Here is a 55,423-nt window from a genome sequence, read left to right as displayed (position 1 = left end):
GGCTTCGCCGGCGGCTACGCGGGCTGGGGCTGCTACGTGGCGACCAAGTTCGCGTTGGCCGGGCTGACCGAGACCCTGGCGGCGGAGACCGCCGAATTCGGCGTCAAGGCCACCGTGGTGTACCCCGGCCCGGTGCGCACGGACTTCCTGAACGACAACAGCCTGGTCATCGCGCGCCGCAAGATCGCCGACTACACCGCGGCCCAGGCCTCGCTGGACCTGCACCGCGAAGGCATGAACGGCCGGCAGGACGGCGATCCCGAGAAGCTGGCCCTGCTGATCCAGGAGGTCGCGGCCCTGGACGCGCCGCCGCTGCATCTGTTCGTGGGCAAGATCGCCAATGACCTGGCCGAGCAGAAGCTGGAGACGGTGCGGGGGGATTTCGATGCGTGGCGCCAGCGGGCGGGGGTGGGAACGGACTTTGCTTGAACGGCGACGCGCCGGCAATGTCAGCGCGCGGGCTGGCGTTGCAGGCGCAGCATTGCCTGCATGCCGGCCAGGAATTCGGCGTCGCTGCTGTGCCAGCGCGCGTTCGCCAGATGCTCGCTGTCGGGACCGGCCGGAAACCGCAGCTGCTCGCTCTCTTCCGTTGCCGCGGCGTGGATGGCCGCGGCAACCTGTTCGGGCGTCGTTACGGCAACGCCGGGCGCGCCCAGTTGCGCGAACAGTTGGGCCGCATACGCCTCATAAGGGGCGGTGACCAGCCCGCTCATGCGCGGCATGCCGTTCGCGGTGAACGCGGTGCTGGGGCCATAGCCGGGTTCGACCAGGCGCACGCGCACTCCTACGGAATGCAATTCGTAGTACAGGGCCTCCGTGAAGCCTTCGATGGCCCACTTGCTGGCCGCGTACGGGGCCACCAGTGGCATGCCCGCGAAACAGACGCTGGACGTGACGTTGATGATCGTGCCCTGGCCTCGTTCGCGCATCAGCGGGATGACGGCCTGGCTCGTACGCATGACGCCGAAGGTATTGGTTTCGAAGACCTCGCGTATGGTTGCCAGGGGCGTGGATTCCAGCGGCGAGAGCAAACCGATGCCGGCGTTGTTGACCAGGACGTCGATCTGGCCGAATGCCTCCAGCCCCTGGGCGATGGCCTGGTCGATGCTGTCCGCGTCGGTGACGTCCATTCGCACGACGCGCACGGCCCCTGGCCCCGAGGAACGGAACATCTCCGGATCCGGGCGGCGCATGGTCGCGATGACGTTCCATCCGTGCGCGGCGAAATAGTCGGCGGTGGCCTTGCCGTAGCCCGACGAGCAGCCGGTGATCAGTGCGGTCCTCATAGTCGCTCCTTGTTCGATAGGGCCATCGTAGATCGGTTGATCAAGACGATGAATAGCGAATAATCTGTAAACCATGCGAGATCGTCTTGATTCAGACCCGCTGGGCGCCATCGTGGCCTTGCTGCGTCCACAAACCGTTCTGTCCAAGTTCGTCAGTGGCGCGGGGCGGTGGGCAGTGCAATATCCCGACTTCGGGCATCCCAGTTTCGGCTTGATGCTGACCGGCGCGTGCTGGCTCCAGGTCGACGGCGCCGAGCCATTCCTGTTCGAGGCGGGAGACTACCTGCTGTTGCCTTCCACGCCGGGCTTCAGGATGGGCAGTGACCCGGAGGCGTTGAAGACGCCGACGATACGCGTGGCCACGACCGAGCCCGTGGCGGAGGTGCGTCACGGCGAGCCGCGCGACGAGGCTGCCGTCAGGATGTTGGGCGGTTTCTTCATGTTCGATGCCGCGAATGCGCCGTTGCTGTTGGAACGGTTGCCGAGGGTGGTGCATATCAAATCGGGCGATCGCGGCGCGGAGCGGTTGCGCTGGATAGCCGGCGTGATTGGCGAGGAAAGCGTGAACCCGCGGCCTGGCGGCGATGCGATCCTCACCCGCCTGGCCGAAATCATGCTGATCGAGGCGTTGCGCTGGCATCCGTCGCGCGCGGGCGGCGCGGCGCCTCCTGGCGGCCTCTTGGCCGGGCTGGCGCATCCGCGCATGGCGGCCGCGTTGCGCCTGATCCATGGCGACGTCGCGCACCGTTGGACCATCGAGGAACTGGCGGGCCGGATCGGCATGTCGCGCGCGGCGTTCGCGGCCCGTTTCATGCAAGTCCTGGGCGTTCCGCCAATGGAGTATGTGCTGCGCTGGCGCATGGCGCTGGCCAAGGACATGTTGCGCCATGACGGCTTGTCCCTGGGAGAGGTCGCGCATGCAATCGGCTACCAGTCCGCGAGCGCCTTCAGCGCGGCGTTCAGCCGCTCGGTGGGGCTATCGCCGAGCGTGTTCGCAAGGAAGGATGCGCCCGGGGACGCGCCACCGTCGCGACCCGTGTCACCGCGACCGCCCGCGCGCCGCCGGCGCCCTGATTTCCCCCGCGATCTCTGACAGCGGAACCTCCCCGAACGCCGTCATCAGCGCCGCTTCGGCCGCCGCCAGCGCGGCGTTGATGCGCCGGTTCACGGCGGCTTCCACCGGGCAGGCGTCATTGTCCTGCGCCGGGCCGACCGCGAACAGGGTGGTGTGCGCGATGGCCTCGCACACGTCCCGCACCGTCAGGGAGTCCAGATCGCGGGCCAGCGTCCACCCGCCGCCCGGGCCGCCGGTGGAGGTGACGAAACCCGCGTCGCGCAGCGCGCCCATCGTGCGGCGCACGACCACGGGATTGGTGTGCAGCATCAGCGCGATGGTCTGCGACGTGGTCGTGCCGCCGCGCAGGTGCATGTGGACCAGGACGTGCAGCAGGCGGGCGAGGCGGGTGTCTCGTTGCATGGATTCGGGGTCGTGGAAATGTGCAACTTTTAATGTTACTCTTTTGGCGAACATTTGTGCCATCTCACGCCTTTATCCAGAGCCGACATGCCCGCAGCCCGCCAACGCTTCATCGAGACCAACGGTATCCGCCTCCATGTGAGGGAGCAGGGCGAGGGGCCGCTGGTCATCCTCTGCCATGGCTTTCCGGAGACGTCGCATGCGTGGCGCCATCAACTCGACGCGCTGGGACAGGCGGGGTTTCACGCGGTCGCGCCGGATCTGCGCGGCTATGGCGACAGCGACTGTCCGCCGGACATCGCGCACTATTCGGCGCTCGATGTGATCGGCGATCTGGTCGGGCTGGCGGACGCGCTGGGCCAGCGCCAGGCGGTGCTGGTCGGCAACGACTGGGGCGCGTCGATTGCCTGGCAGGCGGCGCAGTTGCGCCCGGATCGGTTCCGGGCCGTGGCGGCGCTCGGGGTGCCGATGATGGGACGCGCGCCGATGGCGCCGAGCCTTCTGTTCCCGCAGAATGAGCAGGCGTGGTTCTACACGCATTACTTTTCCGAACCGGGCCTGGCCGAAACGGCATTCGAGCGGGATGCCGAGGCCACGTTGCGCAAGATCTATGTCTGCGCGTCGGGCGCGTTGGGGCCGCGCGATGCGACGACGCCCAATCCCTTCGGCATGGTGCCGCGCGGCGGCGGGCTGCTGGATGTGTTGCCCGACCCGGCCGCGCTGCCCGCGTGGCTTTCCACGGCAGACCTGGCGCAGTTCGCGCGGGCGTTTGCCAAATCGGGATTTCGCGGCGGCTTGAATTACTACCGGAACCTGGACCGCAACTGGCGGGACCAGGCCGCTTTCGCTGGGCTGCTTATCGAGGTGCCGGCGCTGTACCTGGCGGGCGAGTACGACACGGGACTGGCCATTCCCGGCATGCGCCAGATCATCGAGGCGATGCCGCGGCTCGTGCCCGATCTGCGCGGCTCCCAGGTGATTGCCGGCGCCGGGCATTGGTTGCCGCAAGAGGCGCCGGATGCCGTCAACGCGGCGTTGATCGGGTTTTTGCGCGGGCTGTGAGGCGTCGTGGGTAGACGCCTTGCCGCTGGACCCTCCTGCCGCTTAGAGACCGGCGCAGATCTCTGAACAGAAATCCAGGAACGCCTCCACCGCCGCCGGCGCCAGGCGCCGCGACGGCCGGGTGACATACAGCGGATACGTCTCGCCGTTCCATTCCGGAAACAGTTCGACCAGCTTCCTGTCGGCCAGCAGCTCGCGCACGTTCAGCGCCAGCACCTGCGCCACGCCGGCGCCGTTCAGGCACGCCTGCACCATCAGGTCCACGTCTGTCGTCGTCAGCGGCCCCCGGGTGTCCACCCGCAACACTTCCCGCCCGCGATGAAACTCCCAGCCGAAAGGTCGGCCGCGGCGCGGGTCGATGTATTGGATGCAATCGTGCTCGGCCAGTTTCTCGGGTCGCTTGGGCCGGCCGTGGCGCGCCAGGTACGCGGGCGACGCCACCGTCAGGACGCGCGTCTGCAGCAGCAGGCGTGATGTCATGGTGGACGGCGGTTGCGGGCCGAAGCGCACCGCCACGTCAATGCCTTCAGTCACCAGGTCGCCGATATCAGGCGCCTGCACCACCATCAATTCCAGGCCGGGATGGCGCTGGCGCAGCAGCGGCAGATTCGGCGCCAGCACGTGGCGGGCGAAGATGGGATTGAGACTGACCCGCAGGGTGCCGCGCACGGTGACCGAGGCGCCAGAGACGTAGCTGGCGGCCTCCTCGATGCCCGCCAGGTGGGGCGCGGCGCGCTCGTACAGGTTGGCGCCGTCACTGGTCAGATGCAGGGTGCGGGTGGTGCGGTCGAGCAGGCGAACGCCCAGCCGTTCTTCCAGCCGCGAGATCGAGCGGCTGACGCCCGAGGCCGACAGGCCCAGGACGTCGCCCGCGCGGCTGAAGCTGCCGGCCTCGACTACGGCGGCCAGCACGCTCATTCCGGACAGCAGTCGTCCGTCGAAGCTCATGGATATCCCCGATCTTTGATTTTTTGCACAAATGATTTGATCGAATCTACCTTTATCAAAGATCCAGCGCAACCTATCGTGGCATCCGTGACGGCGCGAAGCGCGGATTTTCGCAAGAATGTCCCGGCAATCGCGGCCGCGCCGACTGGTTCATCCCATTTCCACGGAGCTCTCCATGACTGCAACTCGCACGCTTTTCCAAGGCGGCACCGTCCTGACGCTGGACGCCAAGGTTCCCAATCTCGCCACCGGCGACGTCCTGGTCGAAGGCGACCGCATCGTCGCGGTCGGGCCGGCGCTGCCGGCCGATGACGCACAGGTCATCGACGCCACCGGCCATATCGTCATGCCGGGCCTCATCGATGCCCATCACCACATGTGGCTGGGCGCGATGCGCCGCATGCTGCCCAACGTGGACGATCTGTTCGCCTATATCGACGTGGTGGCGGAACAACTGGGCGCGCACTACCGCCCGCTGGACATGTATCTGAGCACCCGGCTGACGGCTGCCGCGTTGTTGGACGCGGGCATCACCACGGTGATCGATGCCTGCCACAGTTCGCGCAGCCCCGAGCATACCGACGCGGCGCTCGACGCCTTGGCGGAAACCGGCATCCGCGCGCTGCACATGGTGGGGCCGGCGATGGACAAGCGCGCGTCCAACGCCCATCTGCCGGGAGATCTGGGGCGCCTGGCGCACGCCTGGAACGACCCCGGCAGCCGGGTGCGGGTGGGCCTGTTCGGGCAGCTCAACCTGGGATGGTGGCAGGCCGCGCGCGAGCTGGACATGCGCATCCTGACCGAGTTCATCGGCGACCTGGCCAAGCTGTCGCCCGAGTTCGCGCAGCCGGACGTCCTGGGGCCGCACAACATCTTCAACCACTGCACCCGCCTGCCGCGGGAAACGTGGAAGCTGCTGGCGGATGCCGGCGTGAACATCACGATCAATCCGCGCTCGGATGCGCTGTTCGGTTTCGACGACGACACGTTCGCGTACCAGCAGGCGGTGGATCACGGCCTGGCGCCGGCGCTGGGGATCGATCTGGACACGGCGTTCGGCAGCGACATGTTCGGCGAGATGCACGCGCTGTTCGGCCAGCAGCGTTCGGCGATGCGCTACCGGCGTTTCCGTGGCGAAGCCGATGTGCCGGCGCCGATCTCGGTGGAAGCGGTGCTGCGCGCGGCGACAGTGAACGGCGCGCGCGCGGCGGGGCTGGAGGACCAGGTCGGCACGCTGACGCCGGGCAGGCAGGCCGACATCATCATGGTCCGCACCCAGGGCGTGGCGGTGTTCCCGGTGAGCAACGCGATCGGCACGATCGTGCAGGCGGTGGAGCGCGCCGATGTCGATACGGTGATGGTGGCCGGCGAACTGCGCAAGCGCGCGGGACGGCTGCTGGGTGTCGACCTGGCGAAGTTGAATGCCGAGGTCACGGCGTCGCGCGACTACCTGATCCAGGCCAGCGGCTACCGCAACGCGCTGTTCGGCGCCGCGGCATAACGGCGCGGGCGGCCCGGCGCGCCGGGCCGCCGGTTTCTTTCATCCATTTCGCAAAGGAGGCTGCCATGTCAGCTTTTGCCTCGACGCGCGCCTCGCGGGGCGATCCCGCGTCCTTGTCCCGCCCGGCGCCGGGCATCATTGCCGCGCTGTTCTGCGGCTATCTGGCTGTCGGCCTGCCGCTGCCGGTCATCCCGCTGTTCGTGCACGCGCATCTGGGATTCAGCAATCTGGTCGTGGGGCTGGTGATCGGCATTCAGTTCCTGGTCACGGTATTGACCCGCGGCTACGCGGGCAGGGTGACCGACCAGCAGGGCGGCAGGCGTTCGGCGCTGCAGGGCGCGCTGGTGATGGCCGTGGCCGGACTGCTGTATCTCGTTGCCGCCCTGCCTGGCCTGTCGCCCGCCGCCAGCCTGGGCGTCATCGTGGCCGGCCGGTTGGCGGCGGGTCTGGGCGAAAGCCAGTTCGTGACGGGCTGCGTGTCGTGGTCGATCGCGTCGGTGGGGCCGCAGCGCGCGGGGCTGTCGATGTCTTGGACCGGTATCGCCATGTTCGCGGCGCTGTCTATCGGGGCGCCGATGGGCATGGCGATGTATCAGCGTTATGGGTTGGCGGCGTCGATGGCGGCCTGCATCGCCGCGCCGCTGCTGGCCACGGTGATTGCGTTGGGGACCGCGTCATACCCGTCGCCCCGCGGCGCGCGGCTGCCGTTTCATCGCGTCGTCGGCCGCATCTGGCGCGAGGGGCTGGGGTTGATGCTGCAAGGCGTCGGGCTGTCGGGCCTGACGGCGTTCGCGTCGCTGTATTTCGCCGCGCGCCAATGGGACAGCGCAGGGTGGGTGATGACGGCGTTCGGCGCCGGTTTCATCGCCGTGCGGATGTTGCTGGGGCATTTGCCGGACCGTCTGGGCGGCTACCGGGTGGCGGCGTGGTCGCTGGCGGTCGAGGCGATCGGGCAGGCGCTGCTCTGGTTCGCGCCCAATGCGGGCGTGGCCCTGGCCGGGGCGATGGTCACGGGGCTGGGCTGCGCGCTGGTGTTCCCGGCGCTTGGCGTCGAGGCACTCAAACGCGTGCCGCCGGCCAACCGGGGCAGCGCGATGGGCGCGTTCGTGGCCTTTCTCGATATCGCCTATGGCCTGGCGGGGCCGGCGGCGGGCGTCATCGCCGGCCATTTCGGCTATGCAGCCGTGTACGAGTTCGGCGCCGGATGTGCATTGCTGGGCGCGGCGCTGGCGCTGGCCCTGCGTCCTTCGCAGGCTTGAATTTCATGGTCGGCGCCGCCTGGCGGGCGCCGGCATTTTCCAGGAGCAAACCATGTCTCGCATTTTCATTTCCGGCTCGTCAGCCGGCCTGGGCCTGATGGCCGCGGAATTACTGGTGCAGCAAGGGCATCGGGTGGTGCTGCATGCCCGCAGCGCGTCGCGCGCCGACGATGTTCGTCGGGCGCTGCCGGCGGCGGAACAGGTGGTGGTCGGCGATTTGGAGACCATCGCTGGCGCCCGCGAAGTGGCCGCGCGGGTGAACGCGCTGGGCCGCTTCGACGCGGTGATCCACAACGCCGCGGTCGGCTATCGCGAGCGCCATCGCCTGACGTCCGATGGCGTGCCACACGCGTTCGCGGTCAACACGCTTTCCGCCTATCTGCTGACGGCGCTGATCGAGCGTCCGCGGCGGCTGGTGTACCTCAGCTCCGGCATGCATCACCACGCCGACGCCAATCTGTCGGATCTGCTGTGGCGCGCGCGGCGCTGGAATGGCTCCGAGGCGTACGCCGAAAGCAAACTGCACGATGCCATGCTGGCTTTCGCGGTGGCGCGGCGCTGGCCGCAGGTCTACGCCAACGCCCTGGAGCCGGGGTGGGTGCCGACACGGATGGGAGGTCCGGGCGCGCCGGATGATCTGGACCAGGCGCACCGCACCCAGGCTTGGCTGGCCGCGGGGGAGGACCGCCGGGCCGATGTGACCGGGGCGTACTTCTACCATCTGAAACGCAAGGCGGCGAATCCTCAGGCGCTGGATCTCGCGTTGCAGGACGAGCTTCTGGCGCAATGCGCTGCCTTGTCGGGGGTGGAGTTGCCACCGCCAGACCCCGTCCGGGTTTGAAGCATCATTAGCTGGCGCGGCGCGCGCAATCCGTACGCCGGGGCTCAGCCCGCCGCGCGCCGTTGCGCCATGTAGCGTGCGGGCGACGTCCCCAGCGCCTTGCGGAACATCGTGACAAAGCCGCCGGCGCTTTCATAGCCCAGTTCATCGGCCACCTGTTGCACCGACGCGCCGGTGCCGAGCCATTTCACCGCCAGCATCAGATGCAATTGCTGGCGCCAGCGGCCGAAGCTCATGCCGGTCTGCTGCGTGAGCAGCCGCGCCAGGGTGCGCTCGCTCAGGCCCACGCGCCGCGCCCAGCTCTGCATGGTGCCGCGGTCGGCGGGATGCTCCATGATGAGCTGCGCGATCTTGCGCAGGCGGGGATCGGACGGCATCGGCAGGTGCAGGGTGCCCAGCGGGGCGTATGCCAATTCATGCAGCAGCAGGCAGACCAGGTGCATGGCGGGGCCATCTTCCGGGTACAGCAGCGGCAGTTGCGCGGAGCGGATCACCAGTTCGCGCAGCAGCGCCGTGGTCGACACCGCGCAGCAGGTGGCGGGCAGGTCGGCGGCGACCGCGGGTTCGACGAAGGCGACGTAGACCTCGATGGTGCCGGCGGCGGTGATCTTGTGCAGCACATCGCCCGGCACCCACAGCGCGCTTTGCGGGGGGACCAGCCACAGGGCGCCTTCGAGCTCGCACGTGAGCACGCCGCGCAGCAACAGCATCAGTTGCGCCTTGCGATGGCGATGGAAGTCCTTTTCGAGCCGATCCAATCCGTGCAGGTCCAGACTGGCCACGTCGATGCCGGCGGCGCCCATGGTCACGACGGGGCGCGGCACCAGGTCGGGATCGGTCCATTCCGGGGCGTCGTCGAGGTTGGTCAGAACGGGCATGGCGGCGATTGCGCGGGATTGGCAGGAATTCGGAATTTGTTGGCGCAGTTTACCAATGCTGCCAGATCCAGGGCTTCCTACGATGGCGGCACGGCGGTGCGATCCGCCACCGTTCATTGCCAAAGGAAGCAATCATGGATTCACTGAGTAGCGGGCGCGTCGCCCACACCCTGCAACGCCTGTTGGCCGAGGCGGAGATCGCAGACCAGGGCCTGATGGACCAGTTCGAAGGCGGCATGGCCGCGCTGTCCGAGCAGGCCTATGCCGACATCACCGCTGACATGGTGGCCGAGGAGCGGCGCGACCTGCGCGGCGTGTATCGCGGCTACGCCGGCAACTTCCTCAATGTCGCCCCGGCGTACGGCCGGTTCCTGTACCAATGCGCGCGGGCGCGGCGGGCCACGCGCATCGTCGAGTTCGGCACGTCGATGGGAATTTCCACCATCTACCTGGCCGCGGCCTTGCGCGACATGGGGGGCGGCCAGTTGATCGGCACCGAGCTGGAGCCGGCGAAGGCGGCGCGCGCCCGCGCCAACCTGGAGGCCGCCGGCCTGGCGGACCTGGTCGAGATCCGTGTCGGCGACGCCCGCGAGACGCTGGCGCAGGTCGACGGTGAAGTCGACCTGGTGCTGCTCGACGGCGCCTTCAGCCTCTACCTGCCGGTGCTCAAGCTGCTCGAGCCGCACTTGCGCGGCGGAGCCCCGATCCTGGCGGAGAACGCCTGGACGCAGGGCAACGACTACCTGGATTACGTGCGCGACCCCGCCAACGGCTATCTGTCGCAACCGCTGCCGGTCGCCGAGGGCCGCGGCAACGAATTCACCATCGTGACGCGATGAACGGGGAGCGCGCAGAAATGACGAATTCCTCGCAGGGCCGCATGAGCCGCGCTTTCACCCGGCTTTTCATGAAGCCGACGCGCATCATGGCGGCTGAAAGCCTGGCGGGCGGCTTGCGCCTGCTGACGCTGCAGAGTCCCGCGTTCCGCGAAGCGCGCTGGGTGCCGGGGCAGAAAGTGCAGATCGCGATGGGGTCGGCCTTCGTCGCGCGGACCTACACGCCGATGGACTGGGACGCCGCAACCGGACGCACCCGCATCGTGGCGTACTCGCATGGCGGCGGCCCCGGCAGCGCCTGGGCCGAACGCGTCGAGCCCGGAGAGGCGTGCGATGTGTTCGGTCCGCGCGCGTCGCTCAATCTCGACCGCTCCGTTGGGGCCTGCGTGCTGTTGGGCGACGAGACCTCGATTGGCGTCGCCTGCGCCCTGCAACGCGCGATGGGGGGCGAGGCGCGCTGCCTGCTCGAGGTCAACGAGGCGGCCGCTGTTCGCGATGCGCTGGCGCGGCTCGGGCTGGACGCGGTCGAACTGTTCGGCCGGCAGGCCGGCGACGCGCATCTCGATGCGATCGAGCATCGCCTGCCGCCACTGGCGGCCGCGGGCGCGGCCTCCATCCTGACCGGCAGGGCGTCGACCATCCAGCGCCTGCGCCAGGCGTTGAAAGCGCTGGGCGTTGCCTCGGGACGCATCATGGCCAAGGCATACTGGGCGCCCGGCAAGACGGGACTGGACTGACGCGGGGGCGTAATCGAACTTGCCTATACTTTGGTTTTTGACGGGTCGATATGGCGTTCCTGCGTTTCCTGCTTCTGGCCTTGGCGCTATCGTTGGCCGCGCCCGCCGCGGCGCTTGCCGGCACCGCGGACAGGTCCGTGCGCGTCGCGGTGTATCGCGGGCCGGCCGCGTGCGACTCCTGCGCGGCCGCGGCCCGGCGCGCCATCGAAAAGACGGACGCGCGTTATCAGGTCGACTTCGTCGGCCCCGACGAGCCGATCGACATCTCCGACGCCACCCTGGCGCGCTACGACGTGTACGTGCAGCCGGGCGGCGGCCAGGATATTCCCGCCGCGCTGAGCAGCCTGGGCGAGGAGCGGGTGGACGCAATCCGCCGTTTCGTCGCGCGCGGCGGACGTTATCTTGGGCTGTGCATGGGCGCTTACCTCGCCGACGCGTCCAACCTGGGCCTGATCGCGCAGGACCTGGATTCGGAAGTCGGCCGCCCCGGCTTCCCGATCAAGACCATCGAGGACGCGGCGGTCGCTGTCCGTTGGGCGGGCAGGGACGACAGCGTCTTCTTCCAGGACGGCCCCTACCTGCGGCCGCAACCCGGCGATGCGCGCTTTCACGCGATCGCCACCTACGAGAATGGCGATCTGGCCGCGGCCCGCTATTCGTTCGAGCGCGGCCTGGTGGTCCTGAGCGGCCCGCATCCCGAAGCCGGGAAATCGTGGTTCGTGGACGCGGACATCGCGCTGGACGAGATGCCCGAGCGCGACCTGTTCAAGGACCTGCTGGACCAGCTCGATCTTTGAGGCCGGCCGTCGTCAGGCGCAGTCATCCGAGCGACGCAGCACGAAGCCATCGGGCCGCACCAGCACCGTGCCGCTGTCCGCCAGGCCCGTCAGGCCGCCCCAGTCGCCGTCGCTGAAGACGAAGTCGCGGCCCGCGGCAAGCACGCGGGGCGTGGCCGGATCGAGGCTGGCGCGGGTCGATGCCGCGATCGGTGCCGCCGGACCGGCAAGCAGGACGAAGCTGTCACCGAACAGGTCGAGCGTCGAGAGCCGCTCGGCGCCGCGCTGGATCCAGGCGTGCGGAAAGCGCGTGCCGGTCTGGGCCTGCAGGACGTCAACGGCGGCCGGCGCCTCGGCGTGTGCGGGCGCTCCGGCTGCCGGATAGCGGTGCCGCAGGATCAGGGCGCCGGGGTCGATCAGTTCCCTGAAACTGTCGCGATTGCGCTCGGTCTCGATGCCGAAGCGGGCGTCGAAGTCGGTGCGCAGCAGCGCCTGGCGGCCATTGCGCAGCGCCAGCGGGCGCCGCTCGGCGTCGTAGCTGTCCAACAGATCCGGAACTGCCTCGCCACGCATGACCGCGGCGAGTTTCCAGGCCAGGTTGTGGGCGTCGGCGATGCCGGTGGTGGCGTTGAAGCCGCCCCAGGGCGGCATCAGGTGGGCGGCGTCGCCGCACAGGAAAACGCGGCCGGACCGGTAGGCATCGGCGACGGATACGCCGGTGTTCCAGGCGCCATGCTGCAGGATCCGGACCTCGAGATCCTGCAGCCCGATCGCCGCCCGCACCAGCCCCGGCAGGGCGTCGTCGGCGGGCGGCCCCAGGGCCGGATCGTATTCCAGGTGGAACGACCACTTGTCGGTGTTGTTCATCGCCAGGAACAGGCCGCGCACCGTGTCGTTGGCGATTTCGCACTGACTGAAGGTGCGGCCTTCGACGACGCGGGCCAGGTCGGCCTGGAAAAAGATGTTGACCAGGTGTTGAGGGGCGGCCGTGTCCGTCCTGCCGATGCCCAGTTGCCGGCGGATGGCGCCGCGACCGCCGTCGGCGCCGATCAGCCAATCCGCCTCGATGACCGATTCGTGATCGTCCGGGCCGCGCACCCGGGCGCTGACGCAGGCGCCCGAGTCCTCGAACGCCAGCATTTCATGGCCGAAACGCACATCGCCGCCCCGCGTTTGCAGGGCGTGGCGCAGCACCGGTTCGATCCAGGTCTGCGGGCAGGCCACGAAGCCGGTGGGCGAGGCGCCGGCCGCGGCCATTTTTGCGCGCATGGCCGGGATGTCGATGATCGGTTGCGCGTCGACCAGGGTGGCGCCGCGGCGGGCGCCGCCAAACGCGCCTTGCTTCCAGGCGCCGTCGGCCGCCGCGCGCACCGCTTGCTCCACGCCGACCTGGCGGAACAGCTCCATGGTGCGGGTGTGGATGCCGCGGGCGCGGGGCAGGGGCGAGACGCCCTGTTGCCTTTCGACGAGGATGAACGGAACGCCGAGCCGTTGCAGGAAGAGGCCGGCGCTCAGACCGACCAGGCCCCCGCCCACGATCAGGACGGCGGTACGCGAGGGAAATGCAGGCATGTGACACCTTTCTTGGGTAAAATCTATCACTGATAATTTAATCTATCACTGTTAGAGAAATCAACCATGGCAAAAATCCGCAGGGAACAGGTGGTGGACGTGGCGCTCGAGCTGCTGGATGAGGTGGGGCTGGATGGCCTCTCGACCCGGCGGCTGGCGCAGCAGCTTGGCGTCGAGTCGGCGACGCTCTACTGGCACTTCCGCGACAAGTCGGTGCTGCTCGGCGAGATGGCGTCGGCCGTGCTGGCGCGGCACCACACACTCGCGGTGCCGGCGAGCGCGGCGCAATGGCCCGCCTGGTTCGCGGACAACATGCGCAGCTTCCGCCGCGCCTTGCTGGCCCATCGGGACGGGGCGCGCCTGCACGCAGGCACGGCCCCGGGGCCGGGCGATCTGGCGGGCATCGCGCGCAAGGTCGCCTACCTGGTCGCCGCCGGCTTCACCCGGGAGCAGGCGGGCATGGCGTTGTTCGCGGCCGGGCAGTACACGCTGGGCTGCGTGCTCGAGGAACAGGCGCGCGCGGCCATGACGCAAGGGGGTGCGGACGAGGCGGTCGGCGGGAACGAGTTGGCCGGGGCCATGGATGCCGAGGCGGCGTTCGAGTTCGGACTTGGCGTGATCGTCGACGGCCTGCGCGGCCGGGTGGGCGCGGCGGCCTGATGACGCGGCGGCGGCGCGAGTGCCACCGCCAGGCCGCCGACATTGCCGGGGCCGGGCCGGCCGACGAAGAGTCCGATTTTGATTCTCCGTCCCAGGCGGTTTCGCGTGGGTCCGGCGCGCCGCGCGAGGCCGCTGCGCACGAGACCGACGGTGCATGGCGGCGGTCCGCGCGGGGGCCATTCGGCGGCGGGTCGCTTCCTTGACATGCCCAGGTCGTTTTACATAATCGTGATTGATTGATTCTCCTTTGTGATTTTGGGTTGTCTTCGAATGCCAGGATTCAATGCTCGGACCGAGCGAGCGCCGTCGATCGCCGCGGCGCGGTTTTCCATTCCCCCGGAACGGAGCGAGGCGTGGCCATGCGCCCGGCGCGCCGGCTGTTCACTCCCACGTTTCATTTTCCGGAGCACGCAATGAAGAAAACCCTGTCACTCGCGATCGCGGCGTTGGCGCTGACCGCCACCGCGCAGGCCCACCAGGTCTGGATCGAACAGCCCGCGGGCAAGCCCGCCATCATCCGTTTCGGAGAATTCGCCGAAAACCTGCGCGAAGCCTCGCCGGGATACCTGGACGGCTTTGACAAGATGACGGCGACCTTGCTCACCGCCAAGGGCGAGGTGCCGTTGACGGCGACCAAGGCCGCCGATGGCTTCACGCTGTCGCAGAAGGTGGGTGGCAAGGACGGCGTGGTGGTCGACGGCCCCATGAACACGCTGCGTACGTTCAAGCATGGCGGCGAACCGCTGCAGACCTGGTTCCAGATGAATGCCCGCTACGTGCCCGACGCGGCCGCCGTGACGGCGCCCAAGCTGGTCATGGACATCGTCCCCACGGGGCAGGCCGGCCAGTTCCAGGTGGTGTTCAAGGGCCAGCCGCTGCCCAAGACCAAGCTCGTCGCCATGGTGGACTCGGGCTGGGAACAGACCGCCTACACCGATGAGCAGGGCAAGGCCCATTTCAGCCTGCCGTGGAAAACGCAGTACGTGCTGCGCACCATGCACATCGACCGCACGCCGGGTGATCGTCCGGGCGCAAGCGGACCCGAGCACTACGACGCCATCGGCTATGTGGCCACGCTGACCTTCGTCAAGCCGGATGGCGCCGCGCCGCTGCCCGCCGTGCCGGTGCGTCCGCCCAACAAGGTGCAGGCCGCGCCTGCCGCCGCTGCCAAGTAAGCCCGCGCAGTCCGCGATTCGCCACGGGCCGCGCGCCGTGGCGGATCGTCGCATGGCTCGCGGCCATGCATTTACCGGCGTTTCGCCGGTGTTTTTCTACAAGGTCAGGAATGAATATCGGGGAATTGGCGCAACGCACCGGATTGGCTCCATCGCGGATCCATTCCTACGAGAGCGCCGGTCTGCTCAAGACGGTGACCCGCCCGCACGCCGACAACCGAACCTATCTGCCGGAGGCCATGCTGGCGCTGACGTTCATCACGGCGGCGCAGCAGGCCGGCTTCGGCCTGGACGAAATCCGGCCGCTGTTGCCGCTCGGGCGCGATGGCTGGGATCCGTCCGCGCTGTTGGCGGCGTTGCGGCGCAAAGTGGACAAGATCCAGTCGCTGGAGGCGCGGCTGGCTCATAGCAAGGCGCAACTGGTGGCGTTGATGCGCGATGCCGCGACTCGCCCTGATGGCGCCGACCGCGAGCTCTGCGCGCAGCGCGTGCTGGCGCGGGTGATGGGCAGGACGGCCTAGCGCGTCAATTGCGGGCCGGCCGCCGGTCACGGGGCGGTTCGCGTTGATGCCTGCGCCGGCAGGCCGTCGCTGGCGCGGGCGAAGCGCTCCACCAGGAAATCCAGCAATTGCCGCACGCGCGGCGCCAGGTAGCGGGTGCCGTGGAACACGGCGTGCACGCCGGCTTCAGCCACGCGGTATTCAGGCAACAGGGCTACCAGGCGTCCGGCGCGAATGTCGTCGGCGGCGTCCCAGATGGTCTTGCGCGCGATGCCGCGACCGGCCAACGCCCAGCGGCGCGCCAGCGCGCCGTCGTTGGTTTCCCAGGCCTGGTCCAGCGGTACGGTGTAGGTCTCGGACCGGCCGTCCCGCGCGAAGTGAAAGGTGTTCAACGGACCGGCCGCGGTGACCAGGACGACGAATGTGTGATGCGCCAGATCGGCGGGCACGCGCGGCATGCCGTGCCGCGCCAGATACTCGGGCGAGGCGCACAGCACGCGCCAGTTGGGGGCGAGCGGGCGGGCGACCAGCGCGCCGTCCTGCGGCCGACCGAAACGGATGGCGAGGTCGATGTCGTCCTGCAACAGGTTCGAGAGCGAGTCCGACAGCGTCAGCGCGATTTTCAACTGCGGGTGCGCGACGCTGAATTCGTCCAGCCACTGGCTCAGCAGGTGGCGGCCGAAATCGGCCGAGGCCGAGATCCGCAGTTTGCCGCGCACTGCGTTCTGGCCCGCGTGCAGCGCGGCCTCGGCGTCCTCGACGGCACGCAGGGCGATCTCGCAGTGTGACAGGTAGAGGCGGCCTTCGTCGGTCAACTGCAGTTGGCGCGTGCTGCGATGGAACAGCCGGGTGCGCAGCGCGGCCTCCAGCTTGATCAGCCGCGCGCTGGCGGCGGCGGGCGACAGCCCCAGCTTGCGCCCGGCCGCCGACAGGCTGCCCAATGCCGCCGCTTCCACGAATAAACGCATATCGCCCAATCGGTCCGTCGCCATTTCAAATCCAGATTTGAAAGTCATTCAATGAATGGGCCAATTATCAAATAAATCCGCAAGAAGCACACTGGCGCCTCTTCAATCGGGGTGTGGCCCCTGAGGGGCAAAGGAGTGTGAACCATGAACGGAATTTCCGGGGCGGCGGCAAGCGCGGAGCGGCAGGCCGCTGCGCCGCGGCTGCCGATGGCGGCGTTGCTGGCGCTGACGATGTGCAGTTTCATCGCGACCGCCAATGAAACCGTGGCCGCCGGCCTGCTGCCGCAGATTGCGCGCGGCTTCGGCGTCTCGCAGGGCTGGGCGGGGCAGTGGGTGACGGCCTGCGCGTTGGGCTCGGGGCTGGCGGCGATGCCGTTGACGATCGCGCTGCATGCCTGGCGGAGGCGCCTCGCGCTGCTGTTGTCGGTGGCCGGATTCATCGTCGGCAATGCGGTGACCGCGCTGTCGCCGTATTTCGAACTGGCGCTGGCGGCGCGCCTGCTGGCCGGTATTGCCACCGGACTGGCCTGGAGCCTGTTGGCCGGTTATGCGCGGCGGATGGTGCCGGGCCCGTTGCAGGGACGCGCGATGGCGGTGGCGATGGTCGGCATTCCCATGGCCCTGGCGTTCGGCGTGCCGCTGAGCGCGTGGCTGGGCGAGCTGGCGGGATGGCGCGCGGTGTTCGGCACGTTGTCCGGGTTGAGCGTGGCGCTGGCGGCATGGGTGTTGCGTTCGGTGCCCGATTACCCTGGGCAGGCTGCCCGCCGCCGCCTGCCGCTACGACAGGTCTGGATGACGCCGGGGGTGCGGCCGGTCCTGGCCGTCATCCTGTTCTGGATCCTCGCGCACTACACGCTGTACACCTATATCGCGCCTTTCATGGCGGCGCGCGGCCTGGCCGGGCGCGTGGATGCGGCGCTGCTGGTCTTTGGCGTTGCGGCGCTGTGCGGCATCTGGATGACGGGCCTGCTGGTGGATCGTGGCCTGCGGGCGCTGGTGCTGGCCAGCCTGGGCGTGTTTGCGCTGGTGGCCCTGGCGCTGGGCCTGGGGTGGGCGACGGGGCCGGCGGTATTCGTGGCGATCGCGCTGTGGGGAGTGAGTTTTGGCGGCGCGCCGACGTTGCTGCAGACGGCGCTGGCGGATACCGCGGGCGAGGGCGCCGAGGTGGCGCAATCGATGCTGGTGACGGTGTTCAACCTGGCCTTTGCGGCGGGCGGGGCGCTGGGTGGGGTGTTGCTCGAAACGGCAGGCGCGCAGGCGCTGCCGCGTGGCATCCTGGCGCTGCTGGGGGTGGCGATCGCGGTGGCGTGGAGCGCCAGGGGCCACGGCTTCAAGCCCGGCCGGCGGCGGGAGGCGCGTTGAGCGCCGGCGCTGCCGGCGTGCTAGCGCGCCGGCAGCGGTCGTTCCAACGCCGCGAACGTCTCGCGCACGCAATCGGCCATGCGCCGCGCCAGCGAGTTGACCGGGTGGTGCTCGGAGGTGACGGCGTAGCTGTGGAACTCCACTTTTTCCGAGAACGGGATTTCGCTTAGCTCGGCGATGCCGAGCGCGCGCGGGACCACCGGGTTGACGATGGACACGCCCAGCCCCTTGCCGACCATGCTGCAGATGGTGGTGGCGTACGGCGTTTCGATCGACAGCACGCGGGTGTCGTCGGGAAAGTGCCGGTCGATGGCGGCGCGGTTGAAGCTGCCGGCCGGCAGCGAGATGAAGTCCTGGTCGCGGAAGTCGGCGGGCGTCAGCACGGCCCGCGCCGCCAGCGGATGCGCGCGCGGCACGATGGCGGCGCCGTGTGTGGTGTTGATGCGCTCGTAACGCAGTCCCGGCAGGTCGGTGTGCAGCGAGCAGAAGCCGATATCGCAGACGCCGGTGGCCAGCCATTTGGCGACCGCGTCGGAGCCGCCCGTGTTGACCACCACCGGGATGTCCGAATGCTTTTCGCGGAACAGGCGGATTGCGTCGGGCAGGACGCATTGGGTGATCGAGCCGACCGCGCCGACCCGCAGCAGGCCGGTGCCGCGCCGGCGGATCGAGCTGGCGCTGTCGTTGAGCGATTCCAGGCCGATGAAGGCGCGTTCGACGTCGGCGTAGAAGGCCTCGGCCTCGGGCGTCGGAATGATACGGGTGCCGACGCGCTGGAACAGCACGAATCCCAGCGTCTTTTCCAGCAACGCGATCCAGCGGCTGACGTTGGGCTGCGAGGTGTGCAGCAGGCCGGCCGCGGTGGTCATGGAGCGCGTCATCATGACGGCGCGGAAGGCCTCGACTTGTTTGAAATTCATGCGTTTGACGGTCGGGAGACGAGCCGGCAAATCATATCATTTTTGTATGAGAAGCCGTAAAGATCTGATTTGACGTATGAATTGGCGCGGCGGGAGACTACGGCTTTCCTTGTTTCCCTCCGGACCGATATGGAATCCAAAGTCAGCGCCCGTCTCAAGCAACCCCTGGCCAAGGAGGTGCTCGAGCATCTCTTCCTGCCGCGCCTGAACCGCGAGTTCTTCGCCAACTTCGACATGCTCACGCAGATCAACCTGGCGCACCTGCTGATGCTGCGCGAGCGCGGCATCGTCGCTCACGACGCCGCGCGGCGGCTGGCGCGGGCGCTGTTGCAAATGCAGGCCGACGGCCCGCACGCGGTCGAGCTGGACGCGGCGCGCGAAGAGGCCTATTTCAACTACGAGGCGCACCTGATCAAGGCCGTGGGGCAGGAACTGGGCGGCCGGCTGCACACCGCCCGCAGCCGCAACGACATCGGCGCGACCATCGACCGCATGCGGGCGCGGGATTTCACGGCGCGCATCGGCAGCGCGCTGATCGGCGTGTCGCGCGCCGCGCTGGCGCAGGCCGAGCGCCATGCCGATTGCGTGATGCCGGGCTACACCCACATGCAGGCGGCGCAGCCGATCACCTACGGCTATTACCTGTCGGCGCTGGTGGATGCGTGGTCGCGCGATATCGGCCGGCTGGCGCACGTGCTGGAAACGGCGGACGCCTCGCCGCTGGGCGCCTGCGCGCTGGCGGGCACCTCGTTCCCGATCGACCGCGACAGCACCAGCGCCATGCTGGGCTTCAGCGGCCCGCTGGCCAATGCGCTGGACAGCGTGGCCTCGCGCGATTTCGCGCTGGAACTGAGCGCAACGCTGTCGATCATGATGATCACCTGCAGCCGCATGGTGCAGGACTTCTACATCTGGTCGACGCCGGAGTTCGACTATCTGTCGTTTCCGGACAGCATTGCCAGCACCTCCAGCATCATGCCGCAGAAGAAGAACCCGGCGGTGCTGGAATACCTGCGCGGCAAGACGGGCCACCTGATCGGCCTGACCGGCGCGGCGCTGTCGACGGTCAAGTCGACCCACTTCACCCATTCGGGCGACAGCAGCCGCGAAAGCACCCGCACCTGTTGGGAGGCCTGCGAGGAGGCGCTGAAAGCGCTGGAATTGGTCCACCTGCTGGTCGAGCAGGTGGCGCCGAACCGCGAGCGCATGGCGGCGCGCGCGGCGGATGATTTCTCGACCGTGACCGACCTGGCGGACCTGTTGGTGCGCCAGGCCGACGCGTCGTTTCGCGATGCGCACCACATCATCGGCGCGGTGGTGCGGCAGGCGCTGGAGCAGGGCCTGCCGGCGCGCGCGATTGCGCCGGCGATGATCGTGGCGGCGGCCGAGGAACAGCTTGGCCGGCCGGTGGCGCTGGCGGCCGACGATATCGCCGCCTGCCTCGACCCGGTGCGCAATGTGGCCGCGCGGCTGTCGCCGGGCGGCCCGGCGCCGCAGTCGGTGCGGGCGCGCCTGCGCGAGCAGCACGCAGTCCTGGACGCGCGCCAGGCGGCGATCGACGCCGCGCGCGAACGCGCTGCCGACGCCCGCGAGACGCTGCAACGGCGCGCCCACGCGCTGGTCCATCAGGAAAACGGCATGGCCGCCGCCTGAGGCGCCGCCGTATGAATCAAACCAAGGGGAATTCCATCATGTTCAAAGCACTGCCCAAACTTGCCGTGGCGCTGGCCGCGGCCCTGAGCCTCAACCCGGCGGCCCACGCGGCGCCGGCCTATCCCGCCAAGCCGATCACGCTGGTGGTGCCGTTCGCGCCGGGCGGCACCGTCAATCTGATGGGGCGCCTGCTGGCCAATCGCATGTCCGAGGCGCTGGGGCAGACGGTGATCGTCGAGAACAAGCCGGGCGGCGGCGGCAGCATCGGCGCCAACTTCGTGGCCAAGGCGGCGCCGGACGGCTACACGCTGCTGCTGGCGACGATGGGGCAGCAGTCGATCCTGCCGCTGATTTCGAAGAACCTGCCCTACAACGCCGACAAGGACTTCGCGCCGGTTGCGCTGTTCTCGACGGTGCCGAACGTGCTGGCGGTGTCCAGGGACGCGCCGGCCGCGACGGTGGCCGAACTGGTGGCGTACGGTAAGGCCAATCCGGGCAAGCTGAACATGGCCTCGGCGGGCATCGGCTCGGTGAACCACCTGACCGGCGAACTGTTCATGTTCCGCTCGGGCGCCCGTTTCGAGCACGTGCCGTACCGGGGCGCGGGGCCGGCCACGTCGGACCTGCTGTCGGGCCAGGTGCAGGTGCTGTTCGCCAACCTGCCCAATGTGCTGCCGTACGTCAAATCGGGGCAGGTACGGGTGCTGGCGGTGGCCAGCGACAAGCGCAGCGCGTCGATTCCCGACATCCCGACGCTGGCCGAGGCCGGCGTCAAGGATGCGGTGGTGGAATCCTGGTACGGCGTGATGGCGCCGGGCGGCACGGACCCGCAGGTCATCCGCAAGCTGCAGGACACGGTGATCGCCATTGCCAATGACAAGGCGCTGCTGGGGCAGTTGGCGGAGCAGGGCGCGGTGCCGTTTCCCGGTGGCAGCGAAGACCTGGCCAAGCTGTCGGCCGAGGAGACGCGGCGCTGGAAGCAGATCATCGACAGCGCCAGGATCCAACTGGATTGAGGCGGGGCGTCCGGGCGCGGCGCCGGCGGCCGGTTGCGCGCGACCGGCCGTTTTGCTTTCTACAGCGCCATCACCATCTCATGCCACGCCATGCCGCCATGATCGGACGGCGACGGCCGCACGTACTGGTAGCCGAGCTTGCGGTACAGCGCGACGTGGCGCTCCTTGCACATCAGGTGGATGGTCCGCTTGCCGAGGCCGCGGGCCTGCTCGACGAAGGCTTCCATCAGACGCGTGGAATATCCCTTGCCCTGATGGGCGGGGTCCACCACGACCGACATGATCACCACGTTGGGGGCGTCGGGATCGTGGCCCACCAGTTCCTTGAAGGCCTCGTCGGCCATTATCACCTGGTGGGCACAGCCGCTGTTGATGAAGCCGACGATGATGCCGTCCTCCTCGAGCAGCAGGAAGCCCTGCGGATACTGGGCGATGCGGGTGGCGATCTTGGCGTGGGTGGCGGCCTCGTCGCCTTCGTAGGCGGTGTTTTCGATCTCGAAGCAGCGGTCGGTGTCGGCGGGAGTGGGGGCGCGGAAAGTCAGGGAAGGCATGGGCGTGGCGGGAAGGCGGGCCGGTCAGGCTGATGCAAAAGGGATATGGTAGCGGCTCCATGAAATGCATGCGCCGGAACAAAAAAACGCGCATTCCCCGCGAGGGGAATGCGCGAAATCGCTGTGCGGCGCGCGTCGGAAGTCCCGGCGCGGCGCCCCGCTGGCATGCGGTACTTCGGCCCGAGTCCGCGTACGTCTTGCGGAATCTCCTGGCAAGCTTAGATACTGTTAGTCTCGTGGCTATACCGTGCGTCTCATTTTTTGGTGGGAGACGCTGGATTTACTTTTTGTCATATTTGGCGTCCCGCTCCGTCCGCGCCATCCGCGCGGCAACCCGCAAGCATGAACCCGAGTGCTTACCCTGTCGGCCAACCACCGCGCATGCCACCCGCGATCGCCCACCATCATTTCGATGTGGCGGCGCAGGCGCCTGAGCGCCGGCTTTTGGCCTGGCGCGACCAGGTCGGGCACGTGGTCGACGTGCTGCCCAGCCGCGACGCGCTGCGGCAGCCTTTCAATGCATCCATCGACCGCTATCGCGCCGGCTCGCTGATGTTCACCGAGTGCCGTTCCGACGCCATGCAACTGGAACGTTCGCTGGTGCGCATCTCGCGCGACAACATCCGCGATTTCGCCTTGCACGTATTCCTGGAGGGCGGCGTTGACGAGGTGACGGTGCGCAATGGCTCGCGGCCCGCCGCCGATGGCGGCGCGGCGCGGGTGATGGCGCTGGACCTGGGCCAGCCGATGCGCATGCGGCGCCGGGCCTGCCGGCTGTTGACGCTGTTCGTGCCGGCGGATCTGGTGCAGGAGGTGTTCCCGGATCCGCAGGCGATCCACGGCCGCATGCTGCGTGACGCCATGCCGTTGGCGCGGCTGGCGATCGGGCAGGTCGCGGCGCTGGCGCAGTCGGTGCGGGGTCTGGACCGGGCGCGGGCCGAGGCCGACATCACGGCCTGTGCGCGTCTGCTGCTGGCCGCCTTCGGCAGGGAGGCGCGACTGGCGGGCAATGCCCGCGCCGCCGCACGGGCGGCGATGTTTGCCCAGGTGCGACGCCACATCCAGGCCAATCTGCACCAGGCCGGCCTGACGCCGGACTCGGTGATCCAGGCGCTGTGCCTGCCGCGGCCGACGGTGTACCGCCTGTTCCAGCACGAGGGCGGGCTGGGCGCCTATATCCGCCATCTGCGGTTGCGGCTGGCGGCCGAGGAACTGGTGCGCTACCCACATCTGGGCGTCATGGAAATTGCCTACGGGCTTGGGTTCGGCAGCGCTTCGGACTTTGCCCGCGCGTTCCGGCGCGCCTACGACATGCCGCCGCAGGAATTCCGCGAGCAGTCCTGGCGCTGGCCCGAACGGGTCACGTTGCGGGCGTAGCGAGCGCGCAGACCTGCCGCACGCAGTCGCGCAGCCAGCGGTGCCCGGGGTCGGCATCCATGCGCGGATGCCAGAGCATCGAGATCGTCAGGCCGGGCGCCTGCACCGGCAGCGCGAAACTGTGCATGCCGGCGCGCAGGTTGGTGGTGTGGCGTTCCGGCACGCTGGCGATCAGGTCGGAGGCGCGCGCCAGGGCCAGCGCGTCGGAAAAGCCGGCGACGATGACCGTGATCTGGCGCGCCAGGCCGAGCGCGTGCAGCGCGTCGTCAATCGGCCCCTTGTCCAGGCCGCGGCGCGAGACCAGCACATGCTGGCCGGCGGCGTAGCGCGCCGCCGTGACCTTGCCTTTGGCCAGCGGATGGCCGGCGCGCACCACGCCGATGAATCGGTCGCGAAACAGCGCCCGCGTGCGGATCTCGGGGCTGCTGGCGGCGCCGATCACGCCGGTTTCCAGATCGGCGCTGCCGTCGCGCAGCGGGGTGCTGTCCTTGTCTGGCTTTTGCACGAAGCGCAGCCGCACGCCTGGCGCCTCGCGTTGGGCCAGGGCGATCAGCGCCGGCCCGAAGTATTCGACGAAGCCGTCGCTGACGCGCAGGGTGAAGCCGCGCGAGAGCTTTGCCGGGTCGAGCAGTTCGGCGGGGCGCAGCACGGCCTGCGCCTCCTGTACCAGGCGGCTGACCTGGTCGCGCAGTTCCTGGGCGCGCGGCGTCGGCACCAGGCCGCGGCCGGCCCGCACCAGCAGCGGATCGCCGGTGGTCTCGCGCAGCCGCGCCAGCGCCCGGCTCATCGCCGAGGGGCTCAGACGCAGGCGGCGCGCGGCGCGCGCGACATTGCCTTCGGTCAGCAGGACGTCGAGCGTGAGCAGCAGGTTGAGGTCGGGGCGGGACATGGCGCGACGGTATCACGGCGCGGCCATGAGATGGCGTCAAACGCACGAATAAAGTGCAAATGCTGCGTCTTCCGCCATGTGTCTGGCGGTCCTAAGCTGGCGGCTGGGCTGTCCCGGCGCGCGCCGGACGGCCGTTTCCAACCGCTACGGACCTTCATGTCGCAATCCCTTCCGCATTCCGTCCCGGCCGCCCGCGCCGTCGCCTGGCCGCTGGCCAGCCTGGCCCTGTCCCTGTTGCTGGCCTCGCTGGGCACCAGTAGCGCCAACGTCGGCCTGCCGACCCTGGCGCGAGTCTTCGATGCGCCGTTTTCCCTGGTGCAGTGGATCGTGCTGGCCTATCTGCTGGCGATCACGCTGTGCGTCGTCGGCGCGGGCCGCCTGGGCGACCTGATCGGACGGCGGCGCCTGTTGCTGGCGGGCATCGCCGTGTTCACGGCGGCCTCGGCGCTGTGCGGACTGGCGTCTTCGTTGTGGCTGCTGCTGGCGGCGCGCGCGCTGCAGGGTGCGGGCGCCGCCGTGATGATGGCGTTGACGATGGCGTTCGTCGGCGATCTGCTGCCCCGGGAGCGGACCGGCAGCGCCATGGGGTTGCTGGGCACGATGTCGGCGGTGGGCACCGCGCTGGGGCCGACCCTGGGCGGCGCGCTGATCGCCGCGCTCGGTTGGCGCTGGATCTTCCTGGTGAACCTGCCGCTGGGCGTGTTGGCGCTGGCGCTGGCGCGCCGCCACCTGCCGGCGGACCGGGGCCGGGCGGGGGGCGGCGCGCGCTTCGATCTCGCGGGCACGTTGCTGCTGGCGCTGGCGCTGGCGGCCTACGCCTTGGCGATGACGCTGGGCGGCGGCCATTTCGGCGCGCTCAATGCCGCCCTGCTGCTGGGCGCGGCCGGCGGCGGCTGGCTGTTCCTGCGTGCCGAGGCGCGCACCGCTTCGCCGTTGCTGCATCCGGCGATGCTGCGCCAACCGTTCCTGGCGGCGGGGCTGGCGATGAACGCGCTGGTGTCCACGGTGATGATGGCGACCTTGGTCGTCGGCCCGTTCTACCTGACCCAGGCGCTGGGGTTGAGCCCGGCGCGGGCCGGGCTGGCGATGTCGGCCGGGCCGCTGGTCAGCGCGCTGTGCGGCGTGCCGGCGGGGCGCCTGGTGGACCGCTGCGGCGCCGGGCGCATCACGCGCGCGGCGCTGGTCGCGCTGGCCGTCGGCACGGGCCTGCTGGCGGCCGCGCCGACGGCGCTGGGCGTGGCTGGCTACATCGGTCCGATCGTGTTGCTGACCGCGGGCTATGCGACGTTCCAGGCCGCCAACAACACCGGCGTGATGGCGGCGATCGACGCGCGCCAGCGCGGCCTGGTGTCGGGCATGCTGAACCTGTCGCGCAATCTGGGACTGGTGACCGGGGCGTCGGTCATGGGCGCGGTGTTCGCGCTGGGGACGGGCGCGACTGACCTTGCGGCGGCGCCGCCAGTGGCGGTGGCGCGGGGCATGGCGCTGGCCTTTGGCGTGGCGGCGGGGCTGGGAACGGCGGCCTGGATGATCGCGTGGCGCGGCCGCGGCCGGGCGCGAAGCGCGTAGCGCGCGATCGATGACAGGACGATTGCCTAAACGGCGAAGGTCTGGCGCAAGAGTCCGCCGCCATCCAACCGCTTGCTCCATGACGTGCCGCGGCGCCCATATGGCCTGCGCGCCGAGTCGATCGCTCGACGCTAGGCCGCGCCCGTCAGCCGCAGGATCCACCAGGCCAGTCCCACCGCCACGGCCGCCAGCACGATGCGGCGCAGGCCGCCGCCTTGGCGCGGCACCGCGCCGGGCGCCGAAGCGTCAACCACGGACGGGCCCGGGGCGGCCGTTGGCGCCGCGCTGCGCACGTCCGGGATATCCGTTTCGATGATGAATTCCGGCTTGGCGTCGGCGTGGCGCGCGTCCGGTCCCGCCAGGCCGCCGATGTCCACGCCGGCCTCCCGCAGCGCGTCCCACAGGCCGCTGTCGTTCAGGCCCTCGCGCACCGCCTTGATACGGTCGCGGTCCGCGCGGGGCACCTCGTCCATGCTGTCATAGCGGCGCCCGTTCACGGTGACCGCGCCGTTCTTGATCTCGACCTCGAAGCGACCGTCGCCGTCGGCGCCGACGTAGCGCCATTGCTCGGTGAGGGCTTCTTCGGTGTCGTGTCGCACGCCACGCAGCCCGCCAAAGGCATCCTGCGGATCGCCCGAGGCGCCGCTCGACATCGACCAGCTACGCGTGGTGGTCGAGCTGCGCCAGGTTTTGCTTTTTTCCGTCATCGAATCGTTTCCGTGAGTAACGTTTGTTATTGGGCCGGAAGCGGGTACGCGGTGGCCGCTGGCTGACTGCGCACTATACAGACGCGGTGCAGTCCTGAATTCGTCTGACAGTGTCCTTAATGCAAAAGTAAATCCCAAGTCAAGAAAATCGATCTGATCCGGTCGGAACAGCAGATCAGTTGGTCTGAAAAGCGCATAATGAGGGCCACCTTTCCTTGCGTCCCTTTTCAAGGATCGGTCTGCTTTTCAGTAACGAAGAAGAGCGTGTTGTCACCAGGGCGCGGCCCGGCAGTTCGTGTTTCCAGGAGTGCATGTGCGGCTGTGCGCCAGGACGACTTGGAATTTTCACGGAGATGTCTATGACACAAGATGCAAAGCCGCGCAGGCGGTTTCTGCAGGCGCTGGCCATCGTGCCCGCGTCGACGCTGGCGGTGGGGGTGGCCGCCACGGGCTGTACCAACGCCGCCGACGGCGGCGCGGCCCGCTCGGCCAAGGCCTATGAGCCTACCTACTTCACCAAGCCCGAATGGAACTTCATCGTGGCCGCGGTCGATCACCTGATTCCCGCGGACCAGTACGGCCCCGGCGCCATCGAGGCCGGCGTGCCGGAGTTCATCGACCGCCAGATGGAAACGCCGTATGGCCACGGCAAGCTCTGGTACATGCAGGGGCCGTTCCATCCCGACGTGGCGCCGGAACTCGGCTACCAGTTGAACCAGAATCCGCGCGAGGTCTACCGCCACGGCATCGAGGCCTGTGACGCGTGGTGCAAGAAGACCCACGGCAAGGTCTTCGCCGAACTCGATAAGCCCCTGCAGGAACAGATCCTGAAGGACCTGCAGGCCGGCAAGATCGAGTTCGACGCCGTCCCCGCCAAGACTTTCTTCAGCTTCCTGCTGGGCAACACCAAGGAAGGCTTCTTCGCCGACCCGATGTACGGTGGCAACAAGAACATGGTGGGCTGGAAGATGGTGGGATTCCCGGGCGCGCGCGGCGACTACATGGACTGGGTCGACCAGCCCAACGTCAAGTATCCCTACGGGCCCGTGTCGATTTCCGGGGAAAAGGGGTAAGCGATGGCGATCAAGAAAGACAAAGTGGACGCGGTGCTGGTGGGCTTCGGCTGGACCGGCGCGATCCTGGGCCAGGAGCTGACCGAAGCCGGCCTGCACGTGTTGGCGCTGGAACGTGGCGCCATGCAGGACACCCCCAAGGACGCGGAATATCCCAAGGTGCTCGACGAGCTGGCGTACTCCGTGCGCGGCAAGCTGTTCCAGGACCTGTCCAAGGAGACGGTGACGATACGGCATGGCGTGGACGACGTGGCCGTGCCGTATCGCCAGAATGGATCCTTCCTGCTGGGCACGGGCGTGGGCGGCGCGGGCTTTCACTGGAACGGCATGCACTACCGCGTGCTGCCCGAGGAACTGGAACTGCGCACCCGCTACGAAACGCGCTACGGCAAGAACTTCATTCCAGAAGGCATGACGATCCAGGACTTCGGCGTCACCTACGACGAGCTGGAACCGTACTTCACCAAGTTCGAGTACGTCTGCGGCACCTCGGGCAAGGCCGGCAACCTGAACGGCAAGATCGTCGAGGGCGGCAACCCGCTGGAAGGCAAGCGCAGCAAGGAATTCCCGCTGCCGCCGCTGGCCACCACCTACGGCGCGCAATTGTTCGACAAGGCTGCGCGCGAAGTGGGCTTCCATCCGTATCCGGCGCCCGCGGCCAACGCCTCCGGCCCGTACACCAACCCATACGGCGTGCGCCTGGGGCCCTGTAATTTCTGCGGCTTCTGCGAGAACTACGGCTGCTACATGTATTCGAAGGCCTCGCCGCAGACCACCATCCTGCCGGTGCTGCTGAAAAAGCCCAACTTCGAACTGCGCACCCACTCGCACGTCATCAAGGTCAACCTCGATTCGACCGGCAAGAAGGCCGTCGGCGTGACCTACATCGACGCGCAGGGCCGCGAGATCGAGCAGCCCGCCGACCTGGTGATCCTGTCGGCTTACCAGATGCACAACGTGCGCCTGCTGCTGTTGTCGGGCATCGGCAAGCCCTACGATCCCAAGACCAACGAAGGCGTGGTCGGCAAGAATTACGCCTACCAGATGAACGGCGCGGTCAACGTGCTGCTGCCCAAGGGCACCCAGCTCAACCCGTTCGTCGGCACCGGCGCCGGCGGCGTCGGCATGGATGACCTGAACGGCGACCAGTTCGACCACGGCCCGCTTGGCTTCATCGGCGGCGCCAGCATCCGCCACATCCGCTACGGCGGCCGTCCCATCAAGATGACGCCCACCACGCCCGGCACCCCGTCCTGGGGCACCGCGTGGAAGGCCGGCGTGCAGGACGCCTACCAGCGCTACATGACCATCGGGATCTCCGGCTCGGTGATGTCGTACCGCGACGCCTACCTGTCGCTGGACCCGACCTACAAGGACAGCTTCGGCCAGCCCTTGCTGCGCATGACGTTCGATTGGCACGACAATGAATTCGACATGCTCGGCCACATGGGCAACAAGATGGAGGAAGTGGCCAAGGCCATGAAGCCGGAGAAGCACTTCGTCGCCGTGCGCAAGAAGGGCGCGCGCTACGACACCCGGGTCTACCAGAGCACGCACAACACCGGCGGCGCCATCATGGGGGCCAATCCCAAGGAAAGCGTGGTCAACAAATACCTGCAAAGCTGGGACGTGCCCAACGTGTTCGTGATGGGCGCCTGCGTGTTCCCGCAGAACATGGGCTACAACCCCACCGGGCTGGTGGGCGCGCTGGCGTACTGGGCCGCGCAGGCGATCCGCGACCAGTACCTGAAGAACCCCGGCCCGCTGGTCCAGGCGTAAGGAGCCGACAATGATGAAGAAAACCATTGTTGCCGCGCTCTCGATCCTGGCTTGCGGCTCCGGCTGGGCCGCCGAGGGCACGCCCGCCACCGCGGACGCGCAGTTGATCAAGCAGGGCGAATACCTGTCGCGCGCCGGCGACTGCATCGCCTGCCACACCGCCAAGGACGGCAAGCCGTTCGCTGGCGGCCTGGGCATCGAGTCGCCGCTGGGCACGATCTATTCCACCAACATCACGCCCGACAAGGACACGGGCATCGGCAACTATACGTTGGAGGACTTCGACCGTGCCGTGCGCCATGGCGTGGCCAAGGACGGCCATTCGCTGTATCCGGCCATGCCGTACACCGCCTACGCCAAGGTCACGCCGGATGACGTCAAGGCCCTGTACGCCTACTTCATGCACGGCGTCGAGCCGGTCAAGCAGGCCAACAAGGACACCGACATCACCTGGCCGCTGTCGATGCGCTGGCCGCTGGGCGTGTGGCGCTGGATGTTCGCGCCCGACGTGGCCACCGCGCCGGTCACCGCCACCCCCGCCAACGACGCGGACAAGCAGGCGCTGCTGCGCGGCCAATACCTGGTCGAAGGGCTGGGCCATTGCAGCACCTGCCACACCCCGCGCGGCTTCGCGCTGCAGGAAAAGGCGCTGACCGACGCCGACGGCTCGGCCTTCCTGTCCGGCGGCGTGGTCGAAGGCTGGCTCGCCAAGAACCTGCGCGGCGACATGACCGACGGCCTGGGTAGCTGGAGCAAGGAAGACATCGCCGCCTTCCTCAAGTCCGGCCGCAACGGCCATTCGGCCGCGTTCGGCGGCATGGCGCAGGTGGTGCAGGACAGCACCCAGCACCTGACCGACGCCGACGTCAACGCCATCGCGGTGTATCTGAAGAGCCTGCCGCCGGTGAACAAGAACGCCACCCAGCCGCTCGCCTACAACGACACCGTGGCGCAGGCCCTGCGCAGCGGCAAGGATACGAGCGACGGCGCGATGACGTTCCTGAACAACTGCGCGGCCTGCCACCGCAGCACCGGCAAGGGCTACGCGGAAACCTTCCCGCAGTTGGCGCTGAGCTCGACGGTGAACTCGGCCGATCCCGCGTCGCTGATCCACATCGTGCTCAAGGGCGCGCAGATGCCGGGCACCTCGGCCGCGCCGACGGCGTATGCGATGCCGGGCTTCGACTGGCGCCTGACCGACAAGGAAGTCGCCGACGTGGTGACCTTCGTGCGGTCAAGCTGGGGCAACCAGGGCGCGGCGGTGAGCGCGTCGGACGTGGCCAAGGTGCGCAAGGACGTGGGCGCGGCCAAGGCGCCGGCGCGATAATCGCGCTGCCGCGGGCTGGCCGGCCCGCGGCGCCCCGATGGGATTCGCCCGCTTCGGCGGGCGAATTTTTCCGGTGTCACCGGGCATGTTGAACACCTTTACACCTTCTGGAGAATTTCCCACCATGATGCGTCCTCTGCTCTTGGCGGCATCGCTGGCCGTGGCCGGCAGCGCGACGGCGGCGCCTTCCTTCAACTGCGCCAAGGCCGCCACGCCGGTCGAGAAAGCGATTTGCGCCAACCCGGCGCTGGCGGACCAGGATGCGGCGATCGCGCGGCAATACAAGGATGTGCGGGACAAGCTGGATGCCGAAGCGGCCAAGTCGCTGACCGCCGATCAACGCTATTTCCTGGGCATGCGGGACAGGGTCTATGAGCAGCCTTTCACGCACAGCACACCTGCCAAGGAAATGGCCACCTTCATGCGGGCGCGCCTGGCTTTGTTGAAGGCCATCAATCCGCATCCGGCCGCCGGCTTCGTCGGCAAGTGGCGCAACATCGAGGGCGAGATCGAGATCACGCGAGGCGCCAACGGCGAGTTGGCCGTGGCGGTCAATTCGTGGATGCCTTACTACGGCAATTGGATCTGCGACCTGAGCGGCAATGCGGTGGTTGATGGCGACAGCCTGAAAGTGACCTACCAGGACGGTCCGCCCTGGGTCGTGACGCTGACGCGGCGCGGCGCCGTGCTGGTGGCGCGCCAAACGGCGCCTGCTGGCACCCCCGACGACGGCTCGGGTCCGCCTTTCTGCGGCCGCAATGGCGGCGTGGCCGGCGACTGGTTCGCGGCGCGCTGACGCGCCCCCGCCAGGCTCACTGGCGATTGATCAGGTTTTGCCTGTCCTGGATGAACCCGGGCAGGTTCGGGCGTTCTCCGTCGCCACGCTGGACGTCCAGGCGCTGGCGGGGGCGCGTGTCGTCACACCGGCCGCTCGTAGCGGCGCGCCTGCACCTCGATGCCGCCGATCCGGTCGGTTTCGGTGCCGGTGTTGCGCCAGCCCTGTCGTTCGTAGAAGGCGATGGCGCGGGCGTTGCCTTCGAGCGCATACAGATATAGGCGCGACGCGCCGCGCGCGCGGGCCCAGGCCTCGGCGCGCGCCACCATGAGCTTGCCGGCGCCGGTGCCTTGCCAGGGCGGCAGCACGTGCAGGTTGTCCAGCAGCACCGCGCCGGGGTGATCGTGTTCCTGCTTGACGCAGACGAAGCCGATCGGCTGGCCGTCCTGCTCGGCGATGAACACGGCCTGCGCGTCGGCGTCGCGCATCCGGTCCTGCCAGTGGACCATGCGGTCGTCGGCCAGGCCGGCGTCGAGAAAGCCATCCGGCAGCAGGCCGCGATAGGTGACGGCCCAACTGGCCGCGTGCATGGCGGCGATGGCGTCGGCGTCGCGGGCGGTGGCCTGGCGCAGGGTGACGGCGGAACGGGACATGGATTCCTTTGGGACGATGACGGACGATCCGGCCTGGCGCGTGGCCAGGGCGAGCATGTTGCCGGATGAGTTTGACAGGTTTGGCGGCGTCCAGCAGCATCGTGCCATGAACCGTCCGCACCGCCCGTCCGCCCTGATTATTCGCCCCGCTGGGAACTCGGTGGGGTAGCGCGCGTCGGATCATCGCTACATCAACCCGCCAATGGCGGGTTTTTTGTTGGCGCGCCCGTTGGTTTTCTCCAGAGGCAGTCCATGCAATCGAACGCGTTTTCCGTCCCGTCCCCGGCCGAACCGGTGCTGCATTTCCTGGACTTGCCCGATGCGGTCTGCAAGGCGCGGTTGCGGGCGCGCAATGAATCGGGTGTCCATCCTTACACCCCCAGCGAGGCGCAGTACGACGCGATCACCGCATACTTCGTGGCGCCGCAGGACGACGAGGGGTTCGAGATCGTGCGCCACTAGGTATAAGCCGAGGGCGGCGGACGGCGATACGGCCTGCTATGATTACTGGATAAATACCCAGTTACCAAGACCGGCTGATGCTGCCCCCGCACCGCTACTACTACCTGCACAATTTCCAGCGCGCGCTTGCGTGGGTCGGTGAGCGCTACGCGGATCTGCTGGATGCCCGCGAACGCCGCTTCATGTCGGATTTCGCCGCGCTGCCGCAGGCCTCGCAGGCGTTGCTGGTGCGCATGTTGATGCGGCGCGGGCCGTGGTTCCGCGCCAGCCGCCTGGCCTACGAGGAAATCCCCGATACGGTCGAGGCCGCCGCCCCGTTGCTGACGCTGGGGTGGCTGGACGCCGACGCCCCCATGACGCTGGACGAACTGTTCGGGCTGCATACGCGGCCCGAACTCGACCGGTTGTTCGCCGACTCCCGCCCTAAGGGCGCGGCGCGCAAGGCCGACCTGCTGGCGCGCCTGCGTGCCAGCCAGCCCGAGGCGCAGCCCTATGCGAGCTGGAATCCCGCCGCCGGCCCCGACCGCGCAGGCGCGGACGGCACGCGCGTCGTTGCGGCCGGCCGCAACGCGGCGGTGCCGTTCGATCCGGCCTGGCGCGTCGCGGTTGCCGACCTGTGCGAACGCCTGCGCCTGATGTTCTTCGGCAACCTGCACCAGGACTGGTCAGAGTTCGTGCTGGCGGACCTGGGCGTGTTCCAGTACGAAACGGTGCCGTTCGAGCCTTCTTCGCGGGCCTTCCAGGCGCGGGAAGACGTCGACCGCTACCTGGTCCTGCATGCCTGTCGCCGGGCGCTGGATGATGGCCCGGACGTCGATGCGCTGTTGCAGGCGGTGGCCGACTGCGCCAGCGGCAACGCCTGGCTGGAAAAGCGCCGCGCCAAGGTGCTGCTGCGCCTGGGCCAGGCCTGCGAGCGGGCCCAGGATTGGGCGGCGGCGCAACGGGTGTACGCGCTGTGCGCCTACCCCGGCGCGAGGCATCGCCGCATCCGCGTGTACGAGCGCATGGCGCGTTTCGACGAGGCGCTGGCGTTGGCGCTGCAAGCCGAGGCCCGGCCCGAAAGCGAGGAGGAATCCCAACGCGTGGCGCGCATGTTGCCGCGCCTGCGTCGCAAGCTGGGGCAGGGCGCGCCGCGCGGCGCGGCCGCGCCGGTGAGCCGTTTCGACCTGGCGCTGGAGCGGCCCGAGCCGACGGTGGCGGTGGAATTCGCGGCGCGCGATCACCTGCACCGCGACGAGGCGCCGGTCCATTATGTCGAGAACACGCTGATCAATTCGCTGTTCGGCCTGCTGTGCTGGCCGGCGGTGTTCGCGCCGTTGCCGGGCGCATTCTTCCATCCGTTCCAGCGCGGGCCGGCCGACCTGGACGCACCTGATTTCCACGCCCGGCGCGAGGCCCTGTTCGCCGCCTGCCTGGCGCAACTGGACACGGGCGAATACCGCGTCACGATCCGCCAGCGCTACGCCGCCAAGCAGGGCGTGCAATCGCCGTTCGTGTTCTGGGGCGCGCTGGACGAGGCGCTGCTGGAGCGGGCGTTGCACCACCTGCCGCCAGCGCACCTCAAACTGTTTTTCCTGCGGCTGCTGCGTGACGTCAAGGCCAACCGGTCGGGGCTGCCCGACCTGATCCGCTTCCAGCCGGACGCGCCCGGCTATGAACTCATCGAAATCAAGGGGCCGGGCGACAAGCTGCAGGACAACCAGATCCGCTGGCTGGCGTACTGCGCCGAGCATGGCATGCCGGTGCGCGTCTGTCATGTCAGTTGGCGCGACGCGGCGTGCGCATCGCAGCCGCCGGCCTCGACGCACCGTGCCGCCTCGGAAGGACCGGCGCCATGACGTACGCCGTGGCGGTGCGCGCGCTCTGCGAATTCACGGCCCGCGCCGGCGACCTGGATCTGCGCTTCACGCCCGCGCCCAGCGGCCTGGAGGGCATGGCCGGCCACGCCGCCGTGACCGGCCGGCGCGGGCCCGCCTACGAAACCGAGGTGGCGCTGACCGGGCAATACGAAAACCTGCTGGTGCGCGGCCGCGCCGATGGCTACGACCCGCAGGCCAATCAGGTCGAAGAGATCAAGACCTACCGCGGCCGGCTCGACAGCGTGCGCGACAACCACCGCGCCGCCCATTGGGCCCAGGCGCGGGTCTACGGTCACCTGCTGTGCCAGGCGCGCGGCCTGGCGCAGGTCCGCGTGGCGCTGGTGTACTTCAACGTGGCCACCGAAGAAGAAACCCTGCTCGTCGAGACCCGCGACGCGGCCTGGCTGGCGGCCTTCTTCCACGAGCAGTGCGAACGCTTCCTGGCGTGGTCGCGCACCGAGCTGGCGCACCGCCAGGCGCGTGACGCGGCGCTGGAGAAGCTGGCGTTTCCCTATGGCGAGTTCCGCAGCGGCCAGCGCGAGCTGGCGGTGTCGGTGTACCGCACGGCGCGCGACGGCCGTTGCCTGATGGCGCAGGCGCCCACCGGCATCGGCAAGACGCTGGGCACCTTGTTTCCGCTGCTCAGGGCCGCCCCGGGCGCGGGGTTGGACAAGGTGTTCTTCCTGGCGGCCAAGGGTTCGGGGCGCGGGCTGGCGATGGCCGCGCTGGATACGCTGAACGCGCAGCCGGCGGCGCCCGGCCTGCGGGTGCTGGACCTGCAGGCGCGCGACAAGACCTGCGAGCATCCCGACAAGGCCTGCCATGGCGATTCCTGCCCGCTGGCGCAGGGCTTCTACGACCGCCTGCCCGCCGCGCGCGAGACGGCGCTGTCGCAGCCGCGGCTGGATGCCCCGGCGGTGCGCGCGGCGGCCCGCGCGCATCAGGTCTGCCCGTATTACCTGTCGCAGGAATTGATCCGCTGGAGCGACGTGGTGGTGGGCGACTACAACTATTACTACGACGCCACCGCCATGCTGCACGCGCTGACGCAGGCGCATCAGTGGAAAGTGGCGGTGCTGGTGGACGAGGCGCACAACCTGGTCGACCGCGCGCGCCGCATGTACACCGGCGAATTGAGCCAACTTGGGCTGGCGGCGGCGCGCCAGGCCGCGCCCAAAGCCCTGAAAAAGCCGCTGGACGGCCTGCAGCGTTCCTGGACCGCGCTCAACAGGAAGCAGGCCGAGTCCTACCAGGCCTACGACGAGGCGCCGGCCGGTGTGCTGGCGGCGGTGCAGAAGGCGGTGGCCGCCATCACCGACTACCTGGGCGAGGCGCCGCTGGCGCAGGACGATCCGGTGCTGGCCTTCTATTTCGAGGCGCTGCATTTCATGCGGCTGGCCGAGCAGTTCGGGCCGCACGCGCTATTCGACGTGACGCGGGCCGAAGGCGGGGCGCGCGGCGCCAAGACGCCGCCGTCCACGCTGTGCGTGCGCAACGTGGTGCCGGCGCCGTATCTGGCCGCGCGGCACGCGGCGGCGCACGCCACCGTGCTGTTCTCGGGCACCTTGAGTCCGCAGCAGTTCTATCGCGACACCCTGGGCCTGCCGGCCGAGGCCGCGTGGATCGACGTGGCCGCGCCGTTCCAGGCCGAACAACTGGCGGTCAAGGTGGTCGGTCATGTGTCGACCCGCTACCGCGACCGCGAACGCTCGCTGCAGCCGATCGCTGATCTGATCGCCGACCAGTACGCGCGCCGGCCGGGCAATTATCTGGGCTTTCTGAGCAGCTTCGACTATCTGCGGCAGGTGGCCGATCTGATGCGCGCGCGCCATCCGCAGGTGCCGATCTGGCTGCAGACGCCAGGCATGGACGAGGCCGGCCGCGCCGCCTTCCTGGGACGCTTCACCGAAAGCGGGCAGGGCGTCGGCTTCGCGGTCCTCGGCGGCGCTTTTTCCGAGGGCGTGGACCTGCCCGGCAAGCGGCTGATTGGCGCCTTCATCGCCACGCTGGGGCTGCCGCAGGTCAATGCCGTCAACGAGAACATCAAGCGCGCCATGGAGCGGCGCTACGGCGAGGCGCAGGGCTACGACTACACCTATCTCTATCCCGGCATGCAGAAGGTGGTCCAGGCGGCGGGCCGCGTCATCCGCACCGAGCAGGACGTGGGCACGGTGCACCTGATCGACGATCGCTATCGCCGCGCCAAGGTGCGCAACCTGCTGCCGAGCTGGTGGCGGGTGGATTGAACGAGGATGCCGCCCATTGCTGCTTCGCGCCTGCCGCGGGGCGGGCGTTCAGGGGACAGGCCGCCGCCGGCCGCGCCGACGCGTTGAGCGCGCGGGCCGCGCTCAGGCCGAGCGCAGTTCGGTCAGCGGCTGGTTCGGGTCGCGGCTGAGCTGGTAGCCGTACCACAGGCTGCGCGCCATGCGCTTGGCCATCTCACCGGCGGCATCGGCCAGCGCGCGGTTGGGCAGGGCCGCCAGGGTCTCGCCCCACAGCGCCAGCCAGCGCTCGAACAGCTCGGCGCTCAGGTGCGGCATGGCGGCATGCTTGGGCATGGGCATGCCGGTGAACCGCCGCGTGCCAAGCAGTACGGCCGACCAGAAATCCGAGAGCGTCGCCAGGTGTTCGTCCCAGTCGTGCACCTGGGCCTCGAACACCGGACCCAGCGCGGCATCGGCGCGGGCCTTGGCGTAGAACGTATGCACCAGGCCGCGGATTTCGGCTTCGGTGCAGATGTCGGGTTCGGGCAGGTCGGGTTCGGACAACGGAGGCTCCTGGCGGCGTGAAACGGCAGCACGAATAGTAGGGCGAGGCTGCGCGAGGACGGATTGATCTGGCGCAAGCCGCCGCATGGCCCCGGGCGCGCGCGGGCGCGGGGATCATGCGGCCGGCGATCCATGCGCCCGGGCCCTGCGGCCGACGATCAATGCGCCTGGGTCCGCACCCGCGTCATCGGCGCCGTCTCGGGCCGCGCCAGCAAGGCGTAGACCAGCACGGCCAGCGCCAGCGCGAATCCGGCCAGCGCATACAGCACCTGTCCGAAGGCCTGGTCGTAGGCATGGTGCAGCAGGTCGCCGGCGCCGGACAGCAGCGCGCCTGCTTCGTCCAGTTGTCCGAGGGCGGCGCGGTTGGCGGCCTGCAGCAGGGCCGGAGCGCCCGCGTCGGGCAGGGCGGCGGCGGCCTGGGCGTGGATCAGGGTGGCCAGCAGGGCGCTGAGAACGGCAATGGCCACCCCATCCGCGGATACGCGCACGGTATTGAAGATGCCGGTGGCCATGCCGACCCGCTCGTGCTCCACCACGCTGACCGCCATGGCGTCCATCAGCCCCCAGGGCAGCCCGATGCCGATGCCGATCAGGCTCATCGGCAGCCACAGCCGGTCGGCGTTGCCGCCCAGGTCGCGGGCCAGCCAGGCCAGGCCGATGGCCGCCAGCACCAGGCCGGTGCTGGACAGCGCGGCAGGGCTGAAGCGGCGCGTCAGCAGCGCGGCCAGGAACGGCACCACCAGCAGCGGCGTGGCCAGGCCCATCATCAACTGGCCGGCGCGCAGCGCGCTGTGGCCATCGATGCCGATGAAGCGGCTGGGCAGGAGGGCGATCAGCGCAATGAACAGGAACGCGGGGGAGGCCGCCAGCGCCTGCACGCCGACAAAGCGCGGGCGGCGGAACAGCGACAGGTCCAGCATCGGATGCGTGGCGCGGGTTTCCGCGAGGATGAAGGCGATGCCCAGCAGCGCCGAGGCCAGCAGCGAGCCAGCCACCGCGGGATCGGTCCAGCCGTTTTCGGGGGCCAGCAGCATGCCATAGGTGAACAGCCCCAGCGCACCGGTGAAACTGAGCGCGCCGCGCCAGTCGAAGCGGCCGCCGGCCGCGCCCGGGGTGGCGCGCACGCTGGCCGCGACCAGCGCCAGCCCGCCCAGCCCGACCAGTCCGGTGCCGTGGAACACCCAGCGCCAGCCGGCCGTCTGCACCAGCCAGCCGGAGATCAGCGGTCCGAACGACAGGCCGATGCCGAAAGTGGTGCCCAAGAGGCTGAAGGCGCGGGCGCGAGCGGCGCCATGGAACAGCGGCGCCAGCGACGACATGGCCGCGGCGAACGCGGCGGCGCCGCCCACGCCCTGCATCAGTCGCAGGAAGTCGATCCAGCCGGCGGACGGCGCCCAGGCGATGGGAAAGGTGAAGGCGCAGAACCAGGCCAGTCCGCCCAGCCAGACGCGGCGCGGGCCATACAGGTCGGTGAGGCTGCCGGACACCATGATGACGCTGCCGTAGGCCAGGATGTAGCCGTTGAGGATCCAGTTCAGTTGCACGGGCGTGCCGCCCAGCGCCTGGCTGATCGACGGCAGGACCACCGCCGGGCCGGTGAAGCACAGGGGAATGAGCACGGCTGTGAGGCAGGCCGCCAGCAGTTGCAGCCAGCGATTGGAGGCGGGAGAGGGATGCGATGGGGTCATGTCGGTAGAGCGGCGCGAAGCCGGGTGGGCAAACAGAAAATGGGCGAGCGCGGCGCCTGGACGGGGCGCCATGGAACGCAATGCCGGCAGGATAGGCAGCCTCTGATAAAAGAAAAATAGGCTAGGATTCCGAATATTCCGGACATATATGTCCGTATTGAAGGAAATTGGCATGGACAGCCTGAGTGGTATCGGCGTTTTCGTGCTGGTGGCGGACACGCGCAGCTTTGCCGAGGCGGGGCGGGTGCTGGGCGTGTCGCCGTCGGCGGTGGGCAAGAGCGTGGCGCGGATGGAGGCGCACCTGAAAGTGCGGCTGTTCCACCGCAGCACGCGCCACATCACCCTGACCCCGGAGGGCGAGAAATTCCTGGAGCGCTGCCGCCGCATCCTGTGCGAGGTCGAGGCCGCCGAGCTCGAACTGTCGGAGGCCGCCGGCACGCCCAGCGGCCGGCTGCGCGTCAGCCTGCCGCGCTACAGCCGGCTGTTCGAGCCCGCCATCGCCACCTTCATGAAGCAGTATCCGCAGGTGCGGCTGGACCTGGATTTCACCGATCGCATGGTCGACGTGATCGGCGAGGGCTACGATGCCGTGGTGCGCTCCGGCGAGATGCAGGATTCCGGCCTGAAGCGCCGCCGCCTGGGGCCGTTCCGCCGCATCCTGGCGGCCTCGCCCGATTACCTGGCGCGGCATGGCACGCCGCGCCGCGCCGCCGACCTGCTGGGCCATTGCTGCCTGCACTATCGCTATCCCAGCACCGGCAAGCTGGAGCAATGGCCGCTGAAGACGGCGGCCGGCGCGCCCGCGCCCGAATTGCCGCTGACGCTGGTCTGCAACAGCGTCGAGACCCGCATCTTCCTGGCGCTGGGCGGGTTGGGGATCGTCTGCCTGCCGGATTTCACCGTCCGGCAAGAGCTGGCCGCGGGCAAGCTGGTGACGGTGCTGGACGAACGCACCCGGGGCAATGCGACCATGTGGGCGGTGTGGCCCGCCAGCCGCCATCCGTCGCCCAAGCTGCGCGTGTTCGTCGATCACCTGGCGCAGCAGTTGTTTCCCTGAGAGGGGTCTGCCAGGCGAGCCCAAGCCCGGAATTCCCGGCGCCAGGCTCGCCCGCCACAACCGGACTGCCGATCGAAGGCCGCCAGCAGTCCAGCCGTCCAGGCACGAACCCTGGCACCCCGGAGGCGGCCCAGCCGCCGGGCAATCCGCCCCGTTCCTGGCTTGATATATGATGTTCGTCATATTCGCCCTCGACGATGTTTCCCCTTCAGGAGAACCGCGCATGACTTCCGCTTCGACTCCCGCCGGCAGCGCCTCACCGCAACGCGAGCCCAGCCTGGTCGACCAGACCGGCGCCGGCCTGGATGGCCTGGCGCAACTGCGCGCCTTGCTGGCCTCGGGCCGCAAGCCGGGCATCCTGGTGTCGCTGGATTTCGATTTCGTCGAGGCCGAGGAAGGCCTGGCGGTGTTCGCCGGCACGCCCGGCCCGCACGCCTACAACCCGATCGGTACGGTGCATGGCGGCTATGCCGCGACCCTGCTGGACTCGGCCTGCGGCTGCGCGGTGCATTCGCGCCTGTCGGCCGAACAGGCCTACACCACGCTGGAGCTCAAGGTGGCCTATCACAAGGCCATCACGCGCCACAGCGGCCGGCTGCGGGCCGAGGGCAGGGTGCTGTCGTTCGGCCAGCGGGTGGCGTACGCCGAGGCCAAGCTGACCGATGCCGAGGGGCGCCTGCTGGCGTCGGCGACCTCGACGCTGCTGGTGTTCGCGCGGCCGGCGGCCTGACTCGGCGCGGCGAGTCGCGGCGCAGACCGGCGCGGTCGCGGCGGTCTGCGCCGTCCTGAAGGGCGCGGGGCAGCGCATGGCCGCTGCCCGCGCGGCATGGCCCGGCTCTTGCTGCGCTAGCGCGCCTGGCTGGCGTAGTATCGTCGGCCTGCAAAGCAAAAAGAGGAGACAACACCATGAATGCAGCCATCCCGGCGGCCGCCGGCAGCCTGGACGATATCGTGGCCATGCCCGCCCACGCGCTGTCGGACGCGATCCGCCAGCGGCGCGTGTCGTGCCGCGAAGTGATGACCGCTTATCTGCGCCATATCGACGCGGTCAACCCCAAGCTCAATGCGCTGGTCGCGCGGCGCGAGCCGCGGGAGCTGCTGCGCGAGGCCGACGAACGCGACGCGCAGTTGGCGGCGGGGCAGTGGCTGGGCTGGCTGCACGGCATGCCGCAGGCGCCCAAGGATCTGACGGCGGTGCGCGGCATGGTGACCTCGATGGGTTCGCTGGTGTTCAAGGACCAGGTGACGGGCCACGACTCCATCGTGGTCGAGCGCATGCGCGCGGCTGGCGCCATTTTCATCGGCCGCACCAACGTGCCGGAGTTCGGGCTGGGCTCGCACACCTACAACCAGGTCTATGGCACCACGGTCAATCCCTATGACGTCTCCAAGAGCGCGGGCGGCAGCAGCGGCGGCGCGGCGGCGGCGCTGGCCGCGCGCATGCTGCCGGTGGCCGATGGCAGCGACTTTGGCGGCTCGCTGCGTAACCCGGCGGCCTTCTGCAACGTGTACGGCATGCGGCCGTCGGCGGGGCGGGTGCCGTTTGGCCCGTCCAGCGAGGTGTTCCTCAAGCAACTGTCGTATGAAGGCCCGATGGGCCGCACGCCGCGCGACGTGGCGCGGATGCTGGCGGTGATGGCGGGGCCCGATGCGCGCGTGCCGCTGTCGCTGGGCGACGATCCGGCCGTATTCGCGCAGCCGCTGGAAGCCGACCTGCGCGGCCGGCGCATCGGCTGGCTGGGCGACTGGAACGGCTATCTGGCGATGGAGCCGGGCATCCTGGATCTGTGCGTCCAGGCGCTGGCCGATCTGGGGGCGGCCGGCTGCCAGGTGGACGATTACCGCGTGCCGTTCGACGGCGATCGGCTTTGGCGCATCTGGCTGGCGCACCGCCATCTGATGGTGGGCGGGCAGTTCCATGCGCTGGTGAACGATCCGCAAACCCGCAAGCTGGTCAAGCCGGCGCTGATCTGGGAGGTCGAGGGGCTGGACGGCATGACCGCGCGACAGGTCTACCAGGCCACCGAGGAGCGCAGCGCCTGGTACCAGGCCGTGCTCGGCATCTTCAAGGAGGTGGACTACCTGGCGGTGCCGTCGGCGCAGGTGTTCCCGTTCGATGCCCAACTGGACTGGCCCCGGCAGATCGCCGGGCGCGCCATGGATACCTACCACCGCTGGATGGAGATCGTCACGCCCTGGACGCTGGCCGGCTGCCCGGTCATCAGCGTGCCCGTGGGGTTCGGCGCCGCCGGGCTGCCGATGGGAATGCAGTTGATCGGGCCGCCGCGCGGCGACCTGGCGGTGCTGCAACTGGCACGCGCCCATGAGCAGGTGCGCGACTGGGTCCAGGCGCGTCCGCCGCAGGGCTTGTGGCGCTAGGGCGGGCGCCGGCTTGCGGCTGTCCGCTACGCGTTGTCACACGAAAACACAAGCCCGTGTAACCGGGCTTGGCATTTTCCCGACGAAGCGGGGACGGAATTGCGGGTTTGCCCTGTTTTTCCGTAGCTGACAGGGCTCGCCTTTGCAATAATTGTCGATTATTTCCACATCTGGTCATGAATGGGGCGTCCTCCGGTATGAAGAATCTGACACTACGCGAGCGCATCATCGCCAGCTTCCTGGTGATCCTGGCCATCATGGGCTTGATGGTGGTGGTCGATTACCAGCGGCTGCTGCAGGTCGAGGCCGAGGCCAGGTCGATCAACACCGACGCCGTGCCCGGCATCTACTACAGCACCTCGATCCGCGCCTCCTGGTTCGCCGGGTTCGTGGCGGTGCAGGACGCTTTCAATACCGACACGGAGCAGGAGCGCCGCGCCGCGCTGGCGGCCCTGCCGCGCAGCGACCAGCAGTTGCAGGAGAACATCGACCAGTACCGCCGCACGGTGCTGCGCGGCGAAGACCAGCGCATGTTCGAGGAATTCGAGAAGACGCTGCAGGCCTACATGCGCATCCGGGCGGAGATCCTGGACCCGGCGGTGTCGACCGATCCCGTCCGCGCGCAGGCCAAGATCAAGGCCGACCTGCGTCCGGCGTTCTACCTGGGGCGCGACGTGCTGGCCAACATGGTGGCGGCCAACAAGCAGCAGGCCGATGAATCCGCCATCGGCATCCAGCGGGCGGTGGACAAGGCCGAGGTCGGCATGCTGGCGTCGCTGGGGCTGGCGGTCATCGCCGCGGTGATCTGCGGCATCCTGTTGATGCGCGCCATCGTCAATCCCATGCGCAGCATCGTCAAGACGCTGGAAGCCACCGGCGGCGGCGACCTGACGCGCCGCCTGACGCTGTCGCGCAAGGACGAGTTCAACACGATCGAGAGCGGCTTCAATGGCATGGTCGACGAGCTGACCGGACTGGTCGGCAAGACCCAGCGCTCGGCGGTGCAGGTGGCCACCTCGGTGACCGAGATCGCGGCCACCTCCAAGCAGCAGCAGGCCACCGCGTCGGAAGTGGCGGCCACCACCACCGAGATCGGCGCGACCTCGCGCGAGATATCGGCGACGTCGCGCGAGCTGGTGCGCACCATGACCGAGGTGTCCAACGCCGCCGAGCAGACCGCGTCGCTGGCCGGCAGCGGCCAGGTCGGCCTGGCGCGAATGGAAGACACCATGCGCAACGTGGTCGGCGCGGCCGGCTCGGTCAACGCCAAGCTGGCCATCCTGAACGAGAAGGCCGGCAATATCACGCAAGTGGTCACCACGATCACGAAAGTGGCTGACCAGACCAACCTGCTGTCGCTGAATGCCGCCATCGAAGCCGAAAAGGCCGGCGAATATGGCCGCGGCTTCGTGGTGGTGGCGACCGAGATCCGGCGCCTGGCGGACCAGACCGCCGTGGCCACCTACGACATCGAGCAGATGGTGCGCGAGATCCAGTCGTCGGTGTCGGCCGGCGTGATGGGCATGGACAAGTTCTCGGAGGAGGTACGGCGCGGCATGGCCGATATGCAGCAGGTGGGCGACCAACTGTCGCAGATCATCCAGCAGGTGCAGACGCTGGCGCCGCGGGTGCTGATGGTCAACGAGGGCATGCAGGCGCAGGCCACGGGCGCCGAACAGATCAATCAGGCGCTGCAGCAGTTGAGCGACGCCGCGCAGCAGACGGTGGAATCGCTACGCCAGTCGAGCCTGGCGATCGAGGAACTGACGCTGGTGGCCAACGACCTGCGCAGCGGCGTGTCGCGCTTCAAGGTCTGACGCGCCATGTCCGAGCAGGCCCCGATCCCTTTCGCGGCCGCTGGCGCCACCGCCGGGCGCCGGCTGTACCTGCTGTTCCGCATCGCCGCGGACCGCTATGCGCTGGACGCCGCCGACGTGATCGAGGTGTTGGGCATGCGCACGTTCAAGCAGGTGCCGGGCACGCCGTCCTGGGTGGCCGGTATGTTCGACTGCCGCGGCGTGGCCGTGCCGGCCATCGACCTGAGCGCGCTGGCCGGCGCCGGCGCGGCGACGCTGGTGACCAGCACGCGGCTGGCGCTGGTGCGCTACCGGCCCGCGGGCGCGGCCGATGAACGCCCGCTGGGGCTGATCCTGGAGCAGGCCACCGAGACCGCGCATTATGATCCGGCGGCGTTCCAGCCTTCCGGCCTGGAGACGCCGCAGGCGCGCTACCTGGGGCCGGTGCTGAGCGACGGCCGTGGCATGGTGCAGGCGGTGAGGGTGGCCGACCTGTTGCCCGACGCGGTGCGCACGCTGCTGTTCCCGTCAGGATCGACGTCATACGAAGGAGCCCGGGCATGACAGGGGTGGATGCCTTCAGCGCGGTGCTCAAGCGCAAGATGGGGCTGGACAGCGGCTCCATCGGCAGCGCCGCGATCGAGCGGGCGGTGCGCCACCGCATGCAGGCGGTGGGCAGCGACGACGAGCAGGAATACCTGGCGCGCCTGCAGACCTCGCCGGCCGAGATGCAACAGTTGATCGAGGCGGTGATCGTGCCGGAGACCTGGTTCTTCCGCTATCCGGAATCGCAGGCGGCAATGGCGACGCTGGCGCGCGAGCGCCTGTTCGCCCCGGGGGCCGAGGCGCGTGCGCTGCGCGTGCTGAGCGTGCCCTGTTCCAGCGGCGAAGAGCCGTATTCCATCGCCATGGCGCTGCTCGACGCGGGGGTGCCGCCCGCCCGCTTCCAGATCGACGCGGTGGACATCAGCGAACGCATGGTCGAGTTTGCCCGGCGCGGCTGTTATGGCCGCAATTCGTTCCGGGGCGACAACCTGTCATATCGCGACCGCTACTTCACCGAGACCGCCGACGGCCACCAACTGGCCGACGCGGTGATGGCGCGGGTGCGTTTTCTGTCGGGCAACCTGTTCGACGCGCATCTGCTGCCGAACGTGCCGCCCTACGATTTCGTGTTCTGCCGCAATCTGCTGATCTACTTCGACGCCGCCACGCAGGAGCGGGCGGTGGCGCTGCTCAAGGGCTTCGCGCGCCGCGACGGCGTGCTGTTCGTGGGGCCGGCCGAGACCAGCCTGATGACCGGGCGGCGCCTGCCGGCGGTGCCGCTGGCGCGCGCCTTCGCCTTCCACGCCGAACCGGCGGAACCGGCGGCGGCCTGGACGCCGCCCGCGCCTCGGTCGCTGGCGGGGCAGATGCCTGCCGCTGCATCGGGCCACGCATCCGCCCGCCTGCCGACGCAAATACCGGCTCCAACGCCGCCTCGGATGTCGACCTCATCGCCGGGCGCCCAGGCGCCGGCAGCAGGCGCGCGCGCCGCCGCGCCGTCGCCGTCCGCGTCACGCCCGTCGCCTGCCGGCTTGCCGGCCGGCGCGGATATCAAGACCGCCTTGCGCGCCATCGCGGTGTTGGCCGACCAGGGGCGGGTGCAGGAAGCCATGGCCCGGTGCCGAGCCCACCTTGCCGAGCATGACGCCAGCGCCGAAGCGCTGTACCTGCTGGGCCTGCTGCAGGACGCGGGCGGCGACACGCGCCAGGCCCAGGCGGCCTATCGCAAGGCGCTGTACCTGGACCCGACCCATCGCGAGGCGCTGCTGCACCTGGCCGCGCTGGTCGAATCCGAGGGCGACGCGGAAGGCGCCCGCCGACTGCAGGCGCGCGCCGCGCGCCAGGAGGCCCGCCGTGAGTGATTTCCTGGCCAGCCTGGCGCAAGTGGACGACTGCTGGAACCGTATCGGCAGCCGCGGCGACAAGCGCTGCGAGCGCCTGCCCGAGTACGTCCATTGCCGCAATTGTCCGGTGTATGCCGGCGCGGCCAAGCGCATCCTCGACCGCCTGCCGCCGCAGATCGACACGCCCGAGGACGGCGCGGCGCCCAAGGTCCAGGCGCGATTGTCGTCGCTGCTGGTGTTCCGCCTGCAGGGCGAATGGCTGGGCCTGCCGACCAGGACGCTGGATGAGGTGGCCGGCACCCGCGCCATCCTGTCGCTGCCGCACCGGCGCGACCCCGCGGTGCTGGGCGTGACGAACGTGCGCGGCACGCTCACGGTCTGCGTCTCGCTGGTTCGTCTGCTGGGCCTGGACGGCGCGGCGGTCGACAACGGCCGCGAGCGGCCCGCCGCGGCGCGCATGCTGATCTTCGGCGGCGCGGGCCGCGCGGTGGTGCTGCCGGTCGATGAAGTGGAAGGCATCCACAGCGTGGACCTGGAGGCGCTGGAAACGCTGCCGGCCACGCTCGAGGGGGCCAGCCTGAAGTACTCGCGCGGGGTCGTTCGTTGCGGCGCCCGCAGTGTCGGGGTGCTGGACGAGACCCTGTTGATGCAAGCATTGGAACGGAGCCTGGCGTGAACCCGGACCAGATGCGCGATGCCTCCCTGCTGGAGCTGTTCCAGTTGGAAACCCGCAACCAGGTGCAAGTGCTGAACAACGGCCTGTTGGCGTTGGAACACGATCCGACCTCGGCCGCGCAGCTCGAGGCCTGCATGCGCGCGGCCCATTCGCTCAAGGGCGCGGCCCGCATCGTCGATCTGCATCCGGCGGTGCGCATCGCGCACGCCATGGAAGACTGCCTGGTGGCGGCGCAGGAAGGGCGCCTGCGGCTGCAGGCCGCCGACATCGACGCGCTGCTGCAAGGCACGGACCTGCTGCAACGGGTCGCCACGCCCGGCGCCGAGCTGGGCGACGCCATCGACGAGCTGGTGGCGCGGCTGTCCAATGCCCCCAATGCACCGCCGGCCGCGCCGGTGGTCGAGCGCGCGCCCAAGCCTTCGGATTTCCTGCCGCCGATCCACCAGCCCGACGATCCGCCGCCGGCGCCGCCGCCCGGACGCCGCAGTTCCGACCAGGCGCTGGGCGAGGGCGAGCGGGTGCTGCGCGTCACGGCCGACACGCTCAACAGACTGCTCGGCCTGTCCAGCGAGACGCTGGTCGAATCGCACTGGATCGCGCCGTTCAGCGCTTCGATGCTGCGGCTGCGGCGCCTGCAATCGGGCGCCAGCCAGGCCCTGGACAGCCTGCGCGCGGCGCTGGCCGGCGTGCAGGTGGACGCCCGTGGCCAGGCCGCGCTGGACGACGCGCAGCGCATCGTCCAGGCCTGCCAGCAGGAGCTGATCCAGCGCGCCGGCGAGGTCGACGAGTTCGGTTGGCGCATGGGCCATCTGGCGCAGCGCCTGTACGACACCGCGCTGGCCTGCCGCATGCGGCCGTTCGGCGACGGCCTGGGCGGCATGGCGCGCATGGTGCGCGACCTGGGCCGCTCGCTGGGCAAGCAGGTGCGCCTGGAGATCGAGGGCGATTCGACCCAGGTGGACCGCGACATCCTCGACAAGCTGGACGCGCCGCTGATGCACCTGTTGCGCAACGCGGTGGATCACGGCATCGAGATGCCGATGGACCGGCTCGACGCCGGCAAGCCCGCCGAAGGCCGCATCCGGCTGTCGGCGCGCCATGCCGCCGGCATGCTGCTGATCGAATTGAGCGACGACGGCGCGGGCATCTCGCTGGACCGTCTGCGGGTCGAGGTGGTGCAGCGGAAGCTGACCAACGCCGAGACCGCCGCCCGCCTGAGCGAGGCCGAGCTGCTGGAATTCCTGTTCCTGTCCGGCTTCAGCACGCGCGGCGAGGTCACCGAGATCTCGGGCCGTGGGGTCGGGCTGGACGTGGTGCAGACCATGGTGCGGCAACTGCGCGGCGCGGTGCGCATTCACCAGCAGACCGGGCAGGGCACGCGCTTCGTGCTGGAGATGCCGCTGTCGCTGTCGGTGGTGCGCAGCCTGCTGGTCGAGGTGCAGGGCGATATCTACGCGTTTCCGCTGGCCTACGTCAGCCACGCCTTGCAGGTGCGGGCCCAGGACATCGAGCAACTCGAAGGACACCAGCATTTCCGCTTCATGGACCGCCAGATCGGCCTCGTGTCGGCGCGCCAGATCCTGCATTCCGGCGAGCCGGCGCCGGCCGCCGAGACGCTGCCGGTGGTGGTGGTGGGCGACCATGACCGGCTCTACGGGATCGCCGTGGACCGCTACGTGGGCGAGCGCACGCTGGTGGTGCAGCCGCTCGATCCGCGCCTGGGCAAGGTGCAGGACGTGATGGCCGGCTCGCTGATGGACGACGGCACGCCGCTGTTGATCCTGGACGTCGAGGACATGCTGCTGTCGGTGCAGAAGCTGGTCGAGGGCGGCCGCCTTGCCAGGGTGGACGGCGGCGGTCCGGTGGCGCAGGCGCGCCGCCGCAAGCGCGTGCTGGTGGTGGACGATTCGCTGACGGTGCGCGAGCTGGAACGCAAGCTGCTGCTGAACCGGGGGTTCGAGGTGGCGGTGGCGGTGGACGGCATGGACGGCTGGAACATGCTGCGCAACGAGGCCTTCGACCTGGTCGTGACCGACGTCGACATGCCGCGGATGGACGGCATCGAGCTGGTGTCGCGCATCAAGGCAGATCCCAAGTTGCAAAGCCTGCCGGTGATGGTAGTGTCTTACAAGGATCGCGAGGAAGACAGGCGGCGCGGGCTGGATGCGGGCGCCGACTATTATCTGGCCAAGGGTAGTTTCCACGACGACGCCTTGCTGGACGCCGTGGAAGACCTGATCGGAAAGGCGCGGACGTGAGAATCGGAATCGTCAACGATCTTCAGATGGCGGTGGAAACCCTCAGGCGCGTCATCGCGCTGGAACCGGGGCTGGAAGTGGCGTGGGTCGCTTCCAATGGCCAGGAGGCCGTCGAACAGTGCGCCCTGGACCGGCCCGACGTGGTGCTGATGGACCTCATCATGCCGGTCATGGACGGGGTCGAGGCCACCCGCCGCATCATGGCTGAATCGCCCTGCGCCATCGTGGTGGTCACAGTTGACGTGGCGCGCCATACCGCGCGGGTGTTCGACGCCATGGGCTATGGCGCGCTGGACGCCGCCGACACGCCGGTGGTGGGCGGGGCCGACCTGCGCAGCGCGGCCGCGCCGCTGCTGCGCAAGATCCGCAATATCGGCTGGCTGATCGGCCGCTATGGCGCCAATCGCACCGCGCTCAGCCCGGTGCCCCGGGCCGCCGCGCACGCCGACCCGTCGCAGGGCCTGCTGGTGATCGGCGCGTCGGCCGGCGGTCCCTCGACGCTGGCGCAACTGCTGCGCGACATCCCGGTCGGCTTTCCCGCCGGCATCGTGCTGGTGCAGCACGTGGACGCCTCGTTCGCGGCCGGCATGGCGGACTGGCTCAACGACCAGATTGCCCTGCCTGTGCGGCTGGTGCGCGAAGGCGAACGGCCGGCGCCGGGGCAGGTGCTGCTGGCCGGCACCGACGACCATCTGCACCTGCTGGCCGATGGTACGCTGCGTTACACCGAGAATCCTAAAGAAAGCCTGTACCGACCCTCTATTGATGTATTTTTCCATAGCGTCGCGCAGCACTGGCGCGGTCTGGCCGTGGGCGTGCTGCTGACGGGCATGGGGCAGGACGGGGCGCGCGGCCTGAAGGCGCTGCGCGAGCGCGGCTGCCTGACCATCGCCCAGGATCAGGCCACCAGCGCGGTCTATGGCATGCCCAAGGCGGCCGCCGCCATGCAGGCCGCCGTTGAAATCCGTCCGTTGGACACGATCGCACCCCGCTTGATCCAGGCGTTTGCCTGAGCCGGCGGACAAAGTAGAAATCAAGGAAGACGCTATGCACCCTCCCATTGACAGCCCGGCCTCGGCCGACCTGAACTCGCACGCGGCCATGGTGCTGTTGGTGGACGATCAGGTCATGGTTGGCGAGGCCATCCGCCGGGCCCTGGCGATGGAGGGCAACATCGACTTCCACTATTGCTCGGATCCGTACAAGGCGCTGACCGTCGCGGTGCAGACGCGGCCCACCGTGATCCTGCAGGATCTGGTGTTGCCGGGCGTGGACGGCCTGAGCCTGGTGCAGGAATACCGCAACCATCCGGTCACGCGCGACATTCCCATCATCGTGCTGTCGACCAAGGAAGATCCGGCCATCAAGAGCGCGGCGTTCGCCGCCGGCGCCAACGACTACCTGGTGAAGCTGCCCGATTCGATCGAACTGGTCGCGCGCATCCGCTACCACTCGCGCTCGTACCTGGCGCTGGTGCAGCGCGACGAAGCCTACCAGGCGCTGCGCCAGAGCCAGCAGCAGTTGCTGGAAAGCAATATGGAGCTGCGCCGCCTGACCAATTCCGACGGCCTGACCGGGCTGGGCAACCGCCGCTATTTCGACGAATACCTCAACGCCGAATGGCTGCGCGCGCGCCGCGATGGCCGTGAAATCAGCATGCTGATGATCGACGTGGACCATTTCAAGTCCTACAACGACACCTATGGCCACATCGCCGGCGACGAGGCGCTCAAGCGCGTGGCCAACACCATCTTCGCCAGTTGCGACCGCTCCACCGACCTGGCCGCGCGGTTTGGCGGCGAGGAGTTCGCGCTGGTGCTGCCGGGCACGCCGGCGGGCAGCGCGCGCCTGGCCGCCGAGAAGCTGCGCCGCGCCGTCGAGGCCATGCAGATTCCGCAGAAGGACACCAACGGCGGCCCCTGGTTGACCGTCAGCATCGGCACCGCCACCGCCGTGCCGGCCGCCGACCAGCCGTGCACCGACCTGATCCAGGTGGCCGATCGCGGCCTCTATCAGGCCAAGAACCAGGGCCGCAACCGCGTGGTGCAGGGACCGATGCCGTCCGCCGCGGATACGCCCGACGCTTCCTGACACGCCTTGCGATTGGGGTTTCTCGACCGCGGGTCCGCATCACAGGTGCAGCTTGGTCGACGACTTCACTTCGTGCATCGACAGCGTGCTGAGCAGTTCCTTCACGCCGGGCAGCGTGCGCAGCCGGTTGCGCACGAATTCGGAATAGGCGTCGAAGTCGCGCGCCACGATGTGCAGCAGGTAGTCGTGCTGGCCGGTGGTGTTGTGGCAGGCCAGCACTTCGGGCATGGCGGCCACCGCCGCCTCGAACGCGTGGCAGGTTTTCTCGGTGTGGTTGTCCAGCGAGATGCTGACGAACGCCACCACGCCCATGCCGAGCGCGCGGCGGTCGAGGATGGCCTGGTAGCCGCGGATGACGCCCGAACTTTCCAGGCGCTTGAGGCGCTTCCAGCAGGGCGAGGCCGACAGCGACACGCGCTCGGCCAGTTCGGCGTTGGAGAGGCGGCCATCTTCTTGAAGGATTTTCATGATTTTCCAATCGATCGCGTCAAGTTGATGTAACAAGGCAGTCTCTTTCATGGTTTCAATGCTGTGGGAAACGATATTTCCCATTATCCGATTCCTGAAGCAGAAATGGAAAGAATATTGTGGCCGGACGCGCCCATACTCCCTGCATGCCCTGGCCGGCGGCGCTATCGTGTCCGAATCCGTGATATCGCCGTCAGGTAGGCCGCACTTCCCCCATCGAGAGGCACGCCATGAGTTATTCCAGCTATCACAAGAAAGACATCTCCGGCCGTCCGCTGCACGCCGAAACGCAGATGATGTCGTACGGCTTCGATCCGTTCCTGTCCGAGGGCGCGGTCAAGCCGCCGGTGTTCCTCACCTCGACCTTCGCCTTCCGTTCGGCCGAGGACGGCGCCGAGTTCTTCGACCTGGTGTCGGGCCGCAAGCCGCTGCCGCAGGGCGAGTCGGCCGGGCTGGTTTACAGCCGCTTCAATCATCCCAACCTGGAAATCGTCGAAGACCGCTTGTCGCTGCTTGACGGCTCGGAGGATGCCGCGGTGACCTCCAGCGGCATGTCGGCGATCAGCGCGGTGTTCCTGGCGTTCCTGCGCCCGGGCGACCAACTGGTGCAGTCGGTGCCGCTGTATGGCGGCACCGAGACGTTGATCGCGAAGATCTTCCCGGAATGGGGCATCGGCTCGCATCCGATCCACGACGGCCTGTCGGCGCAGAGCATGCGCGAGGCGCTGGAAGCGGCCGCGGCCAAGGGGCCGGTCAAGCTGTTCTACGTGGAAACGCCGGCCAATCCGACCAACGCGCTGATCGACTTCCAGGCCATGAAGGCCGAGCTCGACGCGTTCGCCGCGCGCCACGGCTACCGCCCGATATCGGTGTGCGACAACACGCTGCTGGGCCCGATCTTCCAGAAGCCGGCCGAGCATGGCGTGGACCTGTGCGTGTATTCGCTGACCAAGTACGTGGGCGGCCACAGCGACCTGGTGGCTGGCGCGGTCACTGGCGCCAAGGACCTGATCAAGAAGGTGCGGGCCATTCGCAGCGCCTTCGGCTCGCAGCTCGATCCGCATTCGTGCTGGATGATCACGCGCTCGATGGAGACCGTGGTGCTGCGCATGAAGCAGGCCGCGCGCAGCGCCACCCGCGTGGCGCAGTGGCTGGCCGGCAATCCGCACGAGAAGGTGCGCATCTATCACCCCGAGCTCATCGCCGACGAGGCCTACCAGGCGGTCTACAAGCGCCAGTGCACCGGCCCGGGCTCGACCTTCGCTTTCGTGCTCGACGGCGGCCGCGCCAAGGCGTTCCGCTTCATCAATGCGCTGCGTCTGTTCAAGTCGGCGGTGAGCCTGGGCGGCACCGAGTCGCTGGTGTGCCATCCGGCCTCGACCACCCACTCGGGCGTGCCGGCGGCCGAGCGCGACGCGGCGGGGGTGTCCGAAGGGCTGATCCGCATTTCCATTGGCCTGGAGCACGAGGAAGACCTGATCGCCGACATGGACCAGGCCATGCGCAGCGTGGCCTGAGGCGCGGCGGCGGGCGGCGTCAGGCCGTTTCGGGCGGCCAGTCGACGCGCGCCGGCGCCAGCGCGTCGCGCAGCGCCGCCAGGTCGGCGGGCGTGTCCAGGTCGGTGATGTAGGCGCGGTTGGCGCTGTCGAAGACGGCATGGCGCCCGCTGCGTGGGTCCAGCCATTGGCGCAAGCCGACGCCGGCCGGCAGCGCGTCGGCGGCGCGCGCCGCGGCGGCCGACAGCAGCAGCGGATGGCCGGGCGCGCCGTCGATGCGCGGACGCAGGCTGTCGGTGCCCGGCGCGCAGGCGCGCCATTGCGCCAGCAGGTCGGCGATGGCGCTCGCGTCGAGCAGGGCCAGGTCGGCCAGCACCAGCAGCAGGTCATGGTCGGGATGGGCGCGGGCGTGTTCGCGCAGCGCCAGGCGCTGCGAGTCGGCGAGCGTGGCGTCCGGCCGCGCCTGAGCCAGCGGCGTGATCGCGGCGCGTTGCGCCAGCGGCGCCAGGACGTCCGCGTAGGGGCCGATGACGACGCGCACCGGCGCGACGCCCGCCTCGCGCAGGCTGCGGGCCAGCCGTTCCAGCAGGCTCACCCCGTCGATGCGCAGCGCCGGCTTGGCGCGGCCGCCCAGCCGCGATCCCCGCCCGGCGGCGAGGATGATGGCGGCGATCGGGGCGGGCATGACGCGATCAGGTGGAGCAGGCGCCGGCCAGGTCGACGGGGGCCATCCGGACGCCGTCGCGCGTCTTGCCGGCGGCCACGCTGTCGAGCGCGCCGTGCGCCACGCCGTTCTTGGCGGCGACGATCTCGGCCATGATGGAGAGCGCGATCTCGGCGGGCGTCTTGCTGCCGATGTAAACGCCGGCGGGGCCGCGCAATCGCGCCAGGTCGGGGGCGCTCAAGTCGAAATGCTCGCGCAGCCGCGCCCGGCGCGCGTCGCTGTTGCGGCGCGAGCCGATCGCGCCGACGTAGAACGCTTGCGACTGCAAGGCGTCGATCAACGCCAGGTCGTCGAGCTTGGGATCGTGGCTCAGCGCGATGACGGCGGTGCGGCGGTCGGGCCGCAGGCGCAGGATCAGGTCGTCGGGCATCTCGCGGCTGTGAACCGCGCCCGGCATCGTCCAGGCTGGCGACTGGGTATCGCGCGGATCGCACACGATGACCTCGAAGCCCAGCGTCAGCGCGATCTGGCACAGGTAGGCGCTGGTGTCACCGGCGCCGATCACGATCAGCCGCACCGACGGGCCGAAATGCGAGGTGAAGGTGGCGGCCGTCAGGCGCGGCAGGCCGTCGGCGGGGCCGGGGCGCAGGCTGACGGCGCCGGTGGCCAGGTCCAGTTCGCGCTCGATGCAGTCGCGGCGCAGGCAGTGATCGCGCAGCGCCGGCAACTGGCTGGCGGGGCCGATGGCCTCCATCACCAATTCCAGGGTGCCGCCACAGGGCAGGCCGAACTGGCGCGTCTGGTCGGCGTGCACGCCGTAGCGCAGCACCTCGGGCCGCGCCGCCGGGGCCGCGCCGGCGCGCACGCGCGCCACCAGATCGTCCTCGATGCAGCCGCCGGACACCGAGCCGGCGACCTCGCCGCGGGCGTTCAGGGCCATCAGCGCGCCCGGCGGCCGCGGCGCCGAGCCCCACGTGCGCGCCACGGTGACGAGCCACGCGGGCACGCCGTCACACTGCCATTGCGCGGCCTGCTGCAGGACCAAGGTGTCGATATCAATCATGCGGACCTCGGGGAGCGGTCTGGATGGGCGAGGACGGCGCGCACCACGTCGGGCGTGAAGGGCGCCTGATGGAAGCGCTTGCCGGTGGCGTCGAACAGGGCGTTGGCGATGGCCGCCGGCCCGGGGACCGAGGCGGATTCGCCAGCGCCCATGGGCGGCTGGTCCTGGCGCGGCATGAGCAGCACGTCGATGGGCGGCAGGTCCTTGAAACCGATGATGGGATAGCCGCCCCATTCGCGGCTGGCCACGCCGGCCGCGTCGAACTGCACGCGCTCGAGCAGGCAGCGGCTCAGGGTCTGGTTGATGTTGCCATGGATCTGGTGGCGCACGCCATCGGGGTTGACGATCATGCCGGTGTCCTGGCCGACGACCACGCGCGAGAGGGTGATGCGGCCGCTGACGGGGTCCACGCTCAGATCGATGATCCAGGCGGCCCAGGCGGCGCCGAAGCCGGGGAACTTGCTGTGCACGTAGCGCGCGTAGGCCACGCCACGGCCATGCAGGCGGCCGTCGGCATCGGGCGTGCCGCGGCTGCCGGGCGTTCGTTCACGCCAGCCGGCGCGCGCCGCGGTCGCCTCCAGCAGCGCGATGGCGCGCGTGTCGTCCAGGTGCCTGAGCCGGAACGCGACCGGGTCGGCCCCGGCCGCCTCGGCCAGCTCGTCGATCATGCAGTCGTGCGCGA

The 55,423-nt window shown here is 69.2% G+C and carries 52 protein-coding genes (2 of these 52 running past the window's edge); 35 read left to right on the top strand and 17 right to left on the bottom strand.

Going from position 1 to position 55,423, the window contains the following annotated elements; all coding sequences use genetic code 11:
• Window positions 1-429, top strand: partial view of an SDR family oxidoreductase gene (locus ACUDCK_RS16130; protein WP_175166864.1) — the 3' portion only. Its footprint begins 426 nt before the window's first position; 429 of the gene's 855 nt are visible here — the last part of the coding sequence; its start codon lies off the left edge, out of view; the stop codon is at window positions 427-429.
• Between the two features lie 20 nt (window positions 430-449).
• On the opposite strand, the gene ACUDCK_RS16125 is transcribed toward ACUDCK_RS16130, so the two are convergent.
• A complete protein-coding gene (locus tag ACUDCK_RS16125; protein WP_175166865.1) occupies window positions 450-1,286 on the bottom strand; it encodes an SDR family oxidoreductase in 837 nt (278 codons plus the stop codon).
• Between the two features lie 73 nt (window positions 1,287-1,359).
• On the opposite strand from ACUDCK_RS16125, the gene ACUDCK_RS16120 reads away from it, so the two are divergent.
• Window positions 1,360-2,379 (top strand): AraC family transcriptional regulator, encoded by a 1,020-nt coding sequence (locus tag ACUDCK_RS16120; RefSeq protein ID WP_175166866.1) that lies wholly within the window; start codon window positions 1,360-1,362, stop codon window positions 2,377-2,379.
• Here the strand turns inward: ACUDCK_RS16120 and ACUDCK_RS16115 are convergent.
• Window positions 2,326-2,763, bottom strand: coding sequence for an RrF2 family transcriptional regulator (locus ACUDCK_RS16115; RefSeq protein ID WP_175166867.1), 438 nt, complete (start codon window positions 2,761-2,763; stop codon window positions 2,326-2,328). The two genes, ACUDCK_RS16120 and ACUDCK_RS16115, sit on opposite strands and share 54 nt — an antisense overlap.
• Before the next feature lie 87 nt (window positions 2,764-2,850).
• Here ACUDCK_RS16115 and ACUDCK_RS16110 point away from each other — a divergent pair, with 87 nt between their 5' ends.
• Window positions 2,851-3,825, top strand: coding sequence for an alpha/beta fold hydrolase (locus ACUDCK_RS16110; protein ID WP_054502332.1), 975 nt, complete (start codon window positions 2,851-2,853; stop codon window positions 3,823-3,825).
• Between the two features lie 42 nt (window positions 3,826-3,867).
• On the opposite strand, the gene ACUDCK_RS16105 is transcribed toward ACUDCK_RS16110, so the two are convergent.
• The gene (locus tag ACUDCK_RS16105) at window positions 3,868-4,773 is read right to left on the bottom strand and encodes a LysR family transcriptional regulator (RefSeq protein ID WP_054502333.1); all 906 of its coding nucleotides are present in this window, start codon (window positions 4,771-4,773) and stop codon (window positions 3,868-3,870) included.
• A 175-nt stretch (window positions 4,774-4,948) separates the two neighbouring features.
• Between ACUDCK_RS16105 and ACUDCK_RS16100 the strand changes: the two genes are divergently transcribed.
• The 3 genes from ACUDCK_RS16100 to ACUDCK_RS16090 all read left to right on the top strand — a co-directional run bounded on the left by ACUDCK_RS16100 (window position 4,949) and on the right by ACUDCK_RS16090 (window position 8,374).
• Window positions 4,949-6,274: an amidohydrolase family protein gene (locus ACUDCK_RS16100; RefSeq protein WP_175166868.1), complete on the top strand. Its 1,326-nt coding sequence runs from the start codon at window positions 4,949-4,951 to the stop codon at window positions 6,272-6,274.
• Between the two features lie 65 nt (window positions 6,275-6,339).
• Entirely contained in the window at window positions 6,340-7,533 is a 1,194-nt protein-coding gene (locus ACUDCK_RS16095) for an arabinose transporter (protein ID WP_175166869.1), read from the top strand.
• A gap of 52 nt (window positions 7,534-7,585) precedes the next feature.
• Window positions 7,586-8,374, top strand: coding sequence for an SDR family NAD(P)-dependent oxidoreductase (locus ACUDCK_RS16090; protein WP_445659244.1), 789 nt, complete (start codon window positions 7,586-7,588; stop codon window positions 8,372-8,374).
• A 44-nt stretch (window positions 8,375-8,418) separates the two neighbouring features.
• Here ACUDCK_RS16090 and ACUDCK_RS16085 read toward each other — a convergent pair whose 3' ends face one another.
• Window positions 8,419-9,252: an AraC family transcriptional regulator gene (locus tag ACUDCK_RS16085; RefSeq protein WP_175166870.1), complete on the bottom strand. Its 834-nt coding sequence runs from the start codon at window positions 9,250-9,252 to the stop codon at window positions 8,419-8,421.
• Between the two features lie 134 nt (window positions 9,253-9,386).
• Between ACUDCK_RS16085 and ACUDCK_RS16080 the strand changes: the two genes are divergently transcribed.
• Genes ACUDCK_RS16080 through ACUDCK_RS16070 form a run of 3 tightly spaced genes read left to right on the top strand, consistent with a single transcriptional unit; the run spans window position 9,387 to window position 11,622 of the window.
• A complete protein-coding gene (locus ACUDCK_RS16080) occupies window positions 9,387-10,091 on the top strand; it encodes an O-methyltransferase (RefSeq protein ID WP_175166871.1) in 705 nt (234 codons plus the stop codon).
• Window positions 10,092-10,108: 17 nt separating this feature from the next.
• The gene (locus ACUDCK_RS16075; protein WP_217481210.1) at window positions 10,109-10,825 is read left to right on the top strand and encodes a siderophore-interacting protein; all 717 of its coding nucleotides are present in this window, start codon (window positions 10,109-10,111) and stop codon (window positions 10,823-10,825) included.
• 50 nt (window positions 10,826-10,875) lie between these two features.
• Window positions 10,876-11,622, top strand: coding sequence for a BPL-N domain-containing protein (locus ACUDCK_RS16070; RefSeq protein ID WP_054502340.1), 747 nt, complete (start codon window positions 10,876-10,878; stop codon window positions 11,620-11,622).
• A 12-nt stretch (window positions 11,623-11,634) separates the two neighbouring features.
• On the opposite strand, the gene ACUDCK_RS16065 is transcribed toward ACUDCK_RS16070, so the two are convergent.
• Entirely contained in the window at window positions 11,635-13,173 is a 1,539-nt protein-coding gene (locus ACUDCK_RS16065) for an FAD-dependent monooxygenase (RefSeq protein ID WP_175166873.1), read from the bottom strand.
• 66 nt (window positions 13,174-13,239) lie between these two features.
• On the opposite strand from ACUDCK_RS16065, the gene ACUDCK_RS16060 reads away from it, so the two are divergent.
• From ACUDCK_RS16060 to ACUDCK_RS16050, 3 genes are all read left to right on the top strand, one after another.
• Window positions 13,240-13,833 carry a TetR/AcrR family transcriptional regulator C-terminal domain-containing protein gene (locus ACUDCK_RS16060; protein WP_175166874.1) on the top strand — a complete coding sequence of 198 codons (594 nt, stop codon included), beginning with the start codon at window positions 13,240-13,242 and terminating at the stop codon, window positions 13,831-13,833.
• 413 nt (window positions 13,834-14,246) lie between these two features.
• Window positions 14,247-15,008, top strand: coding sequence for a cobalt ABC transporter substrate-binding protein (locus ACUDCK_RS16055; protein WP_175166875.1), 762 nt, complete (start codon window positions 14,247-14,249; stop codon window positions 15,006-15,008).
• Between the two features lie 110 nt (window positions 15,009-15,118).
• A complete protein-coding gene (locus tag ACUDCK_RS16050) occupies window positions 15,119-15,529 on the top strand; it encodes a MerR family DNA-binding protein (protein WP_054502344.1) in 411 nt (136 codons plus the stop codon).
• 26 nt (window positions 15,530-15,555) lie between these two features.
• Here the strand turns inward: ACUDCK_RS16050 and ACUDCK_RS16045 are convergent, their stop codons facing one another.
• Window positions 15,556-16,500, bottom strand: a complete 945-nt coding sequence (locus ACUDCK_RS16045; protein WP_064528863.1) for a LysR family transcriptional regulator — start codon at window positions 16,498-16,500, stop codon at window positions 15,556-15,558.
• Between the two features lie 120 nt (window positions 16,501-16,620).
• On the opposite strand from ACUDCK_RS16045, the gene ACUDCK_RS16040 reads away from it, so the two are divergent.
• Window positions 16,621-17,838, top strand: a complete 1,218-nt coding sequence (locus tag ACUDCK_RS16040) for an MFS transporter (protein ID WP_244976833.1) — start codon at window positions 16,621-16,623, stop codon at window positions 17,836-17,838.
• A gap of 20 nt (window positions 17,839-17,858) precedes the next feature.
• Here the strand turns inward: ACUDCK_RS16040 and ACUDCK_RS16035 are convergent, their stop codons facing one another.
• Entirely contained in the window at window positions 17,859-18,758 is a 900-nt protein-coding gene (locus ACUDCK_RS16035; RefSeq protein ID WP_175166876.1) for a LysR substrate-binding domain-containing protein, read from the bottom strand.
• Window positions 18,759-18,887: 129 nt separating this feature from the next.
• Between ACUDCK_RS16035 and argH the strand changes: the two genes are divergently transcribed.
• Together argH and ACUDCK_RS16025 are read left to right on the top strand one after the other, a co-directional pair.
• Entirely contained in the window at window positions 18,888-20,411 is a 1,524-nt protein-coding gene (gene argH, locus ACUDCK_RS16030) for an argininosuccinate lyase (protein WP_175166877.1), read from the top strand.
• 38 nt (window positions 20,412-20,449) lie between these two features.
• A complete protein-coding gene (locus ACUDCK_RS16025; RefSeq protein WP_054502445.1) occupies window positions 20,450-21,427 on the top strand; it encodes a Bug family tripartite tricarboxylate transporter substrate binding protein in 978 nt (325 codons plus the stop codon).
• 59 nt (window positions 21,428-21,486) lie between these two features.
• On the opposite strand, the gene ACUDCK_RS16020 is transcribed toward ACUDCK_RS16025, so the two are convergent.
• Window positions 21,487-21,978, bottom strand: a complete 492-nt coding sequence (locus ACUDCK_RS16020) for a GNAT family N-acetyltransferase (protein ID WP_064528870.1) — start codon at window positions 21,976-21,978, stop codon at window positions 21,487-21,489.
• 381 nt (window positions 21,979-22,359) lie between these two features.
• Between ACUDCK_RS16020 and ACUDCK_RS16015 the strand changes: the two genes are divergently transcribed.
• Window positions 22,360-23,355 carry an AraC family transcriptional regulator gene (locus ACUDCK_RS16015; RefSeq protein ID WP_240317346.1) on the top strand — a complete coding sequence of 332 codons (996 nt, stop codon included), beginning with the start codon at window positions 22,360-22,362 and terminating at the stop codon, window positions 23,353-23,355.
• Here ACUDCK_RS16015 and ACUDCK_RS16010 read toward each other — a convergent pair.
• On the bottom strand, window positions 23,339-24,244 hold the full coding sequence (locus ACUDCK_RS16010; protein ID WP_054502351.1) for a LysR family transcriptional regulator: 906 nt from the start codon (window positions 24,242-24,244) through the stop codon (window positions 23,339-23,341). The genes ACUDCK_RS16015 and ACUDCK_RS16010 overlap by 17 nt on opposite strands.
• 156 nt (window positions 24,245-24,400) lie before the next feature.
• Here ACUDCK_RS16010 and ACUDCK_RS16005 point away from each other — a divergent pair, with 156 nt between their 5' ends.
• The gene (locus ACUDCK_RS16005; protein ID WP_445659243.1) at window positions 24,401-25,813 is read left to right on the top strand and encodes an MFS transporter; all 1,413 of its coding nucleotides are present in this window, start codon (window positions 24,401-24,403) and stop codon (window positions 25,811-25,813) included.
• 131 nt (window positions 25,814-25,944) lie between these two features.
• Here the strand turns inward: ACUDCK_RS16005 and ACUDCK_RS16000 are convergent, their stop codons facing one another.
• On the bottom strand, window positions 25,945-26,520 hold the full coding sequence (locus ACUDCK_RS16000; RefSeq protein WP_116792423.1) for a hypothetical protein: 576 nt from the start codon (window positions 26,518-26,520) through the stop codon (window positions 25,945-25,947).
• Window positions 26,521-26,879: 359 nt separating this feature from the next.
• On the opposite strand from ACUDCK_RS16000, the gene ACUDCK_RS15995 reads away from it, so the two are divergent.
• From ACUDCK_RS15995 to ACUDCK_RS15980, 4 genes are all read left to right on the top strand, one after another.
• Window positions 26,880-27,593, top strand: a complete 714-nt coding sequence (locus tag ACUDCK_RS15995) for a gluconate 2-dehydrogenase subunit 3 family protein (protein ID WP_049073369.1) — start codon at window positions 26,880-26,882, stop codon at window positions 27,591-27,593.
• Between the two features lie 3 nt (window positions 27,594-27,596).
• Window positions 27,597-29,372: a GMC family oxidoreductase gene (locus tag ACUDCK_RS15990; RefSeq protein ID WP_049073370.1), complete on the top strand. Its 1,776-nt coding sequence runs from the start codon at window positions 27,597-27,599 to the stop codon at window positions 29,370-29,372.
• A 10-nt stretch (window positions 29,373-29,382) separates the two neighbouring features.
• Window positions 29,383-30,699 carry a c-type cytochrome gene (locus tag ACUDCK_RS15985; RefSeq protein WP_054502354.1) on the top strand — a complete coding sequence of 439 codons (1,317 nt, stop codon included), beginning with the start codon at window positions 29,383-29,385 and terminating at the stop codon, window positions 30,697-30,699.
• 124 nt (window positions 30,700-30,823) lie between these two features.
• Window positions 30,824-31,495 (top strand): lysozyme inhibitor LprI family protein, encoded by a 672-nt coding sequence (locus tag ACUDCK_RS15980; RefSeq protein WP_054502355.1) that lies wholly within the window; start codon window positions 30,824-30,826, stop codon window positions 31,493-31,495.
• 122 nt (window positions 31,496-31,617) lie between these two features.
• Here the strand turns inward: ACUDCK_RS15980 and ACUDCK_RS15975 are convergent, their stop codons facing one another.
• Entirely contained in the window at window positions 31,618-32,127 is a 510-nt protein-coding gene (locus ACUDCK_RS15975) for a GNAT family N-acetyltransferase (protein ID WP_054502356.1), read from the bottom strand.
• Window positions 32,128-32,379: 252 nt separating this feature from the next.
• Here ACUDCK_RS15975 and ACUDCK_RS15970 point away from each other — a divergent pair, with 252 nt between their 5' ends.
• From ACUDCK_RS15970 to ACUDCK_RS15960, 3 genes are all read left to right on the top strand, one after another.
• Window positions 32,380-32,589, top strand: a complete 210-nt coding sequence (locus tag ACUDCK_RS15970) for a hypothetical protein (protein WP_420867701.1) — start codon at window positions 32,380-32,382, stop codon at window positions 32,587-32,589.
• A 77-nt stretch (window positions 32,590-32,666) separates the two neighbouring features.
• A complete protein-coding gene (locus tag ACUDCK_RS15965) occupies window positions 32,667-34,427 on the top strand; it encodes a VRR-NUC domain-containing protein (protein WP_175166878.1) in 1,761 nt (586 codons plus the stop codon).
• The gene (locus ACUDCK_RS15960; protein ID WP_064528916.1) at window positions 34,424-36,694 is read left to right on the top strand and encodes an ATP-dependent DNA helicase; all 2,271 of its coding nucleotides are present in this window, start codon (window positions 34,424-34,426) and stop codon (window positions 36,692-36,694) included. Before ACUDCK_RS15965 ends, ACUDCK_RS15960 begins: the two co-directional genes overlap by 4 nt.
• A 102-nt stretch (window positions 36,695-36,796) precedes the next feature.
• On the opposite strand, the gene ACUDCK_RS15955 is transcribed toward ACUDCK_RS15960, so the two are convergent.
• Together ACUDCK_RS15955 and ACUDCK_RS15950 are read right to left on the bottom strand one after the other, a co-directional pair.
• The gene (locus ACUDCK_RS15955; protein WP_064528918.1) at window positions 36,797-37,201 is read right to left on the bottom strand and encodes a group III truncated hemoglobin; all 405 of its coding nucleotides are present in this window, start codon (window positions 37,199-37,201) and stop codon (window positions 36,797-36,799) included.
• A gap of 173 nt (window positions 37,202-37,374) precedes the next feature.
• The gene (locus ACUDCK_RS15950) at window positions 37,375-38,904 is read right to left on the bottom strand and encodes an MFS transporter (RefSeq protein ID WP_175166879.1); all 1,530 of its coding nucleotides are present in this window, start codon (window positions 38,902-38,904) and stop codon (window positions 37,375-37,377) included.
• Window positions 38,905-39,076: 172 nt separating this feature from the next.
• On the opposite strand from ACUDCK_RS15950, the gene ACUDCK_RS15945 reads away from it, so the two are divergent.
• The 10 genes from ACUDCK_RS15945 (at window position 39,077) to ACUDCK_RS15900 (ending at window position 51,050) form a co-directional block, all read left to right on the top strand.
• Window positions 39,077-39,961, top strand: a complete 885-nt coding sequence (locus ACUDCK_RS15945) for a LysR family transcriptional regulator (protein ID WP_116792417.1) — start codon at window positions 39,077-39,079, stop codon at window positions 39,959-39,961.
• 223 nt (window positions 39,962-40,184) lie between these two features.
• Window positions 40,185-40,691, top strand: coding sequence for a PaaI family thioesterase (locus ACUDCK_RS15940; RefSeq protein WP_054502362.1), 507 nt, complete (start codon window positions 40,185-40,187; stop codon window positions 40,689-40,691).
• 176 nt (window positions 40,692-40,867) lie between these two features.
• Window positions 40,868-42,340, top strand: a complete 1,473-nt coding sequence (locus tag ACUDCK_RS15935) for an amidase (protein ID WP_175166880.1) — start codon at window positions 40,868-40,870, stop codon at window positions 42,338-42,340.
• Window positions 42,341-42,537: 197 nt separating this feature from the next.
• A complete protein-coding gene (locus ACUDCK_RS15930; protein ID WP_054502364.1) occupies window positions 42,538-44,157 on the top strand; it encodes a methyl-accepting chemotaxis protein in 1,620 nt (539 codons plus the stop codon).
• A 6-nt stretch (window positions 44,158-44,163) separates the two neighbouring features.
• Window positions 44,164-44,700 (top strand): chemotaxis protein CheW, encoded by a 537-nt coding sequence (locus tag ACUDCK_RS15925; protein ID WP_054502365.1) that lies wholly within the window; start codon window positions 44,164-44,166, stop codon window positions 44,698-44,700.
• The gene (locus ACUDCK_RS15920) at window positions 44,697-46,043 is read left to right on the top strand and encodes a CheR family methyltransferase (RefSeq protein ID WP_175142724.1); all 1,347 of its coding nucleotides are present in this window, start codon (window positions 44,697-44,699) and stop codon (window positions 46,041-46,043) included. Before ACUDCK_RS15925 ends, ACUDCK_RS15920 begins: the two co-directional genes overlap by 4 nt.
• The gene (locus ACUDCK_RS15915; protein WP_054502367.1) at window positions 46,036-46,701 is read left to right on the top strand and encodes a chemotaxis protein CheW; all 666 of its coding nucleotides are present in this window, start codon (window positions 46,036-46,038) and stop codon (window positions 46,699-46,701) included. Before ACUDCK_RS15920 ends, ACUDCK_RS15915 begins: the two co-directional genes overlap by 8 nt.
• Window positions 46,698-48,959: a hybrid sensor histidine kinase/response regulator gene (locus tag ACUDCK_RS15910; protein WP_175166881.1), complete on the top strand. Its 2,262-nt coding sequence runs from the start codon at window positions 46,698-46,700 to the stop codon at window positions 48,957-48,959. Before ACUDCK_RS15915 ends, ACUDCK_RS15910 begins: the two co-directional genes overlap by 4 nt.
• On the top strand, window positions 48,956-49,972 hold the full coding sequence (locus ACUDCK_RS15905) for a chemotaxis response regulator protein-glutamate methylesterase (RefSeq protein WP_054502369.1): 1,017 nt from the start codon (window positions 48,956-48,958) through the stop codon (window positions 49,970-49,972). Before ACUDCK_RS15910 ends, ACUDCK_RS15905 begins: the two co-directional genes overlap by 4 nt.
• Window positions 49,973-50,006: 34 nt before the next feature.
• Window positions 50,007-51,050 (top strand): response regulator, encoded by a 1,044-nt coding sequence (locus ACUDCK_RS15900; protein WP_054502370.1) that lies wholly within the window; start codon window positions 50,007-50,009, stop codon window positions 51,048-51,050.
• A 39-nt stretch (window positions 51,051-51,089) separates the two neighbouring features.
• Here ACUDCK_RS15900 and ACUDCK_RS15895 read toward each other — a convergent pair whose 3' ends face one another.
• The gene (locus ACUDCK_RS15895) at window positions 51,090-51,518 is read right to left on the bottom strand and encodes an Lrp/AsnC family transcriptional regulator (RefSeq protein ID WP_054502371.1); all 429 of its coding nucleotides are present in this window, start codon (window positions 51,516-51,518) and stop codon (window positions 51,090-51,092) included.
• Between the two features lie 230 nt (window positions 51,519-51,748).
• Here ACUDCK_RS15895 and ACUDCK_RS15890 point away from each other — a divergent pair, with 230 nt between their 5' ends.
• Window positions 51,749-53,035, top strand: a complete 1,287-nt coding sequence (locus ACUDCK_RS15890; protein ID WP_175166882.1) for a cystathionine gamma-synthase family protein — start codon at window positions 51,749-51,751, stop codon at window positions 53,033-53,035.
• A gap of 19 nt (window positions 53,036-53,054) precedes the next feature.
• Here the strand turns inward: ACUDCK_RS15890 and ACUDCK_RS15885 are convergent, their stop codons facing one another.
• The 3 genes in view from ACUDCK_RS15885 to ACUDCK_RS15875 are tightly spaced (at most 7 nt apart) and all read right to left on the bottom strand, a layout consistent with a single transcriptional unit that may run on beyond the window.
• Entirely contained in the window at window positions 53,055-53,699 is a 645-nt protein-coding gene (locus ACUDCK_RS15885; RefSeq protein WP_064528896.1) for an NTP transferase domain-containing protein, read from the bottom strand.
• A gap of 7 nt (window positions 53,700-53,706) precedes the next feature.
• The gene (locus tag ACUDCK_RS15880) at window positions 53,707-54,741 is read right to left on the bottom strand and encodes an XdhC family protein (protein WP_175166883.1); all 1,035 of its coding nucleotides are present in this window, start codon (window positions 54,739-54,741) and stop codon (window positions 53,707-53,709) included.
• Window positions 54,738-55,423, bottom strand: partial view of a xanthine dehydrogenase family protein molybdopterin-binding subunit gene (locus ACUDCK_RS15875; RefSeq protein ID WP_175166884.1) — the 3' end only. The gene runs 1,615 nt beyond the window's last position; the window shows 686 of its 2,301 coding nt (coding positions 1,616-2,301); its start codon lies off the right edge, out of view; it ends in the stop codon at window positions 54,738-54,740. Before ACUDCK_RS15875 ends, ACUDCK_RS15880 begins: the two co-directional genes overlap by 4 nt.

The sequence above is a fragment of the Achromobacter sp. CF-sbj1-Ac2-l genome, assembly GCF_052698165.1.
This window is presented reverse-complemented; position numbering and strand designations above follow the sequence as displayed.

Bases quoted from the DNA above. Each gene is read 5' to 3' on its own strand.
- ACUDCK_RS16060 (WP_175166874.1), top strand. From the start codon at position 13,240: ATGGCAAAAATCCGCAGGGAACAGGTGGTGGACGTGGCGCTCGAGCTG.
- ACUDCK_RS15930 (WP_054502364.1), top strand. From the start codon at position 42,538: ATGAAGAATCTGACACTACGCGAGCGCATCATCGCCAGCTTCCTGGTG.
- ACUDCK_RS16110 (WP_054502332.1), top strand. From the start codon at position 2,851: ATGCCCGCAGCCCGCCAACGCTTCATCGAGACCAACGGTATCCGCCTC.
- ACUDCK_RS15975 (WP_054502356.1), bottom strand. From the start codon at position 32,127: ATGTCCCGTTCCGCCGTCACCCTGCGCCAGGCCACCGCCCGCGACGCC.
- argH (WP_175166877.1), top strand. From the start codon at position 18,888: ATGGAATCCAAAGTCAGCGCCCGTCTCAAGCAACCCCTGGCCAAGGAG.
- ACUDCK_RS15960 (WP_064528916.1), top strand. From the start codon at position 34,424: ATGACGTACGCCGTGGCGGTGCGCGCGCTCTGCGAATTCACGGCCCGC.
- ACUDCK_RS16005 (WP_445659243.1), top strand. From the start codon at position 24,401: ATGTCGCAATCCCTTCCGCATTCCGTCCCGGCCGCCCGCGCCGTCGCC.
- ACUDCK_RS15890 (WP_175166882.1), top strand. From the start codon at position 51,749: ATGAGTTATTCCAGCTATCACAAGAAAGACATCTCCGGCCGTCCGCTG.
- ACUDCK_RS16035 (WP_175166876.1), bottom strand. From the start codon at position 18,758: ATGAATTTCAAACAAGTCGAGGCCTTCCGCGCCGTCATGATGACGCGC.
- ACUDCK_RS16040 (WP_244976833.1), top strand. From the start codon at position 16,621: ATGAACGGAATTTCCGGGGCGGCGGCAAGCGCGGAGCGGCAGGCCGCT.
- ACUDCK_RS15940 (WP_054502362.1), top strand. From the start codon at position 40,185: ATGACTTCCGCTTCGACTCCCGCCGGCAGCGCCTCACCGCAACGCGAG.
- ACUDCK_RS15980 (WP_054502355.1), top strand. From the start codon at position 30,824: ATGATGCGTCCTCTGCTCTTGGCGGCATCGCTGGCCGTGGCCGGCAGC.
- ACUDCK_RS16070 (WP_054502340.1), top strand. From the start codon at position 10,876: ATGGCGTTCCTGCGTTTCCTGCTTCTGGCCTTGGCGCTATCGTTGGCC.
- ACUDCK_RS15895 (WP_054502371.1), bottom strand. From the start codon at position 51,518: ATGAAAATCCTTCAAGAAGATGGCCGCCTCTCCAACGCCGAACTGGCC.
- ACUDCK_RS15880 (WP_175166883.1), bottom strand. From the start codon at position 54,741: ATGATTGATATCGACACCTTGGTCCTGCAGCAGGCCGCGCAATGGCAG.
- ACUDCK_RS15945 (WP_116792417.1), top strand. From the start codon at position 39,077: ATGGACAGCCTGAGTGGTATCGGCGTTTTCGTGCTGGTGGCGGACACG.
- ACUDCK_RS16125 (WP_175166865.1), bottom strand. From the start codon at position 1,286: ATGAGGACCGCACTGATCACCGGCTGCTCGTCGGGCTACGGCAAGGCC.
- ACUDCK_RS16075 (WP_217481210.1), top strand. From the start codon at position 10,109: ATGACGAATTCCTCGCAGGGCCGCATGAGCCGCGCTTTCACCCGGCTT.
- ACUDCK_RS15985 (WP_054502354.1), top strand. From the start codon at position 29,383: ATGATGAAGAAAACCATTGTTGCCGCGCTCTCGATCCTGGCTTGCGGC.
- ACUDCK_RS16045 (WP_064528863.1), bottom strand. From the start codon at position 16,500: ATGGCGACGGACCGATTGGGCGATATGCGTTTATTCGTGGAAGCGGCG.
- ACUDCK_RS16050 (WP_054502344.1), top strand. From the start codon at position 15,119: ATGAATATCGGGGAATTGGCGCAACGCACCGGATTGGCTCCATCGCGG.
- ACUDCK_RS16100 (WP_175166868.1), top strand. From the start codon at position 4,949: ATGACTGCAACTCGCACGCTTTTCCAAGGCGGCACCGTCCTGACGCTG.
- ACUDCK_RS16105 (WP_054502333.1), bottom strand. From the start codon at position 4,773: ATGAGCTTCGACGGACGACTGCTGTCCGGAATGAGCGTGCTGGCCGCC.
- ACUDCK_RS15900 (WP_054502370.1), top strand. From the start codon at position 50,007: ATGCACCCTCCCATTGACAGCCCGGCCTCGGCCGACCTGAACTCGCAC.
- ACUDCK_RS15970 (WP_420867701.1), top strand. From the start codon at position 32,380: ATGCAATCGAACGCGTTTTCCGTCCCGTCCCCGGCCGAACCGGTGCTG.
- ACUDCK_RS15920 (WP_175142724.1), top strand. From the start codon at position 44,697: ATGACAGGGGTGGATGCCTTCAGCGCGGTGCTCAAGCGCAAGATGGGG.
- ACUDCK_RS16095 (WP_175166869.1), top strand. From the start codon at position 6,340: ATGTCAGCTTTTGCCTCGACGCGCGCCTCGCGGGGCGATCCCGCGTCC.
- ACUDCK_RS15950 (WP_175166879.1), bottom strand. From the start codon at position 38,904: ATGACCCCATCGCATCCCTCTCCCGCCTCCAATCGCTGGCTGCAACTG.
- ACUDCK_RS16015 (WP_240317346.1), top strand. From the start codon at position 22,360: ATGCCACCCGCGATCGCCCACCATCATTTCGATGTGGCGGCGCAGGCG.
- ACUDCK_RS15965 (WP_175166878.1), top strand. From the start codon at position 32,667: ATGCTGCCCCCGCACCGCTACTACTACCTGCACAATTTCCAGCGCGCG.
- ACUDCK_RS15935 (WP_175166880.1), top strand. From the start codon at position 40,868: ATGAATGCAGCCATCCCGGCGGCCGCCGGCAGCCTGGACGATATCGTG.
- ACUDCK_RS16025 (WP_054502445.1), top strand. From the start codon at position 20,450: ATGTTCAAAGCACTGCCCAAACTTGCCGTGGCGCTGGCCGCGGCCCTG.
- ACUDCK_RS16055 (WP_175166875.1), top strand. From the start codon at position 14,247: ATGAAGAAAACCCTGTCACTCGCGATCGCGGCGTTGGCGCTGACCGCC.
- ACUDCK_RS16080 (WP_175166871.1), top strand. From the start codon at position 9,387: ATGGATTCACTGAGTAGCGGGCGCGTCGCCCACACCCTGCAACGCCTG.
- ACUDCK_RS15990 (WP_049073370.1), top strand. From the start codon at position 27,597: ATGGCGATCAAGAAAGACAAAGTGGACGCGGTGCTGGTGGGCTTCGGC.
- ACUDCK_RS16090 (WP_445659244.1), top strand. From the start codon at position 7,586: ATGTCTCGCATTTTCATTTCCGGCTCGTCAGCCGGCCTGGGCCTGATG.
- ACUDCK_RS15885 (WP_064528896.1), bottom strand. From the start codon at position 53,699: ATGCCCGCCCCGATCGCCGCCATCATCCTCGCCGCCGGGCGGGGATCG.
- ACUDCK_RS16120 (WP_175166866.1), top strand. From the start codon at position 1,360: ATGCGAGATCGTCTTGATTCAGACCCGCTGGGCGCCATCGTGGCCTTG.
- ACUDCK_RS15925 (WP_054502365.1), top strand. From the start codon at position 44,164: ATGTCCGAGCAGGCCCCGATCCCTTTCGCGGCCGCTGGCGCCACCGCC.
- ACUDCK_RS15995 (WP_049073369.1), top strand. From the start codon at position 26,880: ATGACACAAGATGCAAAGCCGCGCAGGCGGTTTCTGCAGGCGCTGGCC.
- ACUDCK_RS16010 (WP_054502351.1), bottom strand. From the start codon at position 24,244: ATGTCCCGCCCCGACCTCAACCTGCTGCTCACGCTCGACGTCCTGCTG.
- ACUDCK_RS16065 (WP_175166873.1), bottom strand. From the start codon at position 13,173: ATGCCTGCATTTCCCTCGCGTACCGCCGTCCTGATCGTGGGCGGGGGC.
- ACUDCK_RS16085 (WP_175166870.1), bottom strand. From the start codon at position 9,252: ATGCCCGTTCTGACCAACCTCGACGACGCCCCGGAATGGACCGATCCC.
- ACUDCK_RS16000 (WP_116792423.1), bottom strand. From the start codon at position 26,520: ATGACGGAAAAAAGCAAAACCTGGCGCAGCTCGACCACCACGCGTAGC.
- ACUDCK_RS16115 (WP_175166867.1), bottom strand. From the start codon at position 2,763: ATGCAACGAGACACCCGCCTCGCCCGCCTGCTGCACGTCCTGGTCCAC.
- ACUDCK_RS16020 (WP_064528870.1), bottom strand. From the start codon at position 21,978: ATGCCTTCCCTGACTTTCCGCGCCCCCACTCCCGCCGACACCGACCGC.